Genomic DNA, 57671 nt, shown 5'->3' with positions numbered 1-57671 from the left:
ACGAGCTGATCGCGGCCGTCGGGCTCACCGAGCACGCGCAGAAGAAGATCAAGACGCTCTCCGGCGGCCAGCGCCGGCGGCTCGACGTCGCGATCGGCATCGTCGGGCGCCCGGAGCTGCTGTTCCTCGACGAGCCGACGGCGGGCTTCGACCCGGAGGCACGGCGGGAGTTCCACGACCTGGTGCACCGGCTGTCCGACGAGCTCGACACCACGATCCTGCTCACCACGCACGACCTCGACGAGGCCGAGAAGCTGGCCGACCGGATCCTCATCCTCAACGGCGGGCGCATCATCGCCGACGGCTCGGCCGACGCCCTGTCCCGGCAGATCTCCGGCGAGGCCGAGGTCCGCTGGACGGTCGACGGCCAGCGCTTCGTCCACTCGACGACCGAAGCGACGAAGTACGTGCACGACCTGTTCAAGCAGCACGGCGAGGCCGTCGCGGACCTCGAGGTGCGGCGGGCTTCGCTGGAGGACACCTACATGACGCTGGTGCACCGCGCCGAGACCGGCGGCGAGACGGAGCTGGGCCTCCAGGAGGCGGGTGCGCGATGAACGCCCAGACCGCCGCCCTGCGGGCCGGGGTGGCCCGCGGCTGGATCGAGTTCAAGCAGACGTGGACCAACCGCGACGACGTCGTCGGCCAGTTCGTCTTCGTCGCCCTCTTCCTCGGCACGCTGTTCTTCATGCGGAACGCGACCCTGCCCGGCACCGGGTTCTCGCTCGGCGCGGCCACCGTGCCCGGCGTGCTCGGCGCCGGGATCGTGTTCAACGGGCTGAACAGCACGGCGGGCTACCTCGCCATCGACCGCGAGGACGGCACGCTGCTGCGCGCGAAAGCGACGCCGAACGGGATGCTCGGCTACCTGGTCGGGAAGACGACGGCAGTGGCGATGGCGCAGGTCACCGGCATCCTGCTGGTGCTGGTCCCGTGCCTGTTCCTGTACTCCGAGCTCGCGCCGGACGGCCTCTGGTCGTACCTGAACCTGCTGTGGGTGCTGGCGCTCGGGCTGACCGCCACCCTGCCGCTCGGAGCCGCGCTGGGATCGCTCACCAACAGCCCGCGGTCCATCGCGCTGATCACGCTGCCGATCATGGGCCTGGGTGCGATCTCGGGGATCTTCTACCCGATCACCGCGCTGCCGGGGTGGGTGCAGGACATCGCGCAGGCCTTCCCGATGTACTGGCTGGGTCTCGGGATGCGCTCGGCACTCCTGCCCGACAGCGCGGTGATCGTCGAGATCGGCCAGTCGTGGCGGCCGTTGCCGACCCTGGCCGTGCTCGTCGCGTGGTCCGTGATCGGATTGGCCATGGCCCCGGTGCTGCTCCGCCGCATGGCGCGGCGGGAAGCGGGTTCGTCGGTGGCCGAACGCCGGGAGAAGGCCATGCAGCGTGTGGGGTAGCAATGAGTGAGGTCGTCTACAACCGGATCGCGATGCTGCGCGCGGAGCGGTCGATCTCGCGGCGCCAGCTGGCGGAGGCACTCGGCGTGCACTACCAGACGATCGGCTACCTGGAGCGCGGCGAGTACAGCCCGAGCTTGTTCGTGGCACTGCGGATCGCGGAGTTCTTCGAGGTCCCGCTGGAGGTCCTGTTCTCCACCAAGCCGTTCCCGCGGCTGGGAGAGCAGTCCGCCTAGGGCTTCGTGAGGTCGGCTTCGACGAGCGCCCGGACGACGTCGCCGCGGCGGTCCTCCCGGACGGTCCGGTTCAGCTCGACGTGCAGGAACGGCGCGGCGCCGGTGGCCCGGCCCTGGACGTTCGTCGTCCCGGCCAGGCCCCGGCACGGCTCGGCCCACGCCCGGCAGACGCGGAACCCGGCCTCGTCGAGGCGGTCGGCCGCGCGGCGGGCGGCGTCCCCGGCTTCGGCGGCCCCGGCGGAGAGCACGACGTCCGCCGTGGCGAGGGTGGTGTCGTTGAAGCCGTGCAGCTGGACCTGGGGCAGGCCGCGCCGGGCCAGCAGCGTGGCGACGACGTGGAAGACGGTCCCGGTGTCGTGCGCGGGGTCTTCGCGGCGGCGGTGGGCCCCGCCGACCGCGAGGATCGCGCCCGGCGTTCGCTGGAAGAGGTCGAGGCCGATCAGCTCGGTCCGCAGGTCGGACGACGCGTGCGGCGCCTCGACCACCAGCGACGGCGGCGCGGACCGGTCGATGGCGTACAGGCCCCAGGCGCGCTCGGAGCCAGGCTCCTGGACGGCGAGCGAGTCGTCCCGCACCGAAAACCCCAGCTCGCCGAGGTCGTGCGGGGCCCGGTCGAGGAGCGCGGCGAACCCGGCTTCGGCCGCCGCCAGCTCGTCGGCGGTCGCCCGGCGGTAGCGCTGGCGGCTCGACTGGGCGGCGGCGAAGTCGCGGAGGAAGGCTTCCAAGCCGCCAGGTTACCGAGCGCCGGTCAACGTCACCTTGACGCACCTCGACCGGCACCGGAGAGTGGAGCCGATACCCACGCGTCGGCAGGTGGAGGAACCCGGTGAGAGTCCGGGGCGGTCCCGCCACTGTGACCGGAGAGATCTCCGGGAGCCAGGAACTCCGGCCGGCGCGCCCGTCTACCCGGGGCGCGGACCCCGAGGAGGAACCTCGTGATCCTGCTTCTGTCCACTTCGGACACCGACCTGCTCAGCGCCCGTTCGGCCGAGGGCGAGTACCGCCTGGCGAACCCCGCGCGGATCGGCGTCGCCGAGCTGCCGGCCCTGCTCGACGGCGTGCGCATCGCGATCGTCCGCATCCTCGGCACCCCGCGGACCTGGCAGGAGGGCCTGGACACGCTGCGGGCGTCGGGCGCGCACGTCGTCGTCCTGGGCGGGGAGCAGACGCCGGACGCCGAGCTGATGAAGCTCTCGACCGTCCCGGCCGGCATCGCCGCCGAGGCCCACGCCTACCTCGCGCAGGGCGGCCCGGCGAACCTCACCCAGCTGCACCGGTTCCTCTCCGACACGCTCCTGCTCACCGGCGACGGCTTCGAGCCGCCCGCGCAGCAGGCCGCGTGGGGCATCCTCGAGCGGCCGTCGCTCGCCGAAGGTCCGGTCATCGGGATCCTCTACTACCGGGCGCATCACCTGTCCGGGAACACGAACTTCGTGCACACGCTTGCCGACCAGATCGAGGCCGCCGGCGGGCGCGCGTTGCCGATCTACTGTGCTTCGCTGCGTACGCGCGAGCCGGAGATGATGGCCGAGCTGGGCAAGGTCGACGCCCTGCTCGTCACCGTGCTGGCGGCCGGCGGGACGCGGCCGTCCGAGGTCGGCGCCGGGGGCGACGACGAGGCGTGGGACGTCGCCGAGATGGCCGCGCTCGACGTCCCGATCCTGCAGGCGCTCTGCCTGACCAGCGACCGCGAGACGTGGGCGGCCAGTGACGACGGCCTTTCGCCGCTCGACGCCGGGAACCAGATGGCCGTCCCGGAGTTCGACGGGCGGCTGATCACGGTCCCGTTCTCGTTCAAGGAGCTGGACGCCGACGGCCTCCCCCGGTACGTGCCGGACGCCGAACGCGCGTCCCGCGTCGCGAAGATCGCGCTCGCGCACGCCCGCCTGCGGTACACGCCTCCCGCGGAGAGGCGCATCGCGCTGATGCTGTCCGCGTACCCGACCAAGCACTCCCGCGTCGGCAACGCGGTCGGGCTGGACACGCCGGCGTCGGCGATCGAGCTGCTGCGGCGGATGCGCGCGCAGGGCTACGACCTGGGCGCGGACGCGTTCCCGGGCGTCGACCCGACCGGCACCGACCAGCCCGACGGCGATGCGCTGATCCACGCGCTGATCGCCGCGGGCGGCCAGGACCCGGAGTGGCTCACTGAGGAACAGCTGTCCGGCAACCCGATCCGCGTGCCCGCCGCGCGCTACCTTTCGTGGTTCGAGGCGCTGCCGGCCGACCTGCGCGAGGGCGTGGAGGAGCATTGGGGCCCGGCTCCCGGTGAGCTGTACGTCGACAACGGCGACATCGTGCTGGCGTCGCTGCGGAGCGGCAACGTCATCATCATGATCCAGCCGCCGCGCGGGTTCGGCGAGAACCCCGTCGCGATCTACCACAACCCGGACCTGCCGCCGAGCCACCACTACCTGGCCGCGTACCGCTGGCTGGAAGAGGAGTTCGGCGCGCACGCCGTCGTCCACCTGGGCAAGCACGGGTCCCTGGAATGGCTGCCGGGCAAGACCGCCGGGCTTTCGGCGTCGTGCGCGCCGGACGCGGTGCTCGGGAACCTGCCGCTGGTGTACCCGTTCCTGATCAACGACCCGGGCGAGGGCGCGCAGGCCAAGCGGCGGGCGCACGCGACGATCGTCGACCACCTGATCCCGCCGATGGCGCGCGCGGAGTCGTACGGCGACATGGCGCGGCTCGAGCAGCTGATGGACGAGCACGCGAACATCGCGGCGATGGACCCGGCGAAGCTGCCGGCGATCCGCGCCCAGATCTGGACGCTGATCCAGGCGGCGAAGCTGGACCACGACCTCGGCATCGACGAGCGTCCGCACGACGCGGAGTTCGACGACTTCCTGCTGCACATCGACGGCTGGCTGTGCGAGGTCAAGGACGCCCAGATCCGCGACGGGCTGCACATCCTGGGCGCGGCGCCGGTCGGCGAGGCCCGCGTCAACCTCGTGCTGGCGATGCTGCGGGCGTCGCAGATGTGGGGTGGCAAGGAAGGCGCGGTGCCGGGGCTGCGGTCGGCGCTGGGGCTGAAGGAAGACGCGTCGACGTCCGAAGTGGACGCCGTCGAGAAGACGGCGCGGGAGCTCGTCCAGACGATGGAGATGCGCGGCTGGGACGCCACGGCGGTCGAGTCGGTGGCTCCGGACGCTTCTGTCGCCCGAGTGCTTTCCTTTGCGGCCAACGAGATCGTCCCGCGGCTCGCGGGCACGTCCGCCGAGCTCGACGCGGTGCTGCACGCGCTCGACGGCGGCTACATCCCGGCCGGGCCGAGCGGATCGCCGTTGCGCGGCCTGGTGAACGTACTGCCGACCGGGCGCAACTTCTACACGGTCGACCCGAAGGCGATCCCGAGCCGGCTGGCCTGGGAGACCGGGCAGGCGCTGGCGGATTCCCTCTTGAAGCGCTACCGCGAGGACAACGGCGACTGGCCGCGGTCGGTCGGGCTGTCGGTGTGGGGGACGTCGGCGATGCGGACGTCCGGCGACGACGCGGCGGAAGTCCTGGCGCTGCTGGGCGTCCAGCCGGTGTGGGACGAGGCATCACGGCGGGTGACGGGCATCGAGGCGATTCCCCTGTCCGAACTCGGCCGCCCCCGCATCGACGTCACGATCCGCATCAGCGGGTTCTTCCGGGACGCGTTCCCGCACGTGATCGCGCTCATGGACGACGCGGTGCGGCTGGTGGCCGCGTTGGACGAACCTTTCTCGGAAAACTTCGTCAGGGCCCACGTTTCTTCCGACTTGGCCGCGCACGGCGACGACCGCCGGGCGACGACGCGGATCTTCGGCTCGAAGCCGGGAGCGTACGGCGCGGGTCTCCTGCCGTTGATGGACAGCGGAAACTGGCGCGACGACAAGGACCTGGCGGAGGTGTACGCGGTCTGGGGCGGTTTCGCGTACGGCCGCGACCTGGACGGCCGCCCGGCGCGCGAGGACATGGAGAGTTCGTACAAGCGCATCGTGGTGGCGGCGAAGAACACGGACACGCGCGAGCACGACATCGCGGATTCGGACGACTACTTCCAGTACCACGGCGGGATGATCGCAACGGTCCGCGCGTTGACAGGCACGGCCCCGGCGTCCTATGTGGGCGACAGCACCTCGCCGGACGCCGTCCGGACACGAACTCTGGGCGAGGAGACGGCCCGGGTGTTCCGGGCCCGGGTGGTGAACCCCCGCTGGCTGGCGGCGATGCGCCGTCACGGGTACAAGGGCGCGTTCGAGCTGGCGGCCACAGTGGACTACCTGTTCGGCTTCGACGCCACGGCCGGCGTCGTCGGCGACTGGATGTACGAGAAGCTGACCGAGTCGTACGTGCTGGACGAGGTGAACCAGGAGTTCCTGCGGCAGGCCAATCCTTGGGCGCTGCGGGGGATCGTGGAGCGGTTGAACGAAGCGGCGGACCGTGGGCTGTGGGAGGAGCCCGATCCGGAGCTTCTGGCTCGCATGCGTGAGGTGTACCTGTCGCTGGAGGGCGACCTCGAAGCGGAGTAGCTCGGAAACGCCCGGGAAACGCGGGCCGGAGTTGGGTGGCGGGCATGATCACCGCCGCCCCTCCGAAGACCCGCTCCTGGGCGCTTCCGCTCATCTGCCTCGGCGCCGCCGTGCTCTACGCCTGGAAGATCGGCGACGGCCAGCTCGGCAACACCTACTACTCGGCCGCCGTCAAGTCGATGACCGGTGGCTTCACGAACTTCCTCTTCGGCTCCTTCGACCCCTACGGCGTCGTCACGGTCGACAAACCGCCGATGGCCCTGTGGCCGCAGGCGATCTCCGCGCTGATCTTCGGCTTCCACGGCTGGGCGCTGCTGCTGCCGCAGGTCCTCGAAGGCGTCGCGGCGGTCTTCCTGCTCCACCGCACCGTCCGGTTGTGGGCCGGCGAGAACGTCGCCCTCCTGGCCGCGGCGATCCTCGCGCTGACCCCCGTCACCGTGATCATCGACCGCGACAACAACCCCGACACGCTGCTCGTCCTGTTCCTGGTCGCCGCCGCGTACGCGCTCACCCGCGCGCTCGAAGACGGCCGGAAATGGCTGTGGTGGTGTGCTTTCTTCGTCGGCTGCGGATTCCTGACGAAGATGCTGCAGGCCTGGATCATCGTGCCCGCACTCGTCCTCGCCTACCTCGCCGGGACGAGCGGGCCGCTCAAGCGCCGTCTCCTGGACGTCCTCGGCGCCGGCGCGGTCCTGGTCGTCTCGTCGTTCTGGTGGATCGCGCTCTACGACTGGTGGCCCGGCGCCAAGCCGTACATGGGCGGCAGCGAAGACGGCTCCGCGTGGGACCTCGTCTTCGGCTACAACGGCTTCGGCCGCCTCTCCGGCGACGGCGAGGGCGGCGGCATGATGATCATGCGCAACGGGCAGCAGACCATGTCGTCGTTCGGCGGCGACCCCGGGCCGGGCCGGATGTTCAACGACCTCGTCGGCGGGCAGATCTCCTGGCTGCTGCCGCTGGCGCTGCTCGTCCTGGTCGTCATCGGACGCCGGTGGCGCGACGCCGGCTGGCTGCTCTGGGGCGGCTGGCTGCTGGTGACGACCGCGGTCTTCAGCTTCGCCGGCGGCATCTGGCACCCGTACTACACGACGGCGATGGCCCCCGCGATCGCCGCGGTCGCGGCCGCCGGGCTCGCGCTGCTGTGGCGCCACCACCGGCGGACCCTGCTCCCCCTCGCCGTCGCGGTGACCGCGGCCTGGGCGTTCGTCCTGACTTCGCGCGACACGACGTACTACGGCTGGACGCGGTGGGCGGTGCTCGGCACGGCCCTGCTCGCGATCACCTGGCTGGCGGTGGCGCCCCAGCAACGCGCGTTTGTCGCCGCGCTGGTGCCGCTGCTGCTCACCCCGGCGGTGTGGTCGTTCGCCGCCGCGCAGAGCACGTCCGCCGGGACGCTGCCCGCCGCCGGGCCGGCCGGCGGTCCCGGTGCTCCCGGCGGGCCCGTCATATCCGGCGGTCCGGGTGGACCAGGTGGACCGGGCGCGCAGCCTCGGCTGATGATCGCCGGGGGCGGCGACGGCACCGCCACGCTGTCGGACGAGCAGCGGCGCATCCTCGACTACGCCCGCCGGAACGGCACCGAGATCACCCTCGCGGTGAACGCCGAAGCGAGCTCGGTCGCGCCGTTCCTCATCGACTCCGACGCGACGGTGATCGGCATGGGCGGCTTCGGCGGCCGCGACAACGCGCCGTCGGTCGCGCAGCTCGACCGCTGGCTGGCCGAGGGCAAGCTGCGGTTCGTGCTGAGCAGCGGGGGCACCGTCCAGGGCCTGCCTTCGCGCAGTCCCGTCCAGGACGAACGCCGTCGCTGGATCGAGCAGCACTGCACGACCGTCGATCCGGCGGCGTACGGCGGCCGGTCCGGCCCCGGCGACGGGCCGGTGCGCATCGGCGGCGCGGACACGCTCTACCAGTGCCGCTAACGGCGAGGAAACACCGGCGCGGCGATCATGGCGGCATGCGGGTCCTGGTGGTGGAGGACGAGCCGATGCTCGCGGACGCGATCGCGGAGTGGCTGCGCGACGAGTCGCACGCGGTCGACATCGCCCACGACGGCGGCGCCGCGCTCGACCGGATCGCCGTGCACGACTACGACGTCGTCGTGCTCGACCGGGACCTACCGGTCGTGCACGGCGACGACGTCTGCCGGCGGGTGGTGGCGTCCGAGGCGGCGACGCGGGTGCTGATGCTCACGGCGGCGGTCGAGGTCACCGACCGCGTCGCCGGGTTGTCCCTCGGCGCCGACGACTACCTGACGAAGCCGTTCGCCTTCCCCGAGCTGGCCGCGCGCATCCAGTCGCTGGGGCGGCGCTGCCGGCCGGCCGCGCCGCCGATCCTGCGCCGTTCCGGCGTCACGCTCGATCCGGCGCGCCACGAGGTGTTCCGCGACGGGCGCTACCTCCCACTGTCCAAAAAGGAGTTCGCCGTGCTGGCCGAGCTGCTGCGCGCGGACGGCGCCGCCGTGTCCGCGGAACACCTGCTGGAGAAGGCGTGGGACGAGCACGCGGACCCGTTCACCGGTGCGGTCCGGCTCACGATCCTCAAGCTGCGGCGCAAGCTCGGTGACCCACCGCTGGTGGAGACGGTCACCGGGGTCGGCTACCGGCTCCGATGAGCCTCCGGCTGCGGCTGACCGCGCTCTACGGTGGCCTGTTCCTGCTGGCGGGCGGGGCACTGCTGGGCGTCACGTACCTGCTGTTCACGCAGCAGGTCGGGCGACGGGTGACGTTCATCGCGGGCACGGCGTCGCCCGGCCTGCCCTTGCTGCCTTCACCGGAGTCCCTCGACGAGCAGGCGCGTCAGGTCCGCGAAGCGGCGGCGACGTCGCTGCTGACGCAGGGGGCGATCGCGCTCGGCGGGGTGGCGGTGCTGGCGGCCGGGCTGGGCTGGCTGGTCGCGGGCCGCGCGCTGGCACCGTTGCGGCAGGTCACGGACACGGCCCGCCGCATCGCGGCGGCGGCCGACCCGGGCGTGCACTCACGGATCGCGTTGCGCGGCCCGGACGACGAGGTGAAGGACCTCGCCGACGCGTTCGACGTGATGGTCGAGCGGCTCGACCGGTCGTTCGACGCGCAACGCCGTTTCGTCGCGAACGCGTCGCACGAGCTGCGCACGCCGTTGACGTTGAACCGTTCGCTGGTCGAGGTGGCCATGCACCGCCGCACGGCATCCGACGACGTCCGTCAGCTCGGCGACAAGCTGCTGCAGATCAACGCGAGGCACGAGAAGCTGATCAGCGGGTTGCTGCTACTGGCCCGGTCCGAGAGCGCGCTGACCGAGCGCTGCCCGGTGGACCTGGCGGCGGTGATCGCGCACGTGATCCCGCCGGAGGTCACGCAGGACCTGGGCGAGGCGACGGCTGTGGGCGACGCGCTGATGCTGGAGCGCCTGGCGCACAACCTGGTGGAGAACGCTCTCCGCCACAACGTGGAAGGCGGCTGGGTGCGGGTGGCGACCCGGTCGTCGCCGGGCCGGGTGGAGCTGGAGGTGGCCAACAGCGGGCCGGTGATCCCGCCGGAGGAGGTACCGGCGCTGTTCGACCCGTTCCACCGGCGCGCCCGGGTGGCGGCGGAGGGAGCGGGGCTGGGGTTGTCGATAGTCCGTTCGGTAGCGCACGCCCACGGCGGCGAGGTGGCGGCGACGGCGCGGCCGGAGGGCGGGCTGGTCGTGGTGGTGACCCTGCCGGCGGCTTGAGGGTCGCTGAGTCGGCATGGCCACAATCGCAGAGCGCGCCGCTGCCGACTCGCCTGCTCCGCCTCCGCGAGTTTGGGGGCTCGCATCGCTCCGGCATGCCGTTTGCCCGCCTCGCCGCCGCGAGCTTCGGAGCTGCATCGCTCCACACTGCGCGCGCCACTCGCCCACCGCGCCCCGCGAGCGTGGGGCTCACATCGCTCCAGCACTGCTCGCGCCGCTTGCCCTTTTCTCCGCCGCCGCTTGCCCTCCGAGCTCCCGAACCGCGCCTCGGCGCGCGGGGATCCGTTCGCCGCCTTACTCTCCCGGTCACTCCGCCGTTTCGAGCCGGCTCGTCCTCACCCGCGTAGCGCCATTCCCGGACAAATATCGGATATTCCGGCGCTTTTCGCCCGCCGATCCCCACTGTCCGACCTTCGCGTCTTGACTTCATCAATGGTCTAGTCCAATAGTTTGTCCACCCTCGAACCCCACCGGGAGGACAGATCATGCGCAGAAGCAGACTGGCCGCCATCGGGCTCGCCGCCGCCACCTTCATCGGTACAGCTGTGAGCCTCGTGATCGGCGCGCCCTCCGCGACAGCGGCGCTGAGCAACAACTGGTACGCCGCCGCACCGTATCTGATGCCCGTGAGCAACAATCCGCCCGATCCGATCACCGTGATGAACGCGACCGGGCTCAAGGCCTTCCAGCTCGCGTTCATCCTCGCGCCCAACGGCGGCGGCTGCAGCCCGACCTGGGACGGCACCAACGCGGTCTCCTCCGACACCACCGTCGCGAACGTGATCTCCCGGATCCGGGGCAACGGCGGCGACGTCTCGGTGTCCGTCGGCGGCTACGGCGGCACGAAGCTCGGCCAGACCTGCGGGAACGTGGCCGCCACCGCCGCCGCGTACCAGCAGGTCATCACCAAGTACTCGCTCAAAGCCATCGACTTCGACCTCGAAGAGCCCGAGTACGAAAACACCGCGGCCATCGCGAACGAGCTCGGCGCGGCGAAGACGTTGCAGGCCAACAACCCCGGCCTGTTCGTGTCGGTGACCATGCCGGGCACCGCGGCCGGCACCGGCTGGTTCGGCACGCAGCTGCTCGACCAGGCGAAGTCGATCGGCTTCTCGCCCAACAACTTCTCGATCATGCCGTTCGACGGCGGCTTCAACGGCGGCTCGTCGCAGGTGTCGGCGCTCGAAGCCCTGCACGGCCTGCTGATGTCGCACATGGGCTGGGACAGCGCGACCGCGTACTCGCACGAGGGCTTCTCCGGCATGAACGGCAAGTCGGACGCGTCCGAGATGTTCTACACGGCGGACTTCCAGACGGTCTACGACTACGCGACCAGCCACGGCCTCGGCCGCTTCACGTTCTGGTCGGTCAACCGCGACCGCGCGTGCGTCGGGACGACCGACAACGGCGTCTGCAGCAACGTCCCGCAGAACGACTGGGACTTCACGAAGTTCAGCGTCCGGTTCGCCGGCGCGACCCCGCCGCAGACGACGCCGACCGTGACCACGACCCCGACCACCCCGGGCGGCGGCTCCTGCACCGCGGCGGAGTGGGATCGCACCAAGGTCTACGTGAAGGACGACGTGGTCAAGCACAACAGCCACAAGTTCACCGCGAAGTGGTGGACCCAGGGCGAAGAGCCCGGCACGACCGGTGAATGGGGCGTCTGGGTCGACAACGGCGCCTGCTGAGCCACCCGGCCCGCGCGAGTTCCGGCTCGCGCGGGCTACTTCCAGTCGAGGTGGGTGTTCTCGCGCTGGACCTCCGGGGTCAGCGCGGGCACCTCGACGACGTGCCGCCCGGCGTCCCGCAGCAGCTCGGTGCCCTGGGCGTCGACGAAGACGGGCGGCTCGCGCCACGCGAAGACGACCCGCGGGATCCCGGCGCCGAGGATCAGCTCGGTGCAGCTGCGCGGGTGGGAGCTGCGGTTGCTGCACGGCTCCAGCGAGCTGTACATCGTCGCCCCGGCCAGGCGCGGGTCGCCGGCGCACTTGGCGAGCGCGGCCTCCTCGGCGTGGTTCAGCGGGTCGCCCTCGCCGGAATGCCCGGTCGCGACGACTTCGCCGTCGGCGTCGGTGACGACGGCCCCGACCCGGAAGGTGTGGCTCGGCGGGCACTCGGCGGCGAGCGCGATGGCTTCCCGCAGGCGCCGGACGTCCCGGCCGGTCGGCTCGGCCGCGGCCCGGTACCGGAGGATCGCCATCCCCTGGAGCTCTTCGACGCCGGCCAGGGTCAGCGGACGCGGGTAGAGCCCGGGCCCGACGAACCGCGGCGCGGCCGGCTGCCCGACGAAGAACGGCGCGATCGCGAGCCGCAGCTCGTCGGCGAGGCCTTCGGTGAGGAACCGGGTGTGGATCCCGCCACCGCCTTCGACCAGCAGGTTCCCGATGCCGCGTGCTCCGAGGTCGTCGAGGACGCGCGAGAAGTCGGCAGGATCTCCGGCGTCGACGACGGTCGCGACGTGCTTCAGCGCGTCGGCGGCCCCGGGCGGCGCGTAGACGATCTTTTCGGTGTCCCCGACGGTGAAGAACTGCGCGTCCGGGTCGAGGCCGCGGGTGGTCACGGTGACCTTGACGGGTTGTTCGGGCTTTCCCTGCTCCAGCCGCCTCCGCCGCAGCTCGGGAGAGCGCACGAGCAGCCGCGGGTTGTCGGCCCGGACAGTCCCGGCCCCGACGAGGATCGCGTCGGCCTCGGCCCGCAACCGGTCCACGACCGCGAAATCGTCCTCAGTGGACAGTACGAGCCGCTCGGGCGAGGTGTCGTCGAGGAAGCCGTCGAGCGACTGCGCGACGGACAGCAGGACGTGCGGCCGGGTGATCACCCGGCCCAGTATGCCGCGCCGTAACACCCCCGGCGATCGCGGCGTCTATCCGGCATGGGCACGCGCGGCTGGTACCACGAACGGACCCTCACCACGGTCGACACCGTCGGCCGGGAGGTACAGGTGTCGACCGGTCTCACCCGCGACCCGGAAGGCCGGCTGGTGGCGGCGATCGCGATCAGCGACGGCCCGACCGCGATCTTCCGCTACGCGGGCGAAACCGAGGACCGGACCGAACTGCTGGACAACACCGAGCAGACCGTGAAGGAGCTGCGGCGGCTCGCGAGCGTGCCACCGCGGGTCTGACCGGTCTCAGGCGGGCAGGACGGCGTACTGGCGGACGTAGAGGTCCGTGTACGTCACCGGCCCGCGGGGGCCGGGGACCTTGTCCAGGTTGATGCCGGTTTCCGGGACCGCGAGCAGCTTGAAGCCGTCGAGGAGGCGGGTCGGGGCGTTCCAGAAGACGCCCGTGCCCGTATAGCCGTCGAAGAAGGCGTCGGCGGCCGACGCGTCCTCGGTGGCGATGCCCGCCGCCAGGCCCGACGTCCGCTCGTTGGCGATCTCGACGGCGTCGGCGAGCGCGCCGACCTTGGCCACCGTGACGGTCGCCTCGCGGTCGGAGTCCAGCGCCCACTCGTAGCCGATGGCGTGCTCGTGCGGCGCCAGCGAAGGCGTGACGCCCCGCTCGGCGAGCGCATCGGCGATGCCCGGCCAGACGTCGTCGTGGATGCCCTCGTGGATCAGCAGCAGGTTCAGCCGGTTGCAGACGCCCAGCCGGTCGAGGCTCGCGTAGACGAGGTCACGCGCCTTCGTGACGTCCGCCCCGCGGTCGACGTACAGGACGCCGCCGCCATCGGCGTGGGCCAGAGTGCGCACACCGTGGACGGCCGCCTCGGTGGCCAGCGCCCGGGTGCTGTCGCCGCTGCCGCGCAGGATCACGAGCGGCACCAGGTTCGGCAGCCGCACCAGCGCGGACGCTGCCTCGCGCTCCACCCGCGGCACGAGCTGGACGCAGTCGGCGTCGATGCCGGCCTCGGTCAGCGCCGGCGCGATGACGACCTCGCGCAGCCGCTGGGCCGAGCCGAGCGCGGCCGAGCCGGTGCGCAGGACGCCGCCGTTGCGCGACTTGACCAGCTGCGACGCCACGTCGACGGTCACGTTCGGCCGCGCCTCGTAGTTCGCGCCGATGACGCCGACCGGACGTCGCCGCTCGACCAGCTTCAGCCCGCCGTCGAGGGTGGACACGTCGACCGAGCGCTCCTGGTGCGGGGCGCCGGCCAGCAGCCGCAGCTGCTCGGCCATGCCGGTCAGCCGCTCCGGGGTGATGGTGAGCCGGTCGAGCAGACCGGTGCTCATCCCCTCGGCCTTGGCGCGTTCGACGTCGGCCTGGTTCGCCTCCAGGATCTCGTCGCGGTGCGCGAGCAGCCGTTCGGCCATCCCGCTCAGCGCGGCGTCGACGGCGTCGGCGGAAGCGGCGGCGAGCGACGGCGCGGCCAGCTTCGCCGCCCGTGCGCACTCCTCCACGGCCTTGGCGACCTCGTCCATCGTTCGTCTCCCTCCGCGCGGACCAGCGAGAGACCAGTTTGCCGCATGGGCGTGGCTAGGCGGCCACGGGCTCCAGCAGCCACAGCCCGCCGGCGATGAGGCAGCTGACCGTCGCCACGGCGAAGACCAGCACCCACAGCACCGGCGGCACCGCGGTGAGCCGGCCCAGCTGGTCGGCGTCGGAGTCGCGGGCGCGGCCCTGCCGCCGCTTGACCTGCAGCTCGACCACCGGCCGCACGCCTCCGAACAGCAGGAACCACGTCACGAGGTAGCTGAACGGAGCCTGCACTTCGACCGGCGCGACGAACGCGACCAGCGCGAGCACGACAGCCCCGGCGACGACGGTGAACACCCCGTAGGCGTTGCGCACCATCACCAGCACGCCGAGCAGCAGCAGCGCGATCAGCACGAGGACCGTGCCGACCAGGTCGGCACCCAGCAGGGCGGCGAACAGCAGCCCGAGCACCGACGGCGCCAGGTACCCGGCCATCGCGGTGAAGGCCATGCCCGGCCCCTCGGGCTTGCCGCGCGAGACGGTGACGCCCGAAGTGTCCGAGTGCAGCTTGATGCCCTGCAACCGCCGCCCGACCAGCACGGCGGCCAGGGCGTGCCCGGCCTCGTGCACGATGGTGACGCCGTTGCGCGCCAGCCGCCACGGGCTCCCGCCGACGAGCACGACCAGCAGCGCCACCCCACCGGCGACCAGCGTGATCACGGCCGGGGTCTGGGCCTGCTCGAGCAGAGACGGAGTGGTGGCGGCCGCGCGGAGGACACCATCGGCCTGGCCGGACGCGAGTTGAACGGGCGAGCTCACCCGGACACCTCACCACAGGCGATATCTGGCTACGGTGAGTCCCCACCGCTGGCGCTTTCGGCGGCTCCGGTATCGGGTCGATGCGATCTCCTTTCGTCGTGATGTGACCGGCGCGATGGCGCGGGTGGATCTTCGGTGGCCAGCGGGCGCCGGATCGGGACACGTGGGTGGGCTCCCGCTGCCTGGCGCTCGGCGGCCGCGCCCATGGCGGGCACCACCTCGGCCTCGGGCAAGGAGGCCAGGCCGGACTCGCACACTCGAGGCGGCTGCAGCCGCCCCGAGGCAGCACGGCATCGAGGCTTGGACGCGCTTGGCTCAGGTGAACGGGCCGGGACGATCACCGTGCCCGGGCGAGGCGGAGTCGGCGAGCGAGAACGTGCGCGTCGCTTCGGGCGAGCGCGCTCACCTGGACCCGCGCCCAGCGGCTCGCCGCCGCAAGTCAGTTCATCGGGACTCCCTCATGCGTGCCTCGCCTTCCACGCGGAACAGGAACGACACCCAGCTCCGGAACGGTGCCCACGCCTCGGCGATCTCCGCCAGCTCCTCCACTCCCGCGTCCGGGACGTGGTACGCGTCGCGCATGATTTCGTGGAGGCGGGTCTCCGCTCGGGGGAACACGTCCGGGTGGCCGGCGCCGCGGATCAGGATCAGCTCCGCACTGAAGCGGCCGATCCCCGGCAACAGCTGCAGCTGTTTCAGGGCCTCGTCGGCCGGCATCGCCCGCAACGTCGCCGCGTCGAGCAGGCCGTCGGCCGCGGCCTCGCCGATTCCTCGCAGGCGCTGCGTCTTCGGGCCGGACAGGCCCGGCAGGTACTCCAGCTTCGCCAGCACCGCGGGCGCCGGGAACGACGTCAGCACGCTGCCGCCGACGTCGACCTCCGTGCCGTGGCGCTCGGCCAGCCGGCGGCGCAGCCGGACCGCCTGCGTCATCCAGATCCGGTGGCTCAGCACCGCCCAGCACGCCGCCTCGTACGGGGACGCGAACAGGACCGGCCGCAACCCCGGATGCATCCCCTGCACCAGGGACACCACCGGGTCCCGGGCGCCGACCTCGGCGAACCCGGTGCCATCGACGTCCAGCGAACACATCCTCCGCACCTGCGCCAGCACCGCGTCCGCCTGCGGAGGCGGGCCGTGCACTTCCACCACGACCTCGCCGGGCGATCTCTGCCGCAGCACCGCTCCCACCGGTGTCCACTCGCCGTCGAGCGGGAACGCCACCCGGAGTGCACCGCGCTCCGCTTCCGGCTGGCCGGCAGGCGCGAAACCGGTCAGGAAGCGGGCCGCCGCGGCCAGGTCGAACTCGCCGTGCACCGTGATCTCGCTGCCCAGTAGGGAAATCGTCATCAGTCCTCCTCGGATCGGGTTCTCGCCTGCGACGCTAGGCAGCAGCACCGACAATTCCGGGCTCGAACGCCTGATCCCGCGAGTTCTTCACTCGTTCGAGTGGCCCAACTTGGGCATACTGCCGGTATCCGAGAGGAGCGCAATGCCGACCCAGACCACCACCGAACGCCTCGAAGACCTCCTGGAAAGGCCCGCGAAGACCGAGGACGGCTACCTCGACCTGCTGGGCGCCGTCGCCCAGGCCGGCCCGCCGACCGGCCTCACCCAGCGCCTGATGCGCACCACCCTCCTGCCGCAGGTCTACGAGCGGTACTGGCGCCCCGCCCTCGGTCGCGCACTGAAGGGCCCGCTCGGCCCGAGCATGGCGGGCGAGATCAAGCTCGCGACGAAGCTCCTCGACCTGAAACCCGGAGACACCGCGCTCGACGTCGCCTGCGGGACCGGCCGGTTCACGCGCGCGTTCGGCACCGCCGTCGGCCCGGGCGGGCTCGCCATCGGCCTCGACGGCGCGCGCACGATGCTCGCCAAAGCCGTCGCCGAGACCGGCCCGGCCTCCGTCGCCTACCTGCGCGCCGACGCCGTGCACCTTCCCCTGCGGGAGTCCACTGTGGACGGCGTCTGCTGCTTCGCCGCCCTTCACATGTTCGCCGAGCCCGAAACCGCACTGGACTCCTTCGCGCGCGTACTGAAGCCGGGTGGCCGGATCGTGCTGCTCACGAGCGCCCGGCGTAGCTGGCAACCCGCGCGAGTAGCGGAGTCCGTCGGCGGGATCCTGAGCGGGCAGCGGATGTTCGACCGCGGCGAGATCGCGGCGAGCCTGCGCGCCCGCGGCTTCACCGGGATCACCGAGCGGTACGCCGGGGTCACGCAGATCGTGGCGGCCCGGCTGACCTGAGCGCCGCGGATTGTCGGAGCCTGCGGTTAGCATCGCCCCATGACCCACCACGAGCCCGTCCCGCCCGACGACAGCTACCTGCGTTCCCTGGTCGAGGCCACCGCCGACGCCGTCGCGGCGGCCGAACCGCTGCCCTCGTCGCACGCCGGCGCGGACGAGGCGACGCGGGCCGAGGTGGCCTCCGCAGTCGAGCGCAGCTCACCCGATCTGGTGGCGTTGAGCCAAGATCTCCACGCCCATCCCGAAGAGGGGTTCGCCGAGCACCGTTCGGTGCGAGCCCTGGCCGACCTGCTGAGCCGCCACGGCCACGAGGCGACCGTCGGCGTCGGCGGGCTCGACACCGCGCTGCGCGTCAGCACCCCGCAGCAGGAGGGCCCGCACATCGCCGTGCTCGCCGAGTACGACGCGCTGCCCGGCCTCGGCCACGCGTGCGGCCACAACGTCATCTGCACGACTGCCGCGGGCGGCTTCCTCGGTGCCGCGAAAGTCGCCGAACGGCTCGGCGGCCGCGTCAGCCTGATCGGGACGCCGGCCGAGGAAGGCGGTGGCGGCAAGGAGATCCTCGCCCGCGCCGGGGTGTTCGACGACGTCGACGCGGTGATCATGCTGCACCCGTTCAGCCACGACATCGCGCTGCACCCGTTCCTCGGCCGCCGTCAGCTGGAGATGGTCTTCCACGGCGTCGGCGCGCACGCTTCGGCGCAGCCGTTCATGGGCCGCAACGCGCTCGACGCCGCCGTCGCGGCCTACCAGGGCGTCTCGGCACTGCGCCAGCAGCTCCCGCAGAGCGACCGCGTCCACGGCGTCTTCACCGACGGCGGCGCCCGGCCGAACGTCATCCCGGCCCGCGCCGCGCTGCTGTTCTACCTGCGCTCCCAGAACCCCGAAACCCTGCGCGACCTCGCCGCGCGCATGACGTCGATCGCGGAGGGCGCGGCGGCGATGACCGGCTGCGGCGTCGAGCTGAAGTGGGACGCCCAGGCCGCCTACCTGCCGATCCGGTTCAACACCACGCTCGCCGGGCGGTGGACGGCCAACCAGCTGGGCACCGGCCGCAAACCGCTGCCGCCGGGCATCGTCCCGGAGTCGCTCACCGGATCGACGGACCTGGGCAACCTGTCGTACCGGATGCCCGCACTGCACCCGATGCTCGCCGTCTCGGGTCCGACGGTCGCGTTGCACACCAAGGAGTTCGCGGCCGCGGCCGGATCGGAGACAGGCGATGCCGGCGTCCGGGACGGCGCACTGGGCCTGGCCCTCACCGCCGCCGACTACCTGGCCGACGCCGAGCTGCGGAAGGCGGTCCACGACGAGTTCGAGGCGGCGGGAGGCGCACTGGACGTGCCGTCGTTCTTCGCGTGACGCCTGAGGATTGCCTGAGTTTTCTCAGCTGATTCTTCTCAGCAAAGCCTGAGGGATTTCCACAGGTTGTTCACAAGCACGGGCGCGAATCTAGGTGCATGACCGAGAACGAGAGTCGGCCCGGCCCCGCCTCACCCGGTGGGCACCAGCCGCACCACAGCACCCAGCAGTACGGGCCGTACGCGCAGCAGCCGCCGCAGCCGCAGTACGGCTACCAGCAGCAGGCCGCGCCGAACCCTCTGTTCACGCCGCAACCGCCGCAGCAGCAGGCGCCCACGGCGCTGAAGACCAAGCCGCGCAAGGGCGGCCGCGTCGCGCTGATCGTCAGCGCGACCGCCCTCGGCGCCGCGCTGGTCGGCGGTGTCGGCGGCGCCGCGATCGTCGGGCTCACGACGAACTCGGCGGACGGCGCGACGACGTCGGTCAGCACGCCGGCGGCCACCGGGCAGACGGTCTCGAACTCGACCTCCGGCGACGTCAGCGGCGTCGCCGCGAAGGTGACGCCGAGCGTGGTCCAGATCAACGTCACCACCGATCAGGGCGAGGCGATCGGCTCCGGCGTCATCCTCACCTCGAACGGCCGGATCCTGACCAACGCGCACGTCGTCGACGGCGCCCAGAACGTCGTGATCACGACGTCCGACGGCAAGAAGTACCAGGCCAGCGTGGTCGGTGCGGACACCAAGGCGGACATCGCGGTGGTCCAGGCCCAGAACGCGAGCGGCTTGACCGCGGCGACGCTGGGTGACTCGAGCAAGCTGGTCGTCGGCCAGGAGGTCGTCGCTATCGGCTCGCCGGGCGGGCTGCAGAACACCGTCACCACCGGCATCGTCAGCGCGCTCAACCGGAACCTGTCCGACATCGGCCAGGGCCAGCAGCAACAGCAGTCGCCGTTCAACCGGACCTCGAACCAGACCGAGGACTCGCCCAGCTACACCGCGATCCAGACGGACGCCTCGATCAACCAGGGCAACTCCGGCGGCGCGCTGGTCGACGCCCAGGGCAACGTCATCGGCATCAACTCGGCCCTCTACAGCCCGACCGCCTCGGCCAACGGCTCGGCCGGCAGCGTCGGGATCGGCTTCGCCATCCCGATCAACGACGCCAAGAAGATCGTCGACCAGATCGTGAACAACTAGGACGCGGACGGGCCGTGGTCGGGGCGGTCCGTCCACCACCCGCTTCGGGGAGCGGGGACGGCGAAGGCCGTTTCGAGAGTCAATCGGGGGCTCTCGAAACGGCCTTCGTGCTGCTCAGAGCGTGTAAGTCAGCGTCAAGCGGTGGTCATCGCCGTCGATTTCGATGAGCGCCGCTCCGGTGATCCCGGTCAGCTCGCCCGCCCCGGAACCGGGGAGGATCGTCACCGTCATGCCGGACTCCTCGCCGGCGGTGTGGTGCAGGACGAAACTGCCCTTGCGGCCGTCGACCGCGACTTCGAGCCGCTCGAAGCCCACGTACGCGCGCGAAGTCGCATTGTTCGCCGTCAGGAGCTCGACCTTGCTGGTCCCCTCGACCGCCCCGGTGAACGTCTTGGCGATCGCCACCCGGGCGAGCTCGTTGCCGGCGAACTGGTCGGTCGCCTGGGGCTCCCACTTGTCGACGGTGAACGACGCGGTGGCACTGCTGGTCATGGTGTTCCCTTCTTCGGTGTGGACACCAGCGTCCCAGCCATACCTGACAGATTGCGTCAGGTTTTGTCAGCGCCTTCGATTGCCGAACAGCCCGCGCGTGATCTCCCGGCCCAGCGCGCTCGCGGCGGACCGCATGAACGACTTCACGGCCGGGTTCTTCATCGCCGACTCGATGAGCCCGGGCTCGTCCTTCTCCTTCTCGGGAGCCGGAGGAGCCTCGGCAGGCGGAGCGTCGGGAGCGGGGGCGACCTTCGCCGCCAGCTTCTCGTAGGCGGACTCCCGGTCGATCGTCTCGGCGTACTTCGCGTGCAGGTCCGACGAAGCGACCGCGGCGGCGACGGCTTCGGGACCGATCGAGCCCATCTTCGACCGCGGCGCCCGCAACCGCGTCCACGCCACCGGCGTCGGCGCGCCCCGCTCCGACAGCACCGTGACGATCGCCTCGCCGATGCCCAGCGACGTCAACGCCGTGTCGAGCTCGTAGAACTTCGTCTTCGGGTAGGTCTTGACCGTCTTGGCCAGCGCCGCCTGGTCGTCCGGTGTGAACGCCCGCAGCGCGTGCTGGATCCGCGCGCCCAGCTGCGAAAGCACGTTGTTCGGGATGTCCGTGGGCAGCTGCGTGCAGAAGAACACGCCGACGCCCTTCGAGCGGATCAGCTTCACGGTCTGCTCGATGCGCTCAAGGAACGCCTTCGACGCGTCGTTGAAGAGCAAGTGGGCCTCGTCGAAGAAGAACACGAGCTTCGGCTGGTCGAGATCGCCCTCTTCGGGCAGCTCCTCGAACAGCTCGGCCAGCAGCCACATCAAGAACGTCGAGAACAACGCCGGCTTCGACTGGAGGTTGTCCAGCTCCAGCAGCGTGACGACGCCCTTGCCGTCGGCCTGCCGCATCAGGTCGTGGACGTCCAGCTCCGGCTCGCCGAAGAAGTCCTCGCCGCCCTGGGCCTCCAGGTTGGACAGTGCGCGCAGGATCACCCCGGCCGTCGCCGCCGACACCCCGCCGATGCCCTTGAGGTCCGCCTTGCCCTCGTCGCTGGTCAGGTGCGTGATCACCGACCTGAGGTCCTTCGTGTCCAGCAACGCGAGCCCGCGCTGGTCGGCCCAGTGGAAGATCAGCCCGAGCGTCGACTCCTGCGTCTCGTTGAGCCCGAGCACTTTCGACAGCAGCACCGGCCCGAAGCTCGTGATCGTCGCCCGGATCGGCGAGCCCTTGCCACCGGTGCCCAGCGACAGGAACTGCACCGGGTAGGCCGTGCCGGCCCAGTCGTCGCCCAGCTCCTGCGCGCGCTTCGACACCTTGTCGTTCGCCTCGCCGGCGGCGGCGAGTCCCGAAAGATCGCCCTTCACGTCCGCGAGCACCACCGGCACCCCGGCCGCCGACAGCTGCTCCGCGACCAGCTGCAACGTCTTCGTCTTGCCCGTCCCGGTCGCGCCCGCGACCAGGCCGTGCCGGTTCAGCGTCGCCAGCGGCAGGCGCACCGCGGCCGCGGTGTCCGTCTTGCCGTCGATCACCACCGCGCCCAGCTCCAGCGCGGCACCCTCACTCGCATAACCAGCGGCGATCTCGCTCGCCGGCGACCCCTGCTCGGTCACTCTCAGCTCCCCGATCGTGTGTCCTGCACCACACCGCGAGCGTAACGCGCCGTACGCGCAGGTAACGCCGCTCTTATCCCCGTGTCGGGTTAGGGTCACCAGGTGACCGACCGCCTAGTCTGGATCGACTGCGAAATGACGGGGCTCGACCTCGGCAAGGAAGCGTTGATCGAAATCGCCGCCCTCGTCACCGACGCGGAGCTGAACGTGCTCGGCGAAGGAGTCGACATCGTCATCCACGCCGACGAGGAAAAACTCGCCGGGATGCCCGACGTCGTCCGCGAGATGCACGCCCACTCCGGCCTCACCGAAGAGGTCCGCGCCTCCAGCGTCACCCTCGAAGAAGCCGAACGCCGCGTCCTCGAGTACATCCGCGAGCACGTCCCCGAAGCGGGCACCGCGCCGCTCGCCGGCAACTCGATCGCCACCGACCGCGGCTTCATCGCGCGCGACATGCCGGCGCTCGACGCCCACCTCCACTACCGCTTGGTCGACGTCTCGTCCGTCAAGGAACTCGTCCGCCGCTGGTACCCGCGGATCTACTACGCCAAGCCGGAGAAGGGCCTCGCGCACCGGGCGCTCGCCGACATCAAGGAATCCATCGGCGAACTCGACTACTACCGGCGCGTCGCCTTCGTCCCCCAGCCGGGCCCGACCAGCGACGAAGCCAAGGCGGCGGCCGCTGAAGTGCAGGAACAGTTGCAGAGGTAACCCCCTGCAATCCGCTCGAGGGCACCCGCTACGATTATCCCCGCAAGGTGATCGCAAGCGGATCCCCTCGGCGATGGTGGGCGTAGCTCAGCTGGTAGAGCACCTGGTTGTGGTCCAGGAGGTCGCGGGTTCGAAACCCGTCGCTCACCCCAACACCCCAGTTTGGATCTTTCCGAGCTGGGGTTTTTGCCGTGCGCGGTATTCGGCTGTTGGTGGTAACCCTCACGACCGGATGGCTCAGCGTGCGAACGTCCGATCGCCGGTGCACGGTGTTCAGGTGGCACGTTCAGCACCGAAGATCAGGCGGAAGAAGAAGCTGCGGTACGAGGACATCACCGTCGTCGACCGATCTCTGCTCAAGCGGGCGGTAGGGGCCGCCGCTCTCGGCAATGCCATGGAATGGTTCGACTTCGGTGTCTACGCCTACATCGCCGACACCATCGCCGAGGTCTTCTTCCCGCCCACCGTCTCGCCCGGCATCCGGCTGATCGGGACCTTCGGGGCCTTCACCGCCGCCTTCCTCATGCGACCGCTCGGCGGGCTCGTCTTCGGGCCGCTCGGAGACCGGATCGGACGGCAGAAGGTCCTCGCCGTCACCATGATCATGATGGCCATCGGGACCCTGTGCATCGGGTTGATCCCGTCCTACGCCTCCATCGGTGTCTGGTCGCCCATCCTGCTCGTCGTCGCGCGGATGGTGCAGGGCTTCTCGACCGGCGGCGAGTACGGCGGCGCGACGACGTTCATCGCCGAGTACTCCCCCGACAAACGCCGTGGCTTCATGGGCTCGTGGCTCGAGTTCGGGACGCTGTCCGGGTACGTGCTCGGCGCGTCCGTCGTCACCGGGATGAAGGCCTGGGTCCCGCACGAGACGCTGCTCGACTGGGGGTGGCGGATCCCGTTCCTGGTCGCCGGGCCGCTCGGCATCATCGGCCTCTACCTGCGGCTCAAGCTCGAGGAGACGCCCGCGTTCCAGAAGCACGCCGAAGAGTCCGAGAAGCGCGGACGCTCCGGCGAGCCGTTCTGGAAGATGTTCACGGACTACTGGCCCGCGCTGCTGATCTGCGTCGGCCTGGTGCTCGTCTTCAACGTGACCGACTACATGCTGCTGTCGTACATGCCGACGTACCTGTCCGAGCAGCTGCACCTCGACGCCACCCACGGCCTGCTGCTGATCATCGTCGTCATGGTCGTGATGATGCTGATCATCCTGGTCGGCGGCCGGATCACCGACCACGTCGGCCGCAAGCCCGTGATGATGGCCGGCTGCATCGGCTTCGTCGTGCTGTCCTGGCCGCTGATGCTGCTGGTGCACGACGGCGGCCTGGTCCTGACGTTCCTCGGGCTCATGGGCCTCGGCCTGCTGTTGCTCTGCTTCGAGGTCTCGATGCCGGCGGCACTGCCGGCACTGTTCCCGACCGCGATCCGCTACGGCGCGCTGTCCATCGCGTTCAACATCTCCGTGTCGCTCTTCGGCGGCACGACGCCGCTGGTGATGCAGTCGCTGATCTCCGCGACCGGCCACGACTTCTGGCCGGCCTGGTACATGATGGCCGCGGGCGCGGTCGGCGCCGTCGCGGTCTACTTCAGCCGTGAGACGGCGAACAAGCCGCTCTGGGGCTCGGGTCCCGCGGTGGCGACCGAAGAAGAGGCGCGGGAGCTCGTCCGCGACTCGGCGAAGGGCTAGACCGTCTCCAGCAGGAGTTCGGTCAGCTCGGCGGGCAGGGTGATCATGCAGTCGTGCCCGGTCGGCAGCTCGCGCACCGGCTCGCCCGCCGGGACCGGCCGCCTGGTGATACCCGACGGCTCCCCGCCGACGCAGTGGATGTGCGTGCGCGGGATCGCCTTCGCCGCCGGGTTGTCCAGCCGGACCGGCTCCGTGAGGCAGCGCACCGACTGGTCGGACAGCATCGAGCGCAGCCAGGCGACGTCGTCGGGATCGGTGACCCCGAACAGGCCCATCGGGGGCACCCGCCAGCCGTCGACGGCGCTGTCGATCAGCTGCTTCGTGACGGGGATGACGTCGGCCGCGGTCTCGCCGTCTTCGGGGACCATCGCGTCGAGGAACACCAGGCGTGCGATCCGCTCCGGCACCCTGTTGGCGGCTCCCGAGATCACCATCCCGGCATAGCTGTGCCCGACGAGAACGACGTCGTGCTCGCTTTCGAGCAGGCGGACGACGTCGTCGATGTGGGTGCCGAGCCCAACTTCCGGGCTCAGCAGGTGGGCCTGGTCGCCGTAGCCGGTCAAGGACGGCGCGAGCACCCGGTGTCCGGCGGCTTCCAGGCGCGGGACCACCCGATCCCAGCAGCGTCCGCTGTGCCAGGCGCCGTGGACCAGCAGGAATGTTGACATGCGTGCCTCGGTTCTCTTTGGTTCCTCGGTACCATTCGGTAACCGGAACCATCGTGATCCACACGGCGCGCACCGGGCAATACGGCACTAATTGGTGCCCCGGTTCTCAGGAGGTAACCGTGGACGACCCGTGCAAGGCCCGCCAAGTCCTCGGGATCGTCGGGGACAAGTGGGCGATGCTGGTCGTGCGCATGCTCAAGGACGGGCCGCTGCGCTTCACCGAGCTCAAGCGGTCCGTCGAGGGCATCAGCCAGCGCATGCTCACCGTGACCCTGCGCGACCTCGAGCGCGACGGGATCGTGACGCGCACGGTCGTCGCCGTCATGCCCCCGCACGTCAGCTACGAGCTGACTTCGATGGGCCGGACCCTGCGCGAAGCCACCGCGCCGCTGCTGGCGTGGAGCATCGAGCACCTGCCGCACATCGACGCCGCCCGCGAGGCGTACGACAACCGCTAGTTCGCGGCGGTCCGCCACTCGTCCCAGGACAGCTGCCAGACGCTCCAGCCGTCGGTGGGCTCGAGCTTCGGGCCTCCGCTGTTCTGGACGGTGACGATGTCGCCCTTCCTGGACGTGTCCATCAGCCACTTCGTGTTGTCGGTGGACAGGTTGAGACACCCGTGGCTGACGTTGCTGTGGCCCTGCTGCCGCACCGACCACGGCGCGGAGTGGTAGAAGATGCCGCTGTAGGACAGGCGGATCGCGTACTGGACGAAGGTGCTGTACCCACCGGGCGCGTCCTCGGGGACGCCGTAGGTGGCGGAGTTCATGGTGTAACCGACGTGCTCGCTCATGACGGTGTAGCTGCCGGCCGGGGTGTTGTGACCGGGCTTGCCCATGGAGGTCGGCATGGTCTTGACCTCCTTGTCGTTGATCGAGACGGTCATCTGGTGCGTCTGGCCGTCGGCGACCGCGACGAGCTTGTCGCCGATCGTGCCGGTGATCTTCTTGTCTTCGCGGCCGTAGCTGCCCTTGCCGAGCGCCTTGCCGTAGACGGCGGCGTCGACCTTGATCTTGGTGCCGCTCTTCCAGTAGTCCTTCGGCCGCCAGGTCACCTGCTTGTCGCCGGACCAGCGGAAGGCACCCTCGGTGGCGGGTTCCGCGGTGACCTTGAGCGCCTTTTCGGCAGCGGCCTTGTCGGCGACGTTCCCGCTGAAGGTGAAGATCAGCGGCATCCCGACGCCGACGGTCTCGCCGTCGTCGAGGTTCACCGAGACGCCGAGCTGCCTCGCGGGTTTGACGGTGCTGAAGGACGACTCTTGCGTCACCGGCTTGCCATCGGAGCCGGTCGCGGTGGCGGTCAGCTTGTAGGACTTGTTGTAACCGAGCGGCTCGGCGGAGTCCCACCCGGACCCATCGGCGCGCGCCTTCCCGGCGACGACCTTCCCATCGGCCCCGGTCAGCTTGACGTCCCCGACCTTCCCATCGGCAACGACGACACTGACCGGCTCACCGGGCGCGACATCCTTGGCATCCTTCGCAGGGCTCACCGTGAGCACGGCGGGCTTCGCCACAGGCTTGGGAGCACTCGAAGACGCCGTCTCCTTCGGAGGTTCACCCGAAGGGCTACTGCTACAGCCGGCCACCGTGAGGCCGATCACGCCCGCGGCCACGAGCAGCCGCACCCCCGCACTCGTCATACCCACCTGCCTGTTTAGCCGTCGATGTCCGACTACAGTGTGCCCGACCAGCCCCGACACCGGGGCGGCAACGCCGCAACCGGCTAACGGGACCCCCCTGAAACGGGGCCCGGAACCGGGTGCTAATGTTTTCCACGTCGCCGAGGGAAAACCTCCGGCAGACACCGGCGCCATTAGCTCAATTGGCAGAGCAGCTGGCTCTTAACCAGCGGGTTCGGGGTTCGAGTCCCTGATGGCGCACACCCACTCCTCAGGTTGAAGATCTCTTCTACCTGAGGTTTTGTGGTATCTGGAATCATTGCTTCCGCTTCCTCTCTGTCCACTGTGGTCGGTCGGGAGCCCGAGGGGAGCCCGAGAGCGCAGTCCGGGTGCAGAACCCTCCGCGGGATCGCCCCGGCCAGCTTCCTCGCCGCATCGGCGGCGACTTCTTCGGCGACGTTCGTGTACAGATCCATCGTCACCTTGATCGACGAGTGCCGGAGCATGTGCTGGATCACCTTCATGTCCACCCCAGCTCCGAGAGCCAGCGTCGCGGCACCGTGGCGGAGACCGTGCAGGGTGATCGGGGGCAAGCCGGCCAGCTTGATCAGCCTCGCGAACTCGTCGGCGACATCGGCCGGGTGCAGCGGGCTGCCGTCAGACTCGGTGAAGAGCAAGTCGTGCTCCACCCAATCGTCACCGAGCCGGGCCTTGGCCTCGTCCTGACGAGCCAGGTGCGCGCGGAGGACGAGCACGGTGTTCGGGTCGAGGGCCACGATGCCTTCCGAGGACGGTGTCTTGGGCCTGCTCTGGCCGGTCTCCCAGCCGTACTGGACGATCTGGTTGTCCACCTCGAGCGAGGCCGCGTCCAGGTAGGTGTCCGAACGCCGCTGGCCACACCCCTCGCCCCGCCGCAGGCCGGTGTGAGCGATCAAGTGGAACAGCGCGTACAGCCGATGGTTCACCGTGAAGTCCAGGAACGCCCCGGTCAGGTCCCCGGTCCACACCATCACCGGATACGGCACCTCCCCGGTCCGGCGCCACTTGGCGATCCGTTCCGGCGTCCACAGCTTCGGCTTCGGCCGCACCGTCGGCGGCAACTCGACCAGCTTCGCGACGTTGTGCGTCAGCAAGCCCTGGTCCACGGCCGGGCGCAGGATCGCCCGCAGTGTCTCCTTGATCCGGTGCAGCGACGTCGGTCCGACGGGGCGCTGCCACTTCACGGCCGCGATCTTCTGCGGGTCGCCGCTGGCCCGGTACTCGGCGATCTGCTCGTTGCGCTCCACGATCGCCTCAAACATCGCATCCAAGTGCCCCACTCGCAGCCGGTCGCGCCGGATCTTGGCCAGGTGCGGGCGCAGGTAGAGCCGGACGTGCGACTCGTAGGAGCGGTACATATTCCGGCTGACGTTCCGCTACTTCCGCGCCAGGAACTCGTCGAACACCACACCCATCAACGGCTGCTCCAACACCGCCGACCCCGCACGGACGAGACGACGCACAGTCTCGGTCTCGGGCAGCGGCTCCTTCTGCGAGATCAGCCCCGCCAGCAAGTCCCCGATCTTCCGCGACGTCTCGGTGTCGCCCTCTTCGGCGACACCGAGCAGGTCTCGCACCCGCTGCAGGCCCTTCTCGGCCTCGGTCGCGCTCTCGTACACACCACGCCGCCGCGGCCGGCGGTTGCCCTGCGCGTCCTTCGGCAGCTCGATCCGGAAGTACCACTGCCCGTGCCGCTTGTTTGCCAGCTTCGGACACGCATCACCGAGCGACTTCTTGTTCTCATCCCGGCACGAACACCGCCGGTACACCGAGCCATCGGTCACCGAAGTCATCTCCCCTCATTCGTCAAGCACCCACCAAGGGCTTTCTCGCAGCCCGATACTCGCGCTGCGACCACCACTCGGGGAAGCCCGAGCCCGGGAAAGATCACCGGATCAGGTGGTCAACCCCAACAGCCGCAACAGCCCCGACGTCGGCACCCGATAGGACGCGCCGGCCCGGAACACGGGGCAGGGAAAGGAGTCACCACGGGCAAGGGCGTACGCAGTGGTCCGCCGGATCCCCAACGCTCGCGCAGCCGTCATGAGGTCCACCACCGCTGGCAACGCGGCTACCTCAGCCAGCGTCATGGCTTGCTCCACCTCGACAGTCATGCGCTCAACCCCAGCCTCTGCAGGGCAAGGTCATGGCATCGCGGGTCGAGATCGATCCCGATGAACCGGCACCGGTGCTCTCTCGCGGCGATACCGGTGGTCCCGCTGCCCGAGAACGGATCGAGAACCGTCCCGCCCGGACGGCACCCCAGCCGCACGCAGCGACGTGCGATCTCCAGCGTTCCCTTGGCCGGATGACTGACTCGGCCGCGGTCCGACGAGACACTCCAGACCTCGGTCTCGGCGGTCTCGCAGGGGTCTCGAGATAGGACAAAGATGTTCTCGTAACAGTGCGAGAACCGGTCTCGTACGCTCTCGGGCCGAGCGTTGGGCTTGTGCCAGACGATCTCGCGCCGTGCGTGCCAGCCTCGGTCCAGTAGGGCGAGCGCAACCCGCCACGGCACGCCAACGAGATCCTTCGACCGGCATGACGCTTGCGGCGGCCGATGTGTCCCGTACGGAGTACGCGATCGCACCTCGGCGGTGCGGGAAACAGAGCCGGCCGCCACATAGTGACCCCACGAGCCGCCATAGTTGTCCCCGAGGTTGAGCCACACCGTGCCTCGCGGTACCAAAACCTGCGCAACCTCGTCGAAGAGCTCGACGAGGCGAGCAACGTACTGCTGCACAGTAGCTTCGGCACCCAATTGGCGCTCGGATCCATAGTCGCGCAGGCCCCAATACGGCGGCGACGTCACCACGCAGTCCACTGATGCGATCGGCAACTGCCGTACCACGTCAGCCGCATCTCCTGAGTGGAGAGCAACTTGACCGTCGTCATGTCTGGTCCTCATGCCGCCGTCCCCGCTCGACCGATGACGGCAGCCATGTCGGTGTCGTTGAAGGGATCCAGAAGAATCCCACCCGAAGGACAGCCGGCCGTAATACACCGTGCAACGAGGCTGTCTCCGTCAAGCACGACGTCACCCGGATTCTTCCCGTACTCAGCCTGTATCGCCTCGATGTTGAAGAAGTAGCGTGGCTGCTTCACCAGCAGAAATCCCACCTGATGGCAGCCGGCCGCTGTGCTCGCAATCAACGCGTTCCGCAGCAGCCATCCCTCGCGCTGCAGCGCGAAGACGACCCGCCAAGGCGTTCCGGAGATCGAACCCGACTCCGTACGCACATCGCCGAGGACCAGCCAAGCCGTACCGCTCGCCCGAAGGAGCCTGTGCACAGCTGCCCACACGGCTTGTATCCCGGAGATCAGGGACTGCCCCGAGTTTGGTTGACTCGCGGGTTGAGTGGATCAGGCCGCGGTTGCGTGCCTGTTGATTGTCTCAAACTCGATCGGCGTGAGCTTGCCCAGACGGGCCTGCCGACGCCGGCGGTGGTAGGTGCGTTCGATCCAGGTCACGATCGCCAAGCGCAGCTCTTCCCGGGTCTGCCAGCGTTGCCGGTCCAGGACGTTCCTCTGCAGCAGCGCGAAGAAGGACTCCATCGCGGCGTTGTCACCACACGCCCCGACCCGTCCCATCGATCCACATAAACCGTTGCGGTGTAGCGTGTTCACGAACTTCCGCGACCGGAATTGGCTGCCCCCGTCCGAGTGCACGATCGTGCCGGCCGGCTCCCGCAGCCGGACCGCGTTACGCAACGCCGACACCGCCAGTGACGCCGTCATCCTCGAGTCGATCGAGTACCCGACGATCCGGCCGGAGTAGACGTCCTTGATCGCGCAGAGATACAGCTTGCCCTCGGCGGTGGGATGTTCGGTGATGTCGGTCAGCCACAGCCGGTCCGCGGCGTCGGCGGTGAACCTCTTGTGCACCAGGTCGTCGTGCACCGGTGGCCCGGCCCGTCTGCTCAGGCCCTTCTTCTTCGCGAACACCGACCAGATCTTCTGCTGAGCGCACAGCCGCGCGACCCGGTTCACCCCGGCGGTGATGCCGTGGGCAGGCAGTTCGTCGGCGATGAACCGGTGCCCGAACGCCGGTCGTCACGATGGATGTCGAGCGCGGCGTTGATCAGGTAGGCGTCGTCGAGGTCGCGGCGGCTGAGCGGGGCCGTCTTCCAGGCGTAGTAGGCCTGCGTGGAGAACCCCAGGACCCGGCAGGTCACCGCGACGGGGGAACCCGTCGGCGGCCAGGTCCTTGACCAGCGGGTATGTCATTTTGGGGAGATCTCTTTGGCGAAATACGCCGCGGCTCGGCGCAGGATTTCGTTCTCCTGCTCCAGCAGCTTGGTGCGTTTGCGCAGCTCACGCAGTTCCGCTGACTCCGTGGTCGTGGTGCCGGGCCGGTTCCCGTCGTCGGTGTCGGCGATCTTGAGCCAGCGGTGCAGGCAGGACTCGGAGATCCCGCAGTCTTTCGCGATCTGGGAGATCGGTGCTTCGCCCTTGCGGGCGACCGCGACCACGTCACGGCGGAACTCCGGCGGGAACGCTTTGGGCATGGCTGACATCCTTCCAGCGAGGAGGGCATCCTCACAGGTCAGGAGTCAACCGAACCGGGGGCAGTCCCAAGGTCCTGCGCGGGCTCGCCTGCGCCAGCGCATACCCTCGACGAGGTGACCGTCGTCGCCCCGCGAGTTCTTCAAGCAGCTCCTAGGCCGAATGTTCGTTCCGGGCGCGCAACTGTTCGGCACCACCAACCCCGACGACCCCGCGCATTGGCTGAAACGCGACTACCTCGACCGGCTCGCCGAGCTGCCCGACTGGCGTTCGTTCGCGTTCACCCTCGACGACAACCCCTCGTTGTCCGCCGAGTACCGCGCATGCATCCGCCGCGAGTACACCGGCTTATGGTTCCGCGGATTCATCCTCGGCGAATGGGTCGCCGCCGAGGGCGCCGTGTTCGATATGTGGGCCCCCCGACCGGCACGTCGTGCCGTGGGCCGAACTGCCCGACCTGCGGCGCCTGCTCGCGCCGGCGTCAACTACCGCGCCGGCGACCTGGGCGGAAATCTCCGGAGCCGACGCGAGTTCGTGGGGTGGCAGCGCGGGCCCCGGCGGACTTGGTCGCAGTCCAGCACGGGGATTGTGCGAGCGGCGATCTTGTCGCCGATCGTCGCGTAAGACACGCTCTAAGGATTCATCATCAATCAGAGCTACCGAGTCAGACTATCCGCAGGAGAGTTGAGAAGTGAGCAAATCCCCCTGTTACATAAGGTGTACTAGTATGCCTTATGGTGAGGCTTGCATGCTTGTTTACCTTCGATGGTTCGCCCATCGACGCAACGGAGCTTGTGCGCGATCCCTGGCGGATATGTCTTCCGCTTAATTTCAACCGTCAATTCCAGTGTCCTTAGTTCCCACCTTGATGCCGTTGGACTATAAAACTATTTACTAAAGGGATTGTAAGTGCGCAGTACGTCGTAGAGCCTAGCACGTTTGGCCGTCTCGAGACGTTCGCCTAGCGCGTCCGAATTTATGTGAAAGATTTTGACTTGGCCGTCCTCGATTTTGTACTGGCGTTCAACTTGTACAGGCACACCCGGAAGTCTGGCCCACAGGATGGGGAACTTATCAGGCTGGAGTAATCCTTCAAAATCAAGGCCGCTCAGAACCCCCGAAATCAGAATGTAGAGGCCGTTGCCGCCATTAATTGGCTCTACCAATTCAAAGGTGATCACGAGGTCTGGTGGATTGAGAGTAAGAGAATGGCTGGCATAGGCTAGATTACTTACCGCCTCTGCCTTCGATCCGCTGCCAGCGGTCAGTGCTTCATCAAAATAGGGTGCATTGTCGCATAAATGCTCTAGTGTCCTAGAGTCAATGAACTCCTGTATCGCTGTTAGCGTAGGGTCATCTTTGGGGAGCCGCCTATAGATTTCTTGTATATCGAACGAGAGTAGGGACGTCTTAGTTAGAGTCACGAGGTCGGCCGTGCGACTGCGCCCGAGCGTCACCGCTAGTTCGCCCACGATATTGCCCTCGTTCATAACATGTGCTGGCTCCGAGGGGTTCGCAGACCCTTGGCCCTCGGAATTGTAGACACCTACCTGGCCATGAAGGATCACGAACATGGTGTCGCCATGGTCGCCAAAGCGACAGATGACCTCGTAAGCGTCGCGCTCAATAAGTTCGCCAAGCTGTACCAGCTCTTTAAGTGTTCGACCTGGTAGTTTTCCGAGAAAAGGATTGGACGTTTTGCCGCGATGAGGATCTTCGTACATGAGGCCGCTCTCGGCAATTCTGTGAATTGCGTCAATCGCCTTTGTGTCATTTGAGTTTATCTGCATAATGCGCTTCGTGAAATACATCGCAGACCAGCTATCGCTAGTGCTTAACGCGCGCTTTAACCCCTCCTGATCCTCATCGACCGGCAGGCCCCAGTGAGACTGAGTTTGCTCGAATGACATCAGCCACAGTTGTGCGGGCTCCATGTTCTTGTCTCTAAGTATCCGCATGTCGTGAAACGTTACTTCGAGATCGGCGGGACTATGTTCGTATGCCAATCTGAAGGCATCCGAGACGACAATACATTCCGGCGAACCTGTGTTAACTATCCATGCGGCAAAGTTGATTCCAGGACCCACAAATTGATGTCGTCCATCAGCGCCTGTAATTCGGTCAACAGAGCCGAAATGTGCAGTAATCCGAAGTGGGGCATCTGCTACCTTCGCCCACTCTCGTAGGTCTGCCAAGAGTTGAATAGCTGGTTCCTGCCACATGTCGCCGACAAGTACGACATGACCGCCGTCTCCCCCTGACGCCCACGCGATATCTCCGTCGGTCACCGCTCCGAGCGTCTTTGCGACGATTTTATTTATGCTATCAACATTGTGAGTCTGACTACTGCGATTCATCCTTGAGTGACGTACTATATCGCACGAGACGATCGCAACGTCAACGGCATGCGGACCTTCAGCCGTTCCAAGGCTGGAAATTGTACTGGCCTGTTCATGATCCTGTAAGTCGTCACTCCTAAGCTTGATGTCAGTCCGGATCGGCGCGATTGGCGGTAAGGTCGGGTTTTTGTCAGTGCTGGGCGGGTTTTCATTCCGATCGAGATTTCGACGCCGTAGTTGGATGCGATCCCAGGCTTCCGCCCAGCGTGGATCCTCGAGTAGATTTACGTCGCAATACTCGACAAATGTTAGAAGAAATGGCTTTGTTGGAAATTTTCCATTCAGCACAAGACTGAGATTAGTGCGTCCAATACGCACCCGAGACAGGCTTGTTCCTGGAAGCTTGCCGCCTTTTTCATTCGTATCCTTCTCGATAACACGACTTGGCGGCTCTCCGGCGTGAATCCATAGCTTCTTCAAGCAGAGCGACAATTCGACTTCATTGCGAGCTTGCAGGGGGTCAATGTCATGTCCACTGTCGTCCATGACGTGCTCACCTCCTTGCCTGTCCGCTCACGTCCACTCGTGGCCTTTTATGTCCGCTCGTCATCGTAGTCCCGCCTTAACTTGGGACCGTGTCCGCGTTTGTCCAGTGTCAGTATATCCTTGTCCAGGATCTACCGAATATGGCAGCTATCTGTGCAGGTCTGTCCATGTCTCTTGCCCGCCCTCAAGGTATATGACTTGCTGGGTCTTGAGCGGCTTCACCAGGACGCCGCCTTGTTCGCGAAGGAACGAGCCGTGGATACCTGGCTTGGCGTCATTATAGTGATCATAGCCGTGCTTCAGCTTTGTGTGGATATCACCAAACTGGCGATGGCGGGTCGGAGGGCACGACGAGCAGTACGCCAACCTGCTGCGAGCCGATTTGAGGGTGACTCACCCGTCAACCGGGGTTGATCGAGAAGGCGAGTTTTAATGCCGCGCTGACCGGTCGGGGCCGGCGCCACCTCTGCCGCAGGGTGACGAGCGTGCGCACGGCCAGGATCAGGACGGGGGCGTCTCGCTACGCACGATCGCTGCCGAGTCCCACGACGTGACCGCAGGCCGCCGGATCGGGAACAGTAGGTAGGTCGTTACCGACGACACGGTTCCGCTGCGGTCATCGGTCGAGCTGCTGTTGCAGCGTCTACCGATCGGCGGGCGGCGCCATCTGGCCCACCAGCCGCCACCCTTCCTGCGGTGCTGGGCCTAAGGACACCAACAGAACCGATGTCGACACGACCCCGCCGCCCGCTGGGACGCCCTGGTCGCGCATGTCCAGCAACTCAGTCACCGTGGGTCGGCTCGCGGGACCGCACGCGACGCAGGCCGGTAGCCGCACCTGTCATTCCCGCCGCCGCTTTCCTTTTCGGTTCCTCGATCTGACCCCGCCTGGCCGGCAGATCAGCCAACCGGATGGCGGTGTCGCCGGCGCGGGCACGCAGCACCTGGATGGCGTCCTAGACCTGCCCCCGCTCGGCCAGCAGCCGAGCCAACCGGGCGGTGGCGGTCACATCACCGTTCTCCGCGCGGGACGCGCAGCTGCTCGCCCATCCCGTGCTGGGGCCAGCAGCTCAGCCAACGCTCCGGCGGCGGTCCCGGTCCCCGTTGTCGGCGAGGGCACGCAGCACCTCAATGGCGTCCTCGACCCGCCCTTGTTCAACCAGTAGCTCAGCTAAAGAGGCGGCGGCGTGGCTGTCGCCGTTCTCGGCGCGGGAACGCAACTGTTCGATCTGTTCTTGCTTGGCCAGTAGCACAGCCAAGCGATGGGCGGTGTCCTTGTCGCCGTTGTCGGCGCGGGTGCGCAGCTGCTCCAGCTGCCCTTGCTCGGCCAGCAGATCAGCCGTTCGGCGGGCAGCGGGGTCGTCGCCGTCGTCGGCGCGAGAGCGCAGGACCCCGATGGCGTCCTCGACCTGTCCCTGCCCCACGAGCAGATCAGCTACCCGGTAGATGGCGGCCCCGTCGCCGTTGTCGGCGTGAGGGCGCAGCACCTCGATGGCGTCCTCAACCTGCCCTTGCTCAACCAGCAGATCAGTCAACCAGGCGGCGGCGTGGCTGTCGCCGTTCTCGGCGCGGGAACGCAGCTGCTTTATCTGTCCTTGCTTGGCCAGTAGCACAGCCCAGCGGCGGGCTCATCGCCGCGGTCAGCGAGCTGCTGGAAGAGGGTGAGGGCTTCGTGGTCGCGGTCGTGGTGCTCGGCGTTATCGGCGAGTCGTTGGGTGTCGTCGGGGTGGTGGTGGATCAGAGCGTGCCAGGCTGTGTCGGGAAGGGGCTGCTGGTGGTGGGCGTACAGGGCGTGTTGGTGCAGGTAGTCAGCGGTCTGGTAGCCGGCGATGGTGCCCATGCGGGCGGGAACGGGAGTGAGGGCGGCGGTGGCGCCGTGCAGCAGCTTGGTGGCGTAGTTCAGGGCGTCGTCGAGCCAGTCCGGGGATGCGGTGGCCACGTCCCGATCGTCGAGGTGGCCGGGTGCAGCGTCGGCAAGGTAATCGCGGGTGAGGGGTGAGTGGGCGCCGACGCGGCGGGCGTCGAGCGCAGCGGTGATGACCGCCTTCGCGTAGGCGGGTGCCTGGTTCCAGTGACGGATCAGGTCCGGGCCCCCGGCCATCACCTGTGTGAACCCGGCGTCGGGGGTCTCGAGCGCGACCCGGATCCGGCGATCGGTGCCGGCGAGCTCCTCGGCGCGACGCCGCTCGTGGGCACTGAACGCATCGGGCACCTGCACGACGTCGGCCAGGCCGAGCAGGCGCCGGTCGTTGGCATACGGATCCGACCGTCCCTTCTCGGGCAGCGCCACGCGCTTGTTGTGCTCGCCGGGCCAGCGGGTCGCGGCCAGCACCACTCCGGCCGCGATCAGCTCGCGGACTTGGCCGGCTGGCACGCCCCCGGCAAAGTCGAGGTAGTCCTGCAGCTCGTCAGCCACACCACGGTTCGCCCGGTCGGGTGCGCGTCGAACTGCCACCGCGACTCGCCAGCGACCCGACCTCAGGTCAAGGTCAGCTTGACGCGGTTGACCCACATCCGGACCGTCGCCCGGTCATCCTTCTTGAGCAAGCGCATGTGGGAAAGCCGGTTGCGGATCGGCACGATGTCCTGGGTGAAGTGCTTCCAGGCGACCGCATCCCACGAAAGGCCGTCGAACTGCGGCGACCGCACGACCTCGAGCAATTCGCCGAGGCTCAGCCACTCGGTCGGATCACGCAGGTCGGACACCGTCGCCGCGGTAGGGTACACATCGCCTCGTGCCCGGCCCAGCACGTTGTCGGCGATCGCCTTATTGAACAGGTTCCGGCGCCAACTGCCACCTGAAGCGGCGATGGCCGCCTCGCGCAGGGCCTTGCGGATCGTGCGCTCGATCAGCCAGAGCCCGTCGGACACGTCCGAAAGTTCGGACTGCGGCCCGACGACGGCGGCGATGGTGTCGGCGACGGCGTTCTTGAACTTCCAGAACGGTCCAACCGCCGTGAATTCCAGGGAGCCATCGACCACCTGGGCCAGCCCAGCACCGCGGAGCGCTTCCGCCACTGCCGGCTCGACCTCGTTCACGAAGCCGTCGACGTGGTTGGCTTCGAAGATCGCGAAGTCGAGGTCGGTCAGCACGTGGACACCGAGCTCACCGAGCGAGGCCCGCAGGAGGGCCGGCACATCCAGATCCGGCCCCAGTCCCACCGCGGCGAGCGCCGCGCCCGAGCTTGCCTGCATCTCTTGCGGGCGTTCTTCCGGGTTGAACAGGGAATACAGTGCCACGCCGCGTCGTCCAGCAGGTTGCTGCCCGCTACCGGCGCGAAAGCGATCTTGGGCATCCGCGAGACCAGGCAAACGTCGATCTCGTCGTCCCGCAGCTGATTGACCCGCGCGCGGAGCGCTCCCAGCGTCGCGCTCCCAGCCTTGCCGTCCGCCGCGAACGCCTCCACGTTGTCCAGGATGACCCGACCGGTCGGCGGATCGACCGGATCCGAGGTGGCGGCGAAGCTCACGGAGTCGAGCAGCGTTCCGTCCAACTCGGCCAGCAGTGGCGCGCGCAGCACCTCGAACGCAGCACCGCACTGGACGAAGACCAGTTTGTTGCGCTTGAGCTTCCGGCGGATCTCGGCGGCCCGGGTGTGGGCAGCGGAGCGGATGAGTTCGGTCATAGCAGCTGCAGCACCGGGGTGAGTTCGTAGGCGTTATCGATTTCCTGGACGAGTCCGAGGCTGACGAGGTGCCCGAGTGCCAGTGGCACGTCGTCGGCGACCACGGCGAAGTCTTCCGGCTCGTTCATCAAGATCTCGATCAAGTACGCCTCGTCCGGGTAGTACCTCTTGACGTGGTCCAGCATCTCCCGCATGTTCCCGGCGATCTGCCTACGCCACGTGTTGATCGTCCGCAGCACCAGCGGCTTCTTGATCTCCCGGTGAAACGTGTCGACCCGGCAGCTCGTTCACAACAGCGGAAGCCAGGTGCCGGTAGAGGAACGCGTGCCCGCCGGTCGCCTCGAACAAGGCATCCAGCGCGCCGGCGTCGATGGTGATCCCCATCTTCTGGCCGACCGAACGGGCTAGGTCGTCCGCTTCGTGGCGTTCGAACGGAGCGAGAAAGTTCGCCTTCGCCCAGGAAACAAAGGGTTCGGGCGCCCGTACAACCGTCCGCTCTCGATGATCGCGCTGGTGAGCCCGGACAGCAGAAAGGTGAAGTTGCCGTTCTCCTGCACGAGACTTCGCAAGACGCCGAGCAGCTGGGCGATCGACGTCATCTCGCCCTCGTGGACGTCGATCCGGTCCGACGGCGTCAGGTATTCGATCTCGTCGAGCATCAGGACGACCGTGATCTCGCGGTCGGCAAGCTCACGCAGGGTCGCTTGGAACGCCCGCTTGAACTCCGAGATCCCGGGAGTCGCGTCGAGCCCTTTCAGCGCCTTCGTCGGCAGCTCTCGCTGCCTGAGTTCGCCGAGCAGGTCGTCGATCAGGTCCTGCAACAGGATCGGCACCGGGTCGTCGGGCGGAGACGGAAGACTCTCCAGGTCGCGGAGAATGAAGATCGTTTCGGGTCCGGCCAGATTCTTCTTCAGCTCCGACAGCACACTGGTCTTCCCCGCCTTGCGCAGCCCGAAGAGGCCGGCGACCCGCTGGTTGCGGATGTCGTCGCGGAGGGTTTGAAGCAGCCGCCGCCTGCCGAAGAACCGGTCGCCCTGGACCGGCGTCGTTTCGTAGAACAGATCACGGGAGAAGACGTAGTCGCGCAGGAGCTTGATGAACGCGATCGGGTCACCGTCGTCGGACAGAACGAGCGGAACGGCCAGGAAGTTCCCGGAGGACCAGTCGTCGAGCTTCTCCCGCAGGCGCCGGTCGGGCGCCCAGAGGAACATCATGTCGGGCGTCACTTCCCGCTGCAGCCCGACCAAGGCCTTCTTCGCGGCCCGGAACGTCCTGATCTGCAGATCCTCGTGCGGACTGTAGAAGAAGAACACCTCCCTCGTCAGCCCGAAAGCGTTCTCGATGGCGCCGCTGAAACGCACGAGCGCGAACCCGCAGTCCTCGAACCTGGGCACCCGGCCGACGAGCGAGTAGACGAACTGTGATCCGAAGCGGCCCAGAATCGCCTGATGGTCCTCGACGACGGGGAACTCTTCCTTGAGGCGCTTCAGGTTCCGCAGCGTGTCGGGATGCGTCGACGGCCGCACCGCCCCAGCGTTCCACGTCGATTGACGCGGGGTGGTCGACCCCGCCGCCATCGCGGCGTCGTACTGACCGAACGACTCCTTAACCCGAGTCGCCACCGCTTCGTCGACGAGGCTCGACGCGCTGCGCACCGGAATGCCGAGCTCAGCCAGCCGCATCAGGACACGCCTGGACGTGATGTCCAACGATTTCGCCAGCTCATGGACGCGAACATGCACTCTGCGGCTCCCCCACCGTGTCGGTTTTCGCGACAACATTAGTCCGCGTTCACCCGAATCGCCTGCCGGTACGGGCGGCGTGTCTCCGCTACCCGATCCTCGCACCACCGCTGCTCAGTCTGGCAGTCGGAGCCAGCGAAATCCTTTCGTGCCCGGTGCTCGGCAATGACGCAGCCCTAGCCAGACTGTGATGGCCGCTCAGGAGGACTGGACCGACGATCTCGATGGCCAGCAGGGTGACGACTACGCCAGCGACCAGAGGGAGTCCGGGCTGGCCGTGATCGCGCTCGCGGCACTCTCTTCGTTTCGACGGAGAACGACGGAGTCATCGACAAGCACGAGATCGCCCGGTAGATCGAAGCTCTCAAGGAGATCGCCGACTGACGGCCAGTCGAGACACCTCAGTAACCGCGCGACGGCACACTGTCGGGCAGGTTTCCAAGGAGCACAAAGAACAAGATCAGGCCAAGAATCGCCGTCGTCGCCAAGATAGTGGCTAACACCAGCACATGCCTACGGATTGCCAGCAACTGCGCCAAGATCTCCAAGTTGATCCGAGTGGCATAGTCGGTCGGGCCATCGGCCTCCGACGACTCCACGCGAAGACCTAGCCGGCGACAGCCACCTGGCCGGTCCCACCTTCTCGTCCGGCCCCGCCGTAGCGCTTGGCGCGACAGATCCTACGGCCGAAACCAGACGACTCGCTCAGCAACTGGACGTGGCTACAACGCCTCATCAGCGCACACACCGACCGTGAGACGGTCGTTGTCGCGTTGCGCGATGATGCGACCGCAACGGGAGCGGTGGACGGCGGTGTACGCCGCAGAGCCCGAGTGACTCCCGCACGACCTCGTCGGCAGGGCACTCCCGCAGCTCCGCGCCTTCATGGCTGGTTGAGCCAATCCCACGGTCGCTCGGTTGGAAGAAGGGAACGCCCGCGGTTGGGACAGGGCCGAGCGACCTGTTCCCCAGGCCACTACTCGGACGCGGATAGGCCGAACGATGACCTCAACACGGGACTGCCGACATAAAACCGATGGTCAGGCCAGTTCCCATCCTTTGGTACCCCCGCGCGAGGTCCGGCCCTCCGCAGAACGATCTCGCACAGGTGGGTGCCCCGAGACCCGGCCAGGGCGGGGGCGCATACCGAGACCACCTAACACCAGTAGGGAATGCCGCTGCCACTGGCCTCCGACGGCGGCTCCGTCGTGCGGCCCATCGCTTATCTTCGGAGCAGGCCACCGCCGGAACGTTCGTCAACGCGATACGTAGTCGCATGTGAGGCGAAGCAAGTCAGCGGATATTCTGAAGGTGTCAGCCCGGAGTCCGGAACCCGTGACGCACTCCTGAACTCCCGCCCGCACCGACAGCTCAATCGCCGCGCACGGCTTTCCCGGTCATCTCGTGCGCCAGGTAGTCGAGGACGCTGTGGTATCTGAACGCGTGGATCTCCGTCTCGTGCTCTCTGTCCACGGCGAACGAGGTCGCGAACCCCTTGGGTATTGCGCACAGGTCACCGACGTCGGAGATGTTGACCCACTTCCGAACCCCGGGCGGACGAGGCGCCGGCCGCGTGACGGGCTTGGGGGACAGGCGGTTGAACACGGCCTTGGGAAGGCCGAGCGGCGAACCGATGGTGACCAGCACGTCCACCTCGATATCGGGGTGGGCGCTCAACGCCTCGTACGCCACCACCGAGCCCAGCGAGTGTCCGACGACCACGTGCGCGCCGGTGCTCCGGATCTTGTCCGCCACGTGGTCTCGTGCCGCGATCCTGCGTTCGCCGTTGCGCTTGCCCAAGTAGCGCTGGACATCGCGCAGGAAGGTGAGGATGAACAGCTGGATCGGCAACTCACCCCAGGGCATGCCCGACATCCGGCCCACGACGTCCCGCGGGATCCGGGTGAGATCGCCCTGGTCGACGCCCACCGGGCCGTTGAGCTCCAGGTCCCAGGCGACCAGCATCTCGAGGGCCTCTTCGTCGAGGCTGTCGGGATCACTGTCCCCGCTCTGGCTGGCCGAGCCCCTCAGCAGGTGGGCGAAGTACGGAACAGTGAGTTCGAACGGCACGTCGGCCATGCTGCGGGTGAGCGCGGCCGACCACATCTCGCCGAGCTGTGCGGATCGCGTGTCCGGTTCCCAACCGCTGTGGAACTGGTTGACGCCGTGCACGCCGATGATGCGGAGCATCAGTTCTCCCCTACCGTGTAGATGACGGTTTCCGTTGTGGTTCGGACGAGCAGGCGGTCGGGCTGGCCGGCCGCGCACAGGGAGTGGAGGTCCACCACGGGGTCATCCACCTCCGTCGAGGCCAGCACCGTCCCGGTCATCGGGTCCCACACGCGCACCTCGCCGTTCTCGGTGCTCGAGGCCACGCGGGGCTTGCCGCCCGACGTCCAGGCCGCGATGGCCGTGACGGCGCCGTCGTGCACGCGGTGACTCCACTTGTGTCCGGTGGTGGCCGACGTGACCGCGGCGTCCGGGCCGGTCACCGTGAGCACGCCATCGCCGTGCGGAACCCACGCCGAGCGAGGTCCGCAGGAGGACGGCACGGCGAACCAGCCCCGGGCCACCACCGAGTCGGCGACGACCTTCCCGGTCATGGGGTCCACCGCACGGAGCCGCTCGCCCTCGGCCATCACGAAAGCGGTCCACTCGCCCGTCGCAACGGTCCTACTCGGTGCACCGAGATGCTCCGGCAGCTCGGCGAGCTCCGTGCGGTCGGAGTCGTTCAGCAACGTGATGCGCGCGGGCTTCCCGTACGCCACAAGAACACCGCCTGGGGTGGCCCGCGCGACGACAGACGCCACATCCCCGGTCTGGATCTTCGTCCACTGTGAACCCGGTGCGACGGAGCTGCCGGTCGCGTCGAATCCGTGAGTTCCCCTGGTCGTCTCGGCGATCGCCACCAGTGCACCCGACTGGTCACGGGCAAGGGACAACGACTTGAGAGGTTCACCCAGCTGGATGGGAACACCGCGCGGCCGCCGCTGCACCGGGCTCCACCAGGAGAGCCTTCCCGACTGGGTTTCCACGACGACGACAGGCTCACCATCCTCGTCCTCCAACGTCACTGCGGCAACGACCCGGCTGCCGTCCTCGGAGATCGTCTCGAAGTCCCAGCCGGAGTTTTGCCGGATCCACAGCTGCCGCTGCCCGTTGCGCAGGCCGGCGAACACGAAGGGGGAACCGGTGAGGAAACCCGCTGTCGCGGCGGAGAACGTCGCCGGTGACCGGATCGTCTCGGTCCGGCGGTCCGGGAGTTCTACCTGAAGCTCGCGTCGGTCGGCACCGAGTCTCACCACCGGTGTCTCGGTCCTGGCGGCGGCACCGGTGCTGACCGCGAAGGCAGGAACGAGACCCTTGGTGCCCGCCAGTGCCGAGGCGAGCTTCGGTGAGCCGGCCCGTGCGGCGACCAGGGCCAGTTCCGCCGCCGACTCTGTCCCTGCGTCGAGCACGGCGGCGCTCGCGTTCACGATCGGACTCGGGGCGAGCTCGCGGATCCACTCCCGGAGCCCGCCATCCCCGAAGAGGTACTCGGGATCGGCGAGAAGCTCGTCGAGCCGGTCGGCGCGCGCCGCGAACTCCAGCGCGGTGTGCCGCTGGTGGACCGGCGTGCGGTCCCAGCCACGCCGACCGCTCCGGGTGACGGACTGCAGGAGCGCTGAGAAAAGCTCGGCGGGGCCCACCTGACGGTCGTCGTTCGGACCATAGGGCCGAAGTCGGAGATGCTCCTCCAACCGGGCATCGAACAGGTGATACCGCACAGTCGTCTCCACGCCCGAAATGCGCAGGTAGTGACTCAGCGCGGGAAGCAGACCGCTGAAGGCACTCACGGTGAGACGGCCGTCGTCGTCGGTGAACAACGGCGCCAGTGCGCAGAGGTCCAGTCCGGTGAGACCGGACGCGGGCGCCTGGGCCAGCGTAGCGAGGACCGCGCGGGCCCAGCCGGCCGACGGAGCTACCTCCGGGTCCAGTTCGAACGATCCCGCCACGGTGGACGGAACGTCCGCGCCCACCGCGGTGGCCGTGTCCGCGGTCGGCAACTGCCCCTTCAAAACGTGACGCACGTAGTTGCGCGCGATGAGGAATTCGCCCAGGACGCGTGAACCGGCGTCGACCTCCAACGTCTCGGCGAGCCCTTTGGCGACCTTGGCCCCGATTCCGGCGAGGCCACCCTCCGGACAGCCCGCGGCGAGCAGGTTCTCCGCGTAGACGCGGAGGTCCTCGCGGAGCGCCCAGAACAAAGGGCTGTCCAGATCCACTACTTCACACTGCACCGCGGGAACGGACCGCACCGCGAGCGCGACCTTCACGCCGGGTGTGCGCGAGAGCGGGACCAGCAGATCCGTCATCACGTCCGCCAGCGCTTCCTCCACCCCGTCCACCACCAGTACGACCCGTTTGAGCCGGTCCAGGCCTGTGGCCAGTGCCGCCAGGTCGAGGCTGTCACGGGTGCCGAACAGCGTCGCCGTGATCTCCAGGAGCAGGTAGTTGCGGTCGCGGCGGCGAGCGTCTACCTGGACCACCTGGTAGTCACCCAGGTCGACCCTGGGCAGCGTGGGACGGGATTCCGGGGGCAGGTCGGGGTGCAGGGCATGCGCGAAGGCGTTCAGCAGTGCCGACTTGCCACTGCCCGGAGCCCCGGTGATGGCGAGGACGTCGGGACTGTCGTCGTCGACGAGCCATTGGGCCAGCAGGTCGAGTTCTCGAGCGCGGCCGACGAACGGGATCTCGACCCACCACGGCCGGGGGCTCGCCGACTCCAGGACGGGGAGCGGCGCGACGGGCTCGTCGCCGTTGATGAACAGCAGCGGCAGGTCCGCTTCCGTGCCCGCTTCGAACCACGAGGCTGTGACTCGCTGAGGATCGGCGTCCGTGTCCTCGGTGACGAACCGGTTGACCCGCTTTCGCACCATTGCGGTGAAGTCGCTGTAGCCGATCCACCGGCTCTTCGTCTGCACCGGCTCGCCGTCCCCGTTCAACGCGGAGAGGACCGCCGTCACGGCGCGGGTGAACCTGGCGGAAAAAGCGAGTTGCGCCGGCCCGGAAGCCGCCAGCAGCCATACTTTGCGCTTATTGGCCAGTCGGACGAACTTCTCGAATTCGACAGCCCGGCCGCCGTGGCAGAGGTCGAGCAAGAAGACGATGGTCGGCCCCGCTGCCCTTTCCTCCGCATCAAGGATCCAGTCCGCGACATTGGCGTCCTCCCATCGTCCGTCCGAACCGGCGACCTGCAGTGAAACCGTCTGCTCGGAAAGCTTGCCGTGGGAAAGCACGTGAACGACGACGAGGTCGTCCGGACCGTACTCCCGGACAACGGACCTGATGGCGTCCGTCATCTCCACACCAGTCGGACCTACCCCACCGACAGTCGGCAACACTTCGAAACCGTTCGCGGACAGCGCCTTCTGCAGCTCCTCCGCTTCGTGCAGGAACGGCAGGGCGGCAGGCGGCTGGATCACGTCGAGCTCGTTGTCGGCGGTCAACCGGGGGCCGCCGAATTCGGTGACCCGAAATACCAGTGCAACTCGTCTGAGGGCTGTGCGCATCGTGGTGACGCCTCGATCGGAGAGTCGGGGAACGTGCCGTTGAATCTCCGACCGGCTCCTCCGCGTTACAAGGTCACCGATGGAGCACCCGAACGGTTCAACGAGTAACACTTTCCCGGATCTTTGCGAATCCGACATGAGACTCGCCGCCGGAAGATCACGGGACCACGCGGCAGCCAAGCACGGATTGACCATTTTCTGTCCATTTTTCGAGAGGATGAGGACGGTGCGCGCCAAGCTGGAAAATGCCCGTTTCGACGACGAAGAGGCACCGATCTACTTGCGCTGGCCGTTCTGGTCCGCGGCCGGTTGTGCGGCGCTGTCCACCTGCCTGCTGCTCATGCGGTACGAGCCGGTGTCCGCATGGTTCTGGAGCGGCACCGACCAGGGGTCCGTGCTGGGGTGGGCCAACACGATCGGCTGGGTTCTGTCGTCGCTCGTGCCCGGGTTGCTGTTCGCCCTTTTCCGCCTCAACGACCGCGCACTGCGCAGGCACGCGAATTACCGGCTGAAAGGCGGCGCCAAGACGCGGATGGTGATGATGACGCTGACCGGGTGGCTGCTCGGCCCGATCCACGCCTTCCTGGCCGCCCGGTGGTGGCTCGCATGAGCCGCCTGTGCGCACTCCTCGGGCTGGTCCTGGTCCTCATCGGACTCTTCCCGGCCGCGGCCCGGTCCCAACCCGACCTGCGCCAGCTGGGCGGCTGTGTCCGCGAACACCACACCTTCAGCATTTTGCTCGTGCTCGACCGGTCCGAAAGCCTGGACGAAACCGACAAGTCGTTCGAGCGGATCTCGGCCGCCAAGGCTGTCGCGTTCGAGGTGTCCTCGGTGCTGGGACGCCGGCTGGCGGGCGACGAACCAGTCCGGGTGGACATGGCTGTCGCGGCGTTCGCCGACACGTTCGAGACCGCTCCCTGGCGATCGCTGCCGGCCCAGCAGGACTCGGTGCTGGCCGATTTCGACGCCTACGACAACAAGGACCACGGGCGGGACGGCAAGGCCACCGACTTCACCCTGGTGATGAACCGTGCCCGGGAGGTGTTCGCCCAGCGGACCGCCGAGGTGAACGGAGCCCCGCTGTGCAAGGCGGTCCTGCTGTTCACCGACGGCGAGTTCGACGCGGTCGGGACCGACGACAAGGCGGCCGAAGCGGCTCTCTGCGCGCCGGGTGGGCCCGTCGACCAGCTCCGCGCCAGCGACATCACCCTGGCCGTCGGCGCGCTGACCTCGGGGGAACGCAAACCGGACCAGGCCCTGTTGCGACGCATGGCGGGCATCGACCCCGGTTGCGGCGAAACGCCGTCACCCAGTGGCGCCTACGTACCGATCGCCCAGAACGACGACCTGGTCCAAGAGCTCGTCAAGCTCGTGCCGGTGGGCACGCCACCGAAACTGTGCCGGACGGAGCGCGATTGTGAGTTCACCCTCGAACCGACGATGACCACGTTCACCGCGATCGTACGGCTGGGGAAAACCGGTGCAGGGCTGATGTTGCGACCTCCGCGGGCCCAGGCGGTCCCGCTGGTCCCACCCGGCCGGACGCTGGCCGTCGCGGGCACCCGGCTGACCACGCGGTGGCTGGACGACAACGTGATCGGGCTGACCGCCGCGCTGCCTGAGACGGCGGTGGGACAGTGGGCGGGAACTTGGTCTCTCACCACCGACGGCGGCGCCACCACGCTCGATGCTCGAGTGTTCCTGCTGGCGGACCTGCGGCCGGCGATCGTCGGTGAGCCGGACCTGCAGCGCGGCAAGCCGTGGCGGATGGACCTCGGCGTCGCCGGCGCGTCGGCACTGCGACCCGCCGGCTCCCTCGAACCGCGGTTCACCGTCTTCTTCACCGACGGCACCGAACGCCTTCCCGCCTCGGTGACACCCGCACCGGGCGACTCGACCCGCGCGACCGTCGAGTTCGCCGCCCCCGCGTCCTGGCACGGGACGTCGGTCGACGTCGAGGTCGAACTCCGGCTGAAGACCAGCGGCGGAACCGACATCAGCCCCGGTCCTCTCATCCGGCGGCTACCCGTGCGAACGCTTCTGGACGTCACGCCGAAGGAACTCGTCTTCGGCGTGATCAACGGCAGGGAGCCCGCCCGCGCTCCCGTCACGATCACCGCGACCGAACGCGCGGGCTGCGTCCGGTTCGACGGCGTCCGCATCAACGTGAGGGCGGTGAAGGTCGACACGCGGGTCCTGGGCCGGGACGACCAGCCGGTCACCGGCTGCCTGCCGGTCGCGGCGAACACCAGCCAGACGGTATGGGTGCGGCTGGCGCCGGAGAAAGGGTGGGACGGCACGGCCAAGGGCGAGCTCGCCATGACCGTCTCGGAGGAAGGGGGTCCCGAGCTTCCGGTGAGTCTCGCGATCACTGCGCCGATGGTCGCCGGTGTCCCCGCCGAAGACCTCATCGGCGCGGTCCTCTTCGCGATCGGCCTCGGCCTCATCGTCCCGTGGGTGTCGGCCCGGCGGCTGAACTACTACATGAACGCCAAGGTCGACACGACATATCTGCGCTGGGCCACCACGGAGGTCGTGGTGGCCCCGTCCGGAGGCGCGCCCCGCTACCGGACTGTCGGTGCGGACACCGGCTGGCCGGCCTGGCGCGACACCCAGGCCGTGCCCGATACACCCAGGAAGCTGTCCCTCGGCCGAATCAGGTTCAGGTCCGTGGTGCTGCGACGTTCGCCGCTCTCCGCCCCAGCGCTGCGCATCACCGCGGACGGCGACCAGGTGACGACCCCGGAGCACGGACCGGATGCGCGGATCTACGCCTCTCTCGAACCGGACCGCTTGGACGGACTCGTCGTCGCCCGTCATCTCGGCTCGACCGACGACGGTGGCTTCCGCGCCCAGATCGTGATCTTCACCAGTGAGAGCCGGACGTTGACGGCCGAGCGGCGTGCAGCACTGCGCGCCTCCATCACCGAGGCCCTCGATCGGTTCCCCACCCCCGAGTCGACCGACTCCCCGAACTGATCCCGGCAACCTGAGGAGAAACCCGTGTTCCACCCGTTTTTGTTCGTCGGGGTCGGCGGCTCCGGCGGCGACACCCTTCGGCACCTGCACCGCGAACTCAAGACCCGGCTGGACCAGGTCGGCGTCCCGATGCCTTCGGGCTGGCAGTTCGTCCACATCGACACGCGGGCGACTCGCGAGCACCGGGACAAGTTGCCGCTGGACGACGGAATCACCTACATCGGTCTGGCACCGCGCGGGGTGAACTACTCGATGGTCGTGCAGTCCATCCGCACCAGGTGGCCGGAGACGGAACCCCACATGACCGGGTGGCGGCCGGACCGCACTCGGGTGGCGATCCCGATCGAGGAGGGTGCGGGCCAGTACCGGGCGATCGGGCGCGCGGTCGGCCTGCAGAAGCTCGACCACATCGGTGGCGTGCTGCGGGCGTCAGCGCGAGCCCTGGAGCAGGGCGTGGCCCTGGAAGGCCTGCGTCAGGTGACGAAGAGACTGACCGGCTCGGCGGAAGGCGACCCGGAGACGCCCACCGCGGTGGTGTTCTCGTCCCTCGCCGGTGGCACCGGCTCAGGAATCTTCCTCGACGTCTGCGACCTGTTGCGCGGAATCGACGGTACCTGGACGGACAACCCGGTCACGATCCTGTACGCGCCGGACGTCTTCGACCACCTCAAGCCGGGCGAGCGTAAGGGCGTGCACGCGAACGCGTTGCACGCCGTGTCCGAACTGCTCGCAGGGTACTGGATCGGAAACGAGAACCCCGACCCCCTGCACCTCGCCGCCGGGATCGACGTCGCGAAGCAGCGGCGCAGCGGACCCGAGCACTCTTTCATCGTCGGCACCGGCAACGACCAGCTTCAACTGTCCACACAAGACGATGTGTTCGCCGTGGTCGGCCGAACGGTGGCGAGCTGGGCGACCAGCCTGACGGTCCAGCAGCGGTTCAAGTCCTACGTCACCGGGAACTGGCAGAACAACGCGCGGATGAGCGACCCGCTCGGCCTTTCCGCCGGCCCCGTCGAACTGCCCTTCTCCGCACTGGGCCACGCGTCGCTCAGTCTCGGCCGCGACGTCTTCGCGCAGTACGGTTCCCAGTGCTTGTCACGGGCCGTCGCCGACCGGCTGCTGGCAGGCTCGGAAGTGGCCGCGAACACCAATGCCGACGACACCGGACGACTCCGCTGGCCCGCCTATGTCAAGGCCGTGCTGGACGTCCAGGACCACCAGAACCTGGCCCACGCCCTCTTCGCCGCCCTGCATCCCACCCGGGAGGCTGTCGTCGATGCCGCGGTCACCGTGATACGCGAAAAGCTGTCCGGAAAGGACCGCACGCTGTCGGCCTGGCGGAAGGTCATCCCGGTCACGGTCACGGAGTTCAACTCGGACCACGAAACCGATCAGGAGAAGCTCCTGATCGAGCGCTTCCGGGTCTGGGCGAAGGCTGCGTCCCCCCGGTTGCTCGAGACGACCAGCGAATACGTCGCCGCGTACGGCCTCGTCGTCACGGAGAAACTCATCCGGTGGCTGCACGACCAGCTGTCCGGGGAGATCGTCGGCACCGTCGCAGCGATGGGGCGCAAGGACGAGGAGATAGCCGCGACCTACGCCGAGGAGATCCACCGTGCTCTCGGGGAGGAGCCCAGGCGGCGAATCCGCAGACGCCCCGAGGAGCACCCGGTGGACTCGGTCGCCGTCCGGCAGGCGTTGGAGAACGGCGCGGAAGCCCTGCTGGGCCGGGGGTTCGACGCCGTGGTCCGTCGGCGCATCGCGGCGTTGCTCGCCGACTTCTGCTCCTCGGTGGTCAAGCCGCTGCTCGACACGTTGTCCAGTGGACTCCACACGTTGCGCACGCAGGCAAGCCTCACTCAGGACGGTCGTGCGTCGAAGATACACTCGTGGCCGGAGGGTCCGGAGTTCCCGGTTCCCGTCTCCATGCGGCCCGGACGGACGCAGTTCCTGGTGGACGGAGTGGACGACTTCCCCGCGGTGCTCAGTGAACTCCTGATCGGCGCCAGCCGCGGAGTGACCAACGCGGGCGACGCGCTCGACGCCGCCGTCACGGGGATTCTGCGCACCGGCTGGCGGCAGGAGGCCGGCGTTCCCGAACTGATCGCGGAGACCACCTCGTGGGAACCGGTGATGGCCACGGACTGGGAACAGCGGCCGGTCCGAGAACGCGCCGCCACGTTCTCCGGCGCTTTCGACGCGGATCTCCTGGTGAAGCACACAACGGCCTGGATGAACCAGAATCACTCCTTCGAGCCGTATCTTCAGCAGACCCTGGCGAACGCGTTGGGAGGTGAACACCCGACCGATCGCGAGGGAGCCAGGATCAACCGGTTCCTCGGCCTGTTCCGCGCGGCGGTGGACGCGAGCGCGCCCCTGGTGCGGCTGGACCGCACTTACAAGCTCAACAACCTGACCCGGGGCGTCGGCTTCGAGCGGGTGATCAGCGAGATCCCGTTGAACAAGGAGTCGAAGGCCGGAGCGGAGACGTTCGCGTTGCTGACCGGTCTGGTCGGCATGTCCGTCGATCTCGCGGAGAAGCACTTCAACCCGCTGGCGCGCAACGAGATCGAGTTCACGAGCTTCCTCAGCCAGCCCTGCCACCCGATGGCGTTCCACTCGCTGACCGAGCCGATCCGGCGCAACTGGACCGAGCAGCGTGCGGACGTCGACGGCCGATCGGCCTTCAACCAGTGGCGCCGGTCCCGCTCCCTCGCCAGGTCGGTTCCACTGTATCCCGAGGCCCGGGTGCGCCTCACGCGCGGTTGGTTCCTCGCGATGAGCGAAGGCGGGTTCGACCTGGTCGGGGGAGGCAGGGAACTGCTCGTCACCCTTGCGGACGGGACTCACCTGATCTTCTCCCTGATGGGCGCCCCACCGCTGCCAGGCGACGTGTTCGACGGCGTGGCGGCGATCATCGAGTCGCTTCCGCTTCTGCTGGTGGAGAACCCCGACAAGGAGGGCGAAGCCACCAGGTCGTACCAGGACCTACAGAGGCTGAACGACCTTCGCCGCGAGGACCTCGCGGCACCGGGCAACGAGGGCAGGCTCCGAGCGCTGCTGTCGTGGTACAACCGCGCGACGATGGCGTTCCCGCCGAGCCCGGCAGAGGGCACCAGCCGGGCCTGGGAACTGCGCGAGGACATCAAGACCGCGCTGCGGAGCCTGCTGGACGAGGCCGGGTCGGATGAGTGAAACCGACTTCACCATCATCGCCACCGGCTCCACCCAGGTCCGGGACCACCTTCGGACGTGGGCGGAATTCGGTCTGCTGAAGGAGTCGACGTGGATCGACGTGGGCGACCTGGACAGCCGGTCCGGCACCGTCATGGCACTGCCAGTGCTTTCGATGAGCCCCGCCGGTGCCACGGCAAGAACCTTGGGCGACGTCTTCGGCCAGGCCGAGATCAGAACGGTCCGGCTGGTCGCGTTGAGCGTGATCTGGTCCGCTTCGGCCGACGAGGAACTCGCCGAACGCCTGTGGCAGTTCGGTGACAAGCTGGTCGGCCTGCTGCCCACCACCACAAGAGTCCTGCGGCTCAACGTCATCGTCCCCAGCGGAGAACGGATCGACGCCAAAGGTCTGCTCGACGCCGTGTGCAACCTGAACATCGTGGTGTCCACGGAGGACCGCGCGAGAGAGGGCGCCGCCGACCTCCAGATCGACACGCAGGAACACTTCTTCGCGCACGCGGCCCTCGCGTGCGCGACCGTTGCCGGGTTGTGGCACGACAGCGAGAACACGGCGTTCGACCAACTGCGGGAGGACGCCGGTGCACGAGGCACCACCGTCCTGGCCCGCCCCTACGCCCGCGTGGTCGACGCGAGCGGCATCCCGGACAGCCTCATCCAGCGCATGCTGAACGGCGGGGTCTCAGGCCTGCGCGAGTTCCTCGGCGACGAGCGTCCCATCAGCGATGACGCCGTGGTCACGAAGGTCGTGGAGGCGTTCCTCCCCATCGAGGACGGCGTTCTGTACTACAAGGACAAGCAGAAGCCGATCGCTCCGATGCGGCAACGAGTCGTCAGAACCACCTGGGAGATGGCCGTCCGCTTCTACCGGTTCCTCTGGGGACGTCCGCTGGACTGGAAGCGGGACCTGGCCCAGCAGCTGCCGGAGTCGATGAAGGCGTGGCTCTTCCGCGTCACCAGGGACGAGGAGGACCCCTTTCCTCTCGAGCGCCCCACCACCAGCGAGATCATCGAGATCGCCCTGCGGGCGCCGACCGAAATGCCCCGCGTGGCACCGCCCTACCCACAACTTTGGCATCCGTTGCGGCAGATGACGTTCGCACTCATGGACGGCGGACCGTTGCCGCCCGAGATGCAGGAGCAGTGGGGAACCACCAAACCGCGGGTCTCCGACCCCGCCCGGATCACCCCTGATCCGAGAGCCCCGTTCCAGTTGACCGTCGCCGAGCAGGACATCCTCAAGAACGCGAAACTGCCCCACCACAACATCCGTCCAGGCGATTCCAACGCCGTCAACCGATTCACCGCCCGGCTCGCCCGCGCGACCGAGACGTTGAAAGGCAGCTACGCGCACGCGAGTTCCGAGCAGCGCGCGAAGATCAGGGAGAACCTGGAGATCCTGCTGTCGTGCCGGGAGAAGGTCACGGCTTGGGCGAAGGAGCAGGCGAGCGCCAGTTCGGTCTTCGGCAAGATCGGTATTCACCTCAACGAGGAGATGGACAAAGCGAGCAACGCTCTCGGCCGGCGCCGGCGCGACTACGCGAGGGAAGAAGAGGAGCGGGGCAAGGCGGTTCGCGAACTGGAAACCCTCCGGGACAAGGCCGGTAAGCTCCTCAGACCGTTCGCACTGGGCTGGGCGGGCCTGGTGGTTCTCGTGGTACTCGGGGCGGTCCTGCTGCCGCTCGACGGGCTGAGCGGGAGGGTGGTGCTGGCCGGCGCACTGTTCACGGCGCTGGGAGCGGCCTTCATCTTCGGCGTTTTCCTGTGGTTTGCGCTGCGCGCCAGCGCGATCGAACACGAACTCGACGTGATCGAGCACCGCAGGAGGGCGACGATAGCCGCAGTGGAGGAGTGGCCGACCGAGGGACAGCGCCTCGGGGCACTGTACGAGATCCTGCTCGACTGGGGCGAGATCCTGGGCTGGATGCTGTACGAACCGTTCGGTGAGAGCAGAGAGCCCGGGGGCGTCGCCAGCATCGGAGGCCTCGTCAAACCCCACGCTTTCCAGACAGGCCTGCTCGAACCACCCTCCGGCCAGCAGATGGCGCGGCTCGCCTCGACTGTGGCTCGCACGCTGTTCACCAATGGCTGGCTGTCCCGGCTCTACGACGTAGCGCTGTCCGCGGTGATCACCGACCGCGACGACCCCGACGTGGACGGGCGGGCCTGGGTCGACCCCGACTACTCCCCCGGCCCCACCCGAGTGGAAGACCTCGTCGACTCGGACGCCGAGGACGATCGGATCACCGACGGCGACGCAGGGCACCAGGCCGGCCCGGCGCACGCACGGGACCGCTTGCTCCGCGGTGTACGCGGCGACACGGCTCCCCAAGCGACCTACAGCCACATCGTGGCGAGGATAAAGGAAAACCTGCGCACGGAGCCGCCCTCCCACCTGCTCTCCCGCATCGACCTCGGCACCAAGGAAGTAGGAGCAGCCGAGTTCTTCTCAGCAGTGCTCCCAGTCCCGATCGACGCGATGGCCACCACCCCGCTGGTACCCACACTCCTGAGCAGCCAGGGCAAAGTAGACGGAAGTGGCCGAGTAGCGCAGGTGCACCTCTGGGGCTCCGTCCTCGGCGTGGAGGACAGCGGCGTCGAACCACCGTCAATCCCGTCCGTGATCGTCCACACCAGACTACAACGGCGGGAGGACAACGTCTTGCTCTACTTCACCCTGATCAGGCTCGACATCACTGACAACTGCGACGAGAAGAGCCTGGACTTCCTGGCCGAGGACGAATGACCGCTCTTGGCTGATGGTGGTGAGGCAGCCATGCGTCCGCCCGCCACCATCACGCGACGCTCGACCAGCTACCTGGCCAACTGGATCGTGGTCTCGAGCGGCCCGCACACACACCCATTGCGACGTCTCCGGAGGGTCTGTCCCGTGATCGGTGTTTCCGGCGTTGTTGATCAGTAGGTCTCGGCGGTCGGCCAGCGGTCACCGAACGTGATAGCGAACGCGTTGATCACAGGCTTCCACCGCATCGTCCACCGAGCGCGGCCCGTCCCGGTCGGGTCCAGGCTACGAGTCACAAGATACAGACACTTCATCGCAGCCTGCTCCGTCGGGAAGTGCCCACGTGCGCGAATCGCCCGCCGGTAGCGGGCGTTCAACGATTCGATCGCGTTCGTCGAGCAGATCATGCCCCTGATCTCGACGTCATAGTCAAGGAACGGAACAAATTCCTCCCAGGCGTTACGCCACAGCCGAATCATGGCCCCGTATTTCGCACCCCATTTCTCGTCCAGATCCTCAAGCGCAGCCAGTGCAGCCTCGGGATTGGGCGCCGCGTAGATGGGTTTGATGTCTCGCTTCACCGCATCCCAGTCACGCCTCGACGCCAGCCTGAATGTGTTCCGGATCAGGTGAACGATGCAGGTCTGCACAATGGCCCGCGGCCACACGTTCGTCACGACCTCAGGCAGACCTTTGAGGCCGTCGCAGACGAGGAAGAACACGTCGGTGACGCCGCGGTTCTTCAGGTCGATCAACACGCTCATCCAGAACTTCGCGCCCTCACCGCCGGTGCCCATCCACAGCCCCAGAACGTCCTTGTGGCCGTCGATGGTGACGCCGATGGCGGCGTAGACAGGCCGGTTGGCGACCTGCCCGTCACGGACCTTGACGTGGATCGCGTCGATGAACACAGCCACGTACACCGCATCGAGCGGCCGGTTGGCCCAGTCCTGCATCTCGGCGACGACTTTGTCGGTGATCCGCGAGATCGTTTCCTTGCTGACCGAGGATCCGTAGATCTCAGCGAAATGCGCGAAGATGTCCCCGGTCGTCATTCCTTTCGCATACAACGACAACACGATCTCGTCGACCTCGGTGAGCCGACGTTGCCACTTCTTCACGATCTGCGGCTCGAACGTACTCTCCCGGTCCCCCGGCACGATGATATCGACCTCGCCGGCGGCGTCCGAGATCACCCGTTTCGGTCGGGTGCCGTTCCGTACATTCGCCGACTCACGACCGGGCTCCGCCTGGTGCTTCTCATGCCCGAGGTGTTCGGTGATCTCCTCGTTCAGCGCCGTTCCAGCACGTTCTTGGTGAACAGCTTCAGCAAGCCGTCCGGGCCGGTCAACGCCAGCCCTCGGGCTTTCGCATCGGCCACCATCGCCGCCGCGGCGGCCTGCTCCGGTGACAGCTCCCGAGCCGGCTTGGGTTCCCTCTTGCGTGGACTCACAGCCTCAGATGTCATCACTCACAGTGCCCATCCCGCCGGACCTCAGCCCGGCGTGTCGGGCCGGAAACACCGATCTTGGAACAGTCCCTCGCCGCTGGTAGTTGATCAGTGGAGTGGGGGTCGTCGAGTGCGGCGGCAAGGTTCTTCAGGGCGGTTTCCAAGCCGTGTGGATCGAGTTGCTCTTGGCGTTGCTGTGGACGTGGCCTGCGCCGGAGTAGATCCGGCCCTTGCGTTCATTGCTAGGTGCCTGCCGCGCTCTCGTTGTGGTCGCCTGCGTATTCGAGACTTGCCCGGGAATGATCCGGGAATGATCCGGTGCTCAGGGGGCGGTTGATCAGTTGGGCCCGTACCGCGAGGCGGGTCTCGAGGTCGCCCAGCTCACGCAGCACGGAGGTTAGGACTTCGATGGTGGCTAGCTCGATGAAGTGGGCAGGCCGACCGGCGTGAGAGATGGAGGTGAGCCTTCTGCAGTCGCTCTGCCCTCTGACCCCATGATGTTCTGAGGTTCCCATCTGCGTCGACCCGGCGAGGCCCGTCAGGCATCGGGCTCCGCTACGCCGGGGGTTGACCTGCGAGGCTGTGCGGAGGGATCAGGCGCCGGTGGCTCTGTGTGCAGCAGTGCGGTCAGAGCGTCGCCGTTCGGCACGCCGAGCTTGGTCGTCAAATCACCGACGTAGGTCCGGACTACTGCCTCGACCAGCTCACCGTATGTGTCCGAAGCCGCGCGCATCCGATAACGGCCCGCTACAACGCAGCCAGCCGAGATCAGAATGGCGGGCCACCACCACGCGGCCAACGGCACATACACGATCGCCCAGCCGATCAACGTCGCCCCACGGGTGAGGCCTTGGCGCCGCGCAGCCAGTTCGTCCCTGACCTCCTGACTCAGCAATAGCCACAGGCTTGGCCACACCGTGGCGAGGTCGACCCGCAGGTCACGATCCACACGCACGGCCGCGGCGTTCAGGCGGTCACCGCACCACGTCGGGCGATCGGGACGTTCCGGCGCGATGCGTGCTCTGCGTTGATAGGCGCGAAGTCGCTGTCCCGGATTCATCCGCCCACCGTCAACAAGGGCGCGATAGGCCAGTTCGCTGAGCCGGTAATACTCGACGTGTGCCTTGGTCCACATCGCCTCTCGCCGCAGAACTAGGGCATTCGCCAGCCAACACCACGGCAACCGCCACATGCGCCAGTTCGCGGCGAGCGTCACGCGCTCGGCCGCGGACCCCAACGCCTGTGCCGCCAACCCCGCTATCGCCGCGGTCGCCGACAACGCCACCAACAGAATGACGACGCGTTCGTTCGTCGTCCGCGTCCACTCGGCAGCGTGGGTGATCAGGGCCCCGACGTCGAAAGGGCGCCGGTGACCGAGCATCACCGCCGCTGCCGCGAAAACCACCCAAAGCGCGCCGGGCAACACCAACAACGTCAGCCAACGCTCGGCCAGCTTCTTACCGAGCTCGCTCAAGAACCCAGTCATAGTTTTTCGCGCCGCAGGCCTTCGCCGGTAATCGCGCACCGCAGAGGGAACTCGTCAGGCCGCGGCCGCCGGCGACCGGAACACCAGCCGCGAGGACACAGGTAGACGATCTCGACAGGCCCATCACCCACCCCTGGCAGCACCTGCCGCAACCGATGACCGAGAATCCCCAGCGTGTCACCGCATTCCCGGAGCGTGGCGTGCAGCGCGTCGAGTGCGGCCGTCAGATCACCACCGTCGCGCAGACACGTCAGCACCGCGTCCAGGGCGGCGGTATCCGCCCCGTCCGCCACCAGGCCGGCCCGAATATGCTCCTCGTTACGGCACACGTATGCCACCGCGTCCATCTGCCGGATGTCATTCACTCGCCAAGCCTCCACGCAGCCCCACAGCCTCACAGCCTCACCATCTCCCGCATGGTACTCGAAACGTTACAAGGCGCGAGAACGGAAGACATACACTAACGCTTTGCCACCGCACTGTTCGCGTTCCTTGCCAGGAGGGAGACAGGGGGTCAAGTGCAGGATGAACTGATGCAGGCGGTCCTGAACGGCCTGCAGACGATCGAAAGCACCGGAAATACGACTCACGCACGTGATCCAGACTTACTGGCGAACGCGGAACGACTCGCGAGCTTCGTGTCGGACGAGGCCGTCGAAGAGTGGAGTATTCCAGTCCGACAAGCACTGGGGTGGTTCTACTACTATCGTTCCCTAGCGCTACCGGAACCCGAAAGCCGCGCCGCGGTCGATATCGCGGTCGACATGCTCAGGACCGGCTTCATCATCGGAATCGACGACCTTCCCGACGCGCTCCTGCCGAACATCGCGCACCGAGCAGCGGAAACAGCGGAATACATGGCCGCAGAAGAAGACAGCCTCGCCGATCCAGAATTCGTTTCCATCGTCGTAGGTCTGTGGCAGCGCATCGTGGCCAACACGCC

The 57671-nt window shown here is 68.0% G+C and carries 47 protein-coding genes, 2 tRNA genes, 3 pseudogenes and 1 riboswitch (2 of these 53 running past the window's edge); of the genes and pseudogenes, 23 read left to right on the top strand and 29 right to left on the bottom strand.

Translation table 11 applies throughout. The features are described 5' to 3' along the window. The 3 genes in view from QQ657_RS21310 to QQ657_RS21300 are tightly spaced (at most 2 nt apart) and all read left to right on the top strand, a layout consistent with a single transcriptional unit that may run on beyond the window. Positions 1 to 557 carry the 3' portion of an ABC transporter ATP-binding protein gene (locus QQ657_RS21310; protein ID WP_284743947.1) on the top strand. The gene continues 370 nt to the left of window position 1, outside the view, so 557 of the gene's 927 nt are visible here — the last part of the coding sequence; its start codon lies off the left edge, out of view; the stop codon is at positions 555 to 557. Continuing rightward, complete coding sequence (locus QQ657_RS21305) at positions 554 to 1405, top strand: ABC transporter permease (RefSeq protein ID WP_284743946.1); 852 nt, start codon at positions 554 to 556, stop codon at positions 1403 to 1405. Before QQ657_RS21310 ends, QQ657_RS21305 begins: the two co-directional genes overlap by 4 nt. Before the next feature lie 2 nt (positions 1406 to 1407). Then, a complete protein-coding gene (locus QQ657_RS21300) occupies positions 1408 to 1641 on the top strand; it encodes a helix-turn-helix transcriptional regulator (RefSeq protein ID WP_155541712.1) in 234 nt (77 codons plus the stop codon). On the opposite strand, the gene QQ657_RS21295 is transcribed toward QQ657_RS21300, so the two are convergent. Continuing rightward, a complete protein-coding gene (locus QQ657_RS21295) occupies positions 1638 to 2366 on the bottom strand; it encodes a hypothetical protein (protein WP_284743945.1) in 729 nt (242 codons plus the stop codon). The two genes, QQ657_RS21300 and QQ657_RS21295, sit on opposite strands and share 4 nt — an antisense overlap. 69 nt (positions 2367 to 2435) lie before the next feature. Beyond that, a riboswitch (cobalamin riboswitch) is annotated at positions 2436 to 2545 on the top strand. Positions 2546 to 2576: 31 nt separating this feature from the next. Between QQ657_RS21295 and cobN the strand changes: the two genes are divergently transcribed. From cobN to QQ657_RS21270, 5 genes are all read left to right on the top strand, one after another. Next, complete coding sequence (gene cobN / locus QQ657_RS21290) at positions 2577 to 6140, top strand: cobaltochelatase subunit CobN (protein ID WP_284743944.1); 3564 nt, start codon at positions 2577 to 2579, stop codon at positions 6138 to 6140. A 44-nt stretch (positions 6141 to 6184) separates the two neighbouring features. Then, positions 6185 to 8062 carry an ArnT family glycosyltransferase gene (locus QQ657_RS21285; protein WP_284743943.1) on the top strand — a complete coding sequence of 626 codons (1878 nt, stop codon included), beginning with the start codon at positions 6185 to 6187 and terminating at the stop codon, positions 8060 to 8062. Positions 8063 to 8097: 35 nt separating this feature from the next. Continuing rightward, positions 8098 to 8754, top strand: a complete 657-nt coding sequence (locus QQ657_RS21280) for a response regulator transcription factor (RefSeq protein WP_284743942.1) — start codon at positions 8098 to 8100, stop codon at positions 8752 to 8754. Continuing rightward, positions 8751 to 9833 carry a sensor histidine kinase gene (locus tag QQ657_RS21275; protein WP_284743941.1) on the top strand — a complete coding sequence of 361 codons (1083 nt, stop codon included), beginning with the start codon at positions 8751 to 8753 and terminating at the stop codon, positions 9831 to 9833. The genes QQ657_RS21280 and QQ657_RS21275 overlap by 4 nt, the downstream gene beginning before the upstream one ends. A gap of 485 nt (positions 9834 to 10318) precedes the next feature. Further along, on the top strand, positions 10319 to 11524 hold the full coding sequence (locus QQ657_RS21270) for a chitinase (RefSeq protein ID WP_284743940.1): 1206 nt from the start codon (positions 10319 to 10321) through the stop codon (positions 11522 to 11524). A gap of 35 nt (positions 11525 to 11559) precedes the next feature. Here QQ657_RS21270 and QQ657_RS21265 read toward each other — a convergent pair whose 3' ends face one another. After that, positions 11560 to 12654: a dihydrofolate reductase family protein gene (locus QQ657_RS21265; RefSeq protein WP_284743939.1), complete on the bottom strand. Its 1095-nt coding sequence runs from the start codon at positions 12652 to 12654 to the stop codon at positions 11560 to 11562. Between the two features lie 54 nt (positions 12655 to 12708). Here QQ657_RS21265 and QQ657_RS21260 point away from each other — a divergent pair, with 54 nt between their 5' ends. Then, a complete protein-coding gene (locus QQ657_RS21260; RefSeq protein WP_284743938.1) occupies positions 12709 to 12960 on the top strand; it encodes a hypothetical protein in 252 nt (83 codons plus the stop codon). Between the two features lie 6 nt (positions 12961 to 12966). Here QQ657_RS21260 and QQ657_RS21255 read toward each other — a convergent pair whose 3' ends face one another. The 3 genes from QQ657_RS21255 to QQ657_RS21245 all read right to left on the bottom strand — a co-directional run bounded on the left by QQ657_RS21255 (position 12967) and on the right by QQ657_RS21245 (position 16360). Beyond that, on the bottom strand, positions 12967 to 14199 hold the full coding sequence (locus QQ657_RS21255) for an aldehyde dehydrogenase family protein (RefSeq protein ID WP_284743937.1): 1233 nt from the start codon (positions 14197 to 14199) through the stop codon (positions 12967 to 12969). Between the two features lie 55 nt (positions 14200 to 14254). Then, on the bottom strand, positions 14255 to 15013 hold the full coding sequence (locus tag QQ657_RS21250; RefSeq protein WP_434056762.1) for a M50 family metallopeptidase: 759 nt from the start codon (positions 15011 to 15013) through the stop codon (positions 14255 to 14257). A 444-nt stretch (positions 15014 to 15457) separates the two neighbouring features. Then, entirely contained in the window at positions 15458 to 16360 is a 903-nt protein-coding gene (locus QQ657_RS21245; protein ID WP_284743936.1) for a DNA-3-methyladenine glycosylase family protein, read from the bottom strand. A gap of 142 nt (positions 16361 to 16502) precedes the next feature. Between QQ657_RS21245 and QQ657_RS21240 the strand changes: the two genes are divergently transcribed. The 3 genes from QQ657_RS21240 to QQ657_RS21230 all read left to right on the top strand — a co-directional run bounded on the left by QQ657_RS21240 (position 16503) and on the right by QQ657_RS21230 (position 19756). Further along, positions 16503 to 17255, top strand: a complete 753-nt coding sequence (locus QQ657_RS21240; RefSeq protein WP_284743935.1) for a class I SAM-dependent methyltransferase — start codon at positions 16503 to 16505, stop codon at positions 17253 to 17255. Between the two features lie 39 nt (positions 17256 to 17294). After that, a complete protein-coding gene (locus tag QQ657_RS21235; protein WP_284743934.1) occupies positions 17295 to 18617 on the top strand; it encodes a M20 family metallopeptidase in 1323 nt (440 codons plus the stop codon). A gap of 98 nt (positions 18618 to 18715) precedes the next feature. After that, positions 18716 to 19756, top strand: coding sequence for a S1C family serine protease (locus QQ657_RS21230; RefSeq protein WP_284743933.1), 1041 nt, complete (start codon positions 18716 to 18718; stop codon positions 19754 to 19756). 114 nt (positions 19757 to 19870) lie between these two features. Here QQ657_RS21230 and QQ657_RS21225 read toward each other — a convergent pair whose 3' ends face one another. Both QQ657_RS21225 and QQ657_RS21220 read right to left on the bottom strand, forming a co-directional pair. After that, on the bottom strand, positions 19871 to 20248 hold the full coding sequence (locus tag QQ657_RS21225) for a DUF3224 domain-containing protein (RefSeq protein ID WP_284743932.1): 378 nt from the start codon (positions 20246 to 20248) through the stop codon (positions 19871 to 19873). 66 nt (positions 20249 to 20314) lie between these two features. Then, positions 20315 to 21841: a helicase HerA-like domain-containing protein gene (locus tag QQ657_RS21220; protein ID WP_284743931.1), complete on the bottom strand. Its 1527-nt coding sequence runs from the start codon at positions 21839 to 21841 to the stop codon at positions 20315 to 20317. Between the two features lie 102 nt (positions 21842 to 21943). On the opposite strand from QQ657_RS21220, the gene orn reads away from it, so the two are divergent. From orn to proP, 3 genes are all read left to right on the top strand, one after another. Continuing rightward, positions 21944 to 22552: an oligoribonuclease gene (gene orn / locus QQ657_RS21215; RefSeq protein ID WP_284743930.1), complete on the top strand. Its 609-nt coding sequence runs from the start codon at positions 21944 to 21946 to the stop codon at positions 22550 to 22552. A 76-nt stretch (positions 22553 to 22628) separates the two neighbouring features. Continuing rightward, a tRNA-His gene (locus QQ657_RS21210) sits at positions 22629 to 22704 on the top strand. 80 nt (positions 22705 to 22784) lie between these two features. Continuing rightward, positions 22785 to 24239 (top strand): glycine betaine/L-proline transporter ProP, encoded by a 1455-nt coding sequence (gene proP / locus QQ657_RS21205; RefSeq protein WP_284743929.1) that lies wholly within the window; start codon positions 22785 to 22787, stop codon positions 24237 to 24239. On the opposite strand, the gene QQ657_RS21200 is transcribed toward proP, so the two are convergent. Continuing rightward, positions 24236 to 24907, bottom strand: coding sequence for an alpha/beta fold hydrolase (locus tag QQ657_RS21200; protein ID WP_284743928.1), 672 nt, complete (start codon positions 24905 to 24907; stop codon positions 24236 to 24238). The two genes, proP and QQ657_RS21200, sit on opposite strands and share 4 nt — an antisense overlap. Positions 24908 to 25026: 119 nt before the next feature. Here QQ657_RS21200 and QQ657_RS21195 point away from each other — a divergent pair, with 119 nt between their 5' ends. Beyond that, positions 25027 to 25365 carry a winged helix-turn-helix transcriptional regulator gene (locus tag QQ657_RS21195; protein ID WP_284743927.1) on the top strand — a complete coding sequence of 113 codons (339 nt, stop codon included), beginning with the start codon at positions 25027 to 25029 and terminating at the stop codon, positions 25363 to 25365. On the opposite strand, the gene QQ657_RS21190 is transcribed toward QQ657_RS21195, so the two are convergent. After that, a complete protein-coding gene (locus tag QQ657_RS21190; RefSeq protein ID WP_284743926.1) occupies positions 25362 to 26546 on the bottom strand; it encodes a L,D-transpeptidase in 1185 nt (394 codons plus the stop codon). The genes QQ657_RS21195 and QQ657_RS21190 overlap by 4 nt on opposite strands. A 167-nt stretch (positions 26547 to 26713) precedes the next feature. Between QQ657_RS21190 and QQ657_RS21185 the strand changes: the two genes are divergently transcribed. Continuing rightward, positions 26714 to 26786, top strand: a tRNA-Lys gene (locus tag QQ657_RS21185). Between the two features lie 200 nt (positions 26787 to 26986). Here the strand turns inward: QQ657_RS21185 and QQ657_RS56740 are convergent. The 6 genes and pseudogenes from QQ657_RS56740 to QQ657_RS21160 form a co-directional block, all read right to left on the bottom strand. Further along, positions 26987 to 27535, bottom strand: a pseudogene (locus QQ657_RS56740) (site-specific integrase); the annotation flags it as partial. A gap of 405 nt (positions 27536 to 27940) precedes the next feature. Beyond that, complete coding sequence (locus tag QQ657_RS21180; RefSeq protein ID WP_284743925.1) at positions 27941 to 28357, bottom strand: hypothetical protein; 417 nt, start codon at positions 28355 to 28357, stop codon at positions 27941 to 27943. A 102-nt stretch (positions 28358 to 28459) separates the two neighbouring features. Further along, positions 28460 to 28678, bottom strand: coding sequence for a DNA-binding protein (locus tag QQ657_RS21175; RefSeq protein WP_284743924.1), 219 nt, complete (start codon positions 28676 to 28678; stop codon positions 28460 to 28462). After that, entirely contained in the window at positions 28675 to 29415 is a 741-nt protein-coding gene (locus QQ657_RS21170) for a DNA-methyltransferase (RefSeq protein WP_284743923.1), read from the bottom strand. Before QQ657_RS21170 ends, QQ657_RS21175 begins: the two co-directional genes overlap by 4 nt. Positions 29416 to 29468: 53 nt before the next feature. Continuing rightward, entirely contained in the window at positions 29469 to 29867 is a 399-nt protein-coding gene (locus QQ657_RS21165) for a hypothetical protein (protein WP_284743922.1), read from the bottom strand. Positions 29868 to 29927: 60 nt separating this feature from the next. Then, positions 29928 to 31072 (bottom strand): annotated as a pseudogene (locus tag QQ657_RS21160) (IS3 family transposase). A gap of 160 nt (positions 31073 to 31232) precedes the next feature. Here QQ657_RS21160 and QQ657_RS21155 point away from each other — a divergent pair. Further along, entirely contained in the window at positions 31233 to 31694 is a 462-nt protein-coding gene (locus QQ657_RS21155; protein ID WP_284743921.1) for a hypothetical protein, read from the top strand. A 263-nt stretch (positions 31695 to 31957) separates the two neighbouring features. On the opposite strand, the gene QQ657_RS21150 is transcribed toward QQ657_RS21155, so the two are convergent. From QQ657_RS21150 to QQ657_RS21100, 11 genes are all read right to left on the bottom strand, one after another. Further along, positions 31958 to 33955: a cyclic nucleotide-binding domain-containing protein gene (locus tag QQ657_RS21150; RefSeq protein WP_284743920.1), complete on the bottom strand. Its 1998-nt coding sequence runs from the start codon at positions 33953 to 33955 to the stop codon at positions 31958 to 31960. A 1070-nt stretch (positions 33956 to 35025) separates the two neighbouring features. Then, positions 35026 to 35568: a tetratricopeptide repeat protein gene (locus QQ657_RS21145; RefSeq protein WP_284743919.1), complete on the bottom strand. Its 543-nt coding sequence runs from the start codon at positions 35566 to 35568 to the stop codon at positions 35026 to 35028. Beyond that, positions 35541 to 36371 carry a hypothetical protein gene (locus tag QQ657_RS21140; RefSeq protein ID WP_284743918.1) on the bottom strand — a complete coding sequence of 277 codons (831 nt, stop codon included), beginning with the start codon at positions 36369 to 36371 and terminating at the stop codon, positions 35541 to 35543. Before QQ657_RS21140 ends, QQ657_RS21145 begins: the two co-directional genes overlap by 28 nt. Before the next feature lie 62 nt (positions 36372 to 36433). Further along, positions 36434 to 37048 carry a hypothetical protein gene (locus tag QQ657_RS21135; protein WP_284743917.1) on the bottom strand — a complete coding sequence of 205 codons (615 nt, stop codon included), beginning with the start codon at positions 37046 to 37048 and terminating at the stop codon, positions 36434 to 36436. Further along, the gene (locus QQ657_RS21130) at positions 37042 to 37581 is read right to left on the bottom strand and encodes a hypothetical protein (protein WP_284743916.1); all 540 of its coding nucleotides are present in this window, start codon (positions 37579 to 37581) and stop codon (positions 37042 to 37044) included. Before QQ657_RS21130 ends, QQ657_RS21135 begins: the two co-directional genes overlap by 7 nt. Further along, complete coding sequence (locus QQ657_RS21125; RefSeq protein ID WP_284743915.1) at positions 37578 to 37820, bottom strand: hypothetical protein; 243 nt, start codon at positions 37818 to 37820, stop codon at positions 37578 to 37580. The genes QQ657_RS21130 and QQ657_RS21125 overlap by 4 nt, the downstream gene beginning before the upstream one ends. Beyond that, positions 37792 to 37965, bottom strand: a complete 174-nt coding sequence (locus QQ657_RS21120; RefSeq protein ID WP_284743914.1) for a hypothetical protein — start codon at positions 37963 to 37965, stop codon at positions 37792 to 37794. The genes QQ657_RS21125 and QQ657_RS21120 overlap by 29 nt, the downstream gene beginning before the upstream one ends. Positions 37966 to 37985: 20 nt before the next feature. Continuing rightward, a complete protein-coding gene (locus QQ657_RS21115; RefSeq protein WP_284743913.1) occupies positions 37986 to 39431 on the bottom strand; it encodes a translation initiation factor IF-2 N-terminal domain-containing protein in 1446 nt (481 codons plus the stop codon). A 293-nt stretch (positions 39432 to 39724) separates the two neighbouring features. Beyond that, complete coding sequence (locus tag QQ657_RS21110; protein WP_284743912.1) at positions 39725 to 39922, bottom strand: hypothetical protein; 198 nt, start codon at positions 39920 to 39922, stop codon at positions 39725 to 39727. A 772-nt stretch (positions 39923 to 40694) separates the two neighbouring features. Beyond that, entirely contained in the window at positions 40695 to 41513 is an 819-nt protein-coding gene (locus QQ657_RS21105) for a lipase family protein (protein ID WP_284743911.1), read from the bottom strand. Further along, a complete protein-coding gene (locus tag QQ657_RS21100; protein WP_284743910.1) occupies positions 41513 to 45112 on the bottom strand; it encodes an AAA family ATPase in 3600 nt (1199 codons plus the stop codon). Before QQ657_RS21100 ends, QQ657_RS21105 begins: the two co-directional genes overlap by 1 nt. On the opposite strand from QQ657_RS21100, the gene QQ657_RS21095 reads away from it, so the two are divergent. The 4 genes from QQ657_RS21095 (at position 45102) to QQ657_RS21080 (ending at position 53795) form a co-directional block, all read left to right on the top strand. Next, entirely contained in the window at positions 45102 to 45485 is a 384-nt protein-coding gene (locus QQ657_RS21095) for a hypothetical protein (protein ID WP_284743909.1), read from the top strand. The two genes, QQ657_RS21100 and QQ657_RS21095, sit on opposite strands and share 11 nt — an antisense overlap. Further along, entirely contained in the window at positions 45482 to 47854 is a 2373-nt protein-coding gene (locus tag QQ657_RS21090) for a vWA domain-containing protein (RefSeq protein WP_284743908.1), read from the top strand. The genes QQ657_RS21095 and QQ657_RS21090 overlap by 4 nt, the downstream gene beginning before the upstream one ends. Positions 47855 to 47878: 24 nt before the next feature. Next, the gene (locus QQ657_RS21085; protein WP_284743907.1) at positions 47879 to 51052 is read left to right on the top strand and encodes a tubulin-like doman-containing protein; all 3174 of its coding nucleotides are present in this window, start codon (positions 47879 to 47881) and stop codon (positions 51050 to 51052) included. 100 nt (positions 51053 to 51152) lie between these two features. Next, a complete protein-coding gene (locus QQ657_RS21080; RefSeq protein WP_284743906.1) occupies positions 51153 to 53795 on the top strand; it encodes a hypothetical protein in 2643 nt (880 codons plus the stop codon). Between the two features lie 170 nt (positions 53796 to 53965). On the opposite strand, the pseudogene QQ657_RS21075 reads toward QQ657_RS21080, so the two are convergent. The 3 genes and pseudogenes from QQ657_RS21075 to QQ657_RS21065 form a co-directional block, all read right to left on the bottom strand. Continuing rightward, positions 53966 to 55260: pseudogene (locus QQ657_RS21075) on the bottom strand (IS256 family transposase). A 520-nt stretch (positions 55261 to 55780) separates the two neighbouring features. Beyond that, positions 55781 to 56716 carry a hypothetical protein gene (locus tag QQ657_RS21070; protein ID WP_284743905.1) on the bottom strand — a complete coding sequence of 312 codons (936 nt, stop codon included), beginning with the start codon at positions 56714 to 56716 and terminating at the stop codon, positions 55781 to 55783. An 8-nt stretch (positions 56717 to 56724) separates the two neighbouring features. Next, entirely contained in the window at positions 56725 to 57093 is a 369-nt protein-coding gene (locus QQ657_RS21065; protein WP_284743904.1) for a hypothetical protein, read from the bottom strand. A gap of 153 nt (positions 57094 to 57246) precedes the next feature. Between QQ657_RS21065 and QQ657_RS21060 the strand changes: the two genes are divergently transcribed. Next, positions 57247 to 57671, top strand: partial view of a CHAT domain-containing tetratricopeptide repeat protein gene (locus QQ657_RS21060; protein WP_284743903.1) — the 5' end (the start) only. The gene runs 3424 nt beyond the window's last position; only the first 425 of its 3849 coding nucleotides appear in the window; it begins with the start codon at positions 57247 to 57249; its stop codon lies beyond the right edge, outside the window.

The organism is Amycolatopsis ponsaeliensis, from assembly GCF_030182635.1.
GTDB lineage: Bacteria > Actinomycetota > Actinomycetes > Mycobacteriales > Pseudonocardiaceae > Amycolatopsis > Amycolatopsis ponsaeliensis.
Note: the sequence above shows the minus strand (reverse complement) of the source record. Positions and strands in the feature narration are given on the sequence as shown.

Coding starts and splice junctions, on each gene's coding strand:
- QQ657_RS21305 (WP_284743946.1), top strand. CDS start 554: ATGAACGCCCAGACCGCCGCCCTGCGGGCCGGGGTGGCCCGCGGCTGG.
- QQ657_RS21300 (WP_155541712.1), top strand. CDS start 1,408: ATGAGTGAGGTCGTCTACAACCGGATCGCGATGCTGCGCGCGGAGCGG.
- QQ657_RS21285 (WP_284743943.1), top strand. CDS start 6,185: ATGATCACCGCCGCCCCTCCGAAGACCCGCTCCTGGGCGCTTCCGCTC.
- QQ657_RS21280 (WP_284743942.1), top strand. CDS start 8,098: ATGCGGGTCCTGGTGGTGGAGGACGAGCCGATGCTCGCGGACGCGATC.
- QQ657_RS21275 (WP_284743941.1), top strand. CDS start 8,751: ATGAGCCTCCGGCTGCGGCTGACCGCGCTCTACGGTGGCCTGTTCCTG.
- QQ657_RS21270 (WP_284743940.1), top strand. CDS start 10,319: ATGCGCAGAAGCAGACTGGCCGCCATCGGGCTCGCCGCCGCCACCTTC.
- QQ657_RS21260 (WP_284743938.1), top strand. CDS start 12,709: ATGGGCACGCGCGGCTGGTACCACGAACGGACCCTCACCACGGTCGAC.
- QQ657_RS21255 (WP_284743937.1), bottom strand. CDS start 14,199: ATGGACGAGGTCGCCAAGGCCGTGGAGGAGTGCGCACGGGCGGCGAAG.
- QQ657_RS21245 (WP_284743936.1), bottom strand. CDS start 16,360: ATGACGATTTCCCTACTGGGCAGCGAGATCACGGTGCACGGCGAGTTC.
- QQ657_RS21240 (WP_284743935.1), top strand. CDS start 16,503: ATGCCGACCCAGACCACCACCGAACGCCTCGAAGACCTCCTGGAAAGG.
- QQ657_RS21235 (WP_284743934.1), top strand. CDS start 17,295: ATGACCCACCACGAGCCCGTCCCGCCCGACGACAGCTACCTGCGTTCC.
- QQ657_RS21230 (WP_284743933.1), top strand. CDS start 18,716: ATGACCGAGAACGAGAGTCGGCCCGGCCCCGCCTCACCCGGTGGGCAC.
- QQ657_RS21225 (WP_284743932.1), bottom strand. CDS start 20,248: ATGACCAGCAGTGCCACCGCGTCGTTCACCGTCGACAAGTGGGAGCCC.
- proP (WP_284743929.1), top strand. CDS start 22,785: ATGGCTCAGCGTGCGAACGTCCGATCGCCGGTGCACGGTGTTCAGGTG.
- QQ657_RS21200 (WP_284743928.1), bottom strand. CDS start 24,907: ATGTCAACATTCCTGCTGGTCCACGGCGCCTGGCACAGCGGACGCTGC.
- QQ657_RS21190 (WP_284743926.1), bottom strand. CDS start 26,546: ATGACGAGTGCGGGGGTGCGGCTGCTCGTGGCCGCGGGCGTGATCGGC.
- QQ657_RS21180 (WP_284743925.1), bottom strand. CDS start 28,357: ATGACTTCGGTGACCGATGGCTCGGTGTACCGGCGGTGTTCGTGCCGG.
- QQ657_RS21175 (WP_284743924.1), bottom strand. CDS start 28,678: ATGACTGTCGAGGTGGAGCAAGCCATGACGCTGGCTGAGGTAGCCGCG.
- QQ657_RS21155 (WP_284743921.1), top strand. CDS start 31,233: ATGTTCGTTCCGGGCGCGCAACTGTTCGGCACCACCAACCCCGACGAC.
- QQ657_RS21150 (WP_284743920.1), bottom strand. CDS start 33,955: ATGGACGACAGTGGACATGACATTGACCCCCTGCAAGCTCGCAATGAA.
- QQ657_RS21130 (WP_284743916.1), bottom strand. CDS start 37,581: ATGACCGAACTCATCCGCTCCGCTGCCCACACCCGGGCCGCCGAGATC.
- QQ657_RS21120 (WP_284743914.1), bottom strand. CDS start 37,965: ATGGGGATCACCATCGACGCCGGCGCGCTGGATGCCTTGTTCGAGGCG.
- QQ657_RS21105 (WP_284743911.1), bottom strand. CDS start 41,513: ATGCTCCGCATCATCGGCGTGCACGGCGTCAACCAGTTCCACAGCGGT.
- QQ657_RS21090 (WP_284743908.1), top strand. CDS start 45,482: ATGAGCCGCCTGTGCGCACTCCTCGGGCTGGTCCTGGTCCTCATCGGA.